The sequence below is a fragment of the Anaeromyxobacter dehalogenans 2CP-1 genome (genome assembly GCF_000022145.1).
In the GTDB taxonomy this organism is placed as follows: Bacteria; Myxococcota; Myxococcia; order Myxococcales; family Anaeromyxobacteraceae; genus Anaeromyxobacter; species Anaeromyxobacter dehalogenans.
The window spans coordinates 4,773,522-4,828,680 of the sequence record NC_011891.1; the positions used below are offsets into that span (position 1 = coordinate 4,773,522).

The following is a 55,159-nucleotide window of genomic DNA, read 5'->3' on the forward strand; positions in this document are numbered from 1 at the left end:
GTCGACGAACATCTGGTACCCCGTCTCGCAGCCAGGCGTCATCTCGAGGTACATGCCGGGCGATTGCGGCGAGCAGGTGGAGTCGGCCTGCACGCCGTACTGGAGCACGAGGGTCTCGCCGTTCGCGAGCGGGACGGCGGTCTCGGCCAGCACCTCGAACGCCTCCGGGTCCGTGCACGGGGTCCACTGGTACAGCGTGGCCGTGTGCTGGCGGTCGATCACGACCGACGACTCGATCCACAGATAGCGCTCCGACATGGGCGGCCCGGCCACGCGCTCGTCGAAGGCCACGATCTCCGCACGGCCCTCCGGCCCGAGGCCGGCGAGGTAGTCGTCCAGCCAGCTCGCCCCCGAGCCGCCTTCCTGCAGCGTCCGCACCGGGATCGCGATCCCCTGGTACGCACCGCCCGCGGGATCGGGCCCCGATCCGAGCGACCAGTGCACGATCCTCGCGCCCGAGGCGTCCGTGTCCACGGTCAGGGCCGCGTTCATCCACAGCTCGATGAAGTCGCGACCAGGATCCGAGATGTCGACGGGATCGGGCGCGAGGATCAGGGTGACGACGCGGCGGGTCCGCAACACGCTCTCTGTGACGCGCTCCAGGCCGGTCGCCGGATCCACGTTGCCGACGCGCGCCACCCGCTCGCCTCCGTCGGCAGAGCGGATCACGATGCGGACGTTCGTCCCCTCGCTCGTGTCGGAGTAGCGGTCGAGCATGGGGACCCAGGCGTGTCCGGTGTAGGAGCCGCTGCCGGCTCCGAACGGCTGGTAGTCGACGTCGGTGACCACGTACGGCAGGGTCACTGCCTGCGTATCCACGATCTCCCACTCGGCGCAGCCGCAGGCTCCGCCGTGGCGCTCGGCCCGGACGCAGCCGGCGGGGGCCGCGCAGTCCCCCGTGCTGCAGCCGGAGAGGCCGGTGGCGACGGCCGAGAGCAGGGCGAGAGCGGGGAGCGCACGCATCGGAGGGCACCTTTCGCTGGAAGCTTTGGCGCCACCGTACCCCGTCACACGCTACGTGAGAACACCCAAAGAGAAACGGCCGGGTCGCCCCGGCCGTCCCCCCTGCGTCGATCCGTCGCGCGGCTACTTCTTCATCGCCTTCTCGGCGTCCGCCTTCGACGTGTAGACCTTGCAGTCGCCCGAGACGACCCAGGCCTCCTTGGAGTCCTTGATCATCCAGAACATGTCCTTGTTGCACTGATCCTTCTTGTCGCCCTTGTGGATGATGTAGTTCACCCGGCCGTTCTCGTACTCGCTCGCCGGGATCGTCCAGAAGACGCCGAAGTCGTCCTTGCCGCTCGGCTGCATGGGCTTGAACCAGGTCACCCCCTTCAGCGGACGGTCCGACATCTGCTTCGCCGCCCACTCGTCCGACGCCTCGGACTTCGCCTGGAAGCTCTCCCACGTGTGGAGCGCCCAGCCGTCGTAGCTGCCGTCGGCGCGGTGGTAGTGGAGCGTGACGTTGTCACCTGCGGCCGCCGCCTTCTCCTCGGCCGCCGCCGGCCCCGCGAACCCCATCACGGCGGCGATCAGGCCGGCCGCGAGCATTTCGACGATACGCTTCATGACGGTTCCCTCCTGCACTGACTGTAATCGGCGAGGCCGCCGAGGCCGGGGGAACCTGCCCCCCGGCCCCGCCGGTGATGCGCCTCGGCTAGAACCAGGTCTCGAGCTGGGCGCCGAAGGTGACGCCGTGCTTCTTGTCGCCGAAGACCCTCGACGGACCGTTGCCGTTCGGGCCCGAGTAGTACACGGCGTTCCAGCTCTGCAGGAAGCCGGCCTCGGCGGTGTTCCAGTTCGCGTAGGTCACGAACATCCGGAGCTCCGGACGGACGAAGAAGGCGCCGCCGGGCCCGGGGGCCGGCGAGAGGGTCGGCGCGAACGACGCCGTGAACAGCTTCGCCTCGTCGGTCGGCGGATCCTTCGGCTTGAAGGACTGGTAACCGACCTCGGCCTGCAGCTTGAAGTAGTCGTTCACGTGGTAGACCGGGCGCGCGCCGAGCGACCAGGTCTTGAAGCTGTCGAACGCGCCGTCGCCGCCGTACTGGTGCGAGACGTCCTCGTAGACGAACGCGAGCATGCCGGAGAAGAGCGAGTTCGGCTGCACGACCATCTGCTCCACGATGCGCCAGCGCTCCGCCTTGTCGCTGTTCTGCGGCTCGGGGTAGGCGGTCATCGGCGCGATGGTGCCCGTGGCGTACTGGACTGCGAGCTTGTTGAAACCGCCCAGCAGGCCCGGCTGCACGTGCTGCAGGGTGAACATCGGGCTCACCTTCTGCACGTCGGCGCCGCGCGGGCTGCCGCTGTTGATGGCCAGCTCCGCGCCGACCTCGAGGTTGCCGCCAAAGAAGAACGGGATCGAGTAGATGCGCAGGTCGGGCCGCCACACGGCGGTCTTGTCGTTGCGATCGTACCCGAGGCCCCAGCCACCCTTGTTCTGCAGCACCGCGAACGCGACCTTGGCGAAGCCGGCCAGGTCCACGTCCTCGATGCCGGCGCCCTGGCCCGAGGCGTCCCAGTAGAAGAAGTCGAGGATGTGGAGGTCGTTGCGGCGGTAGTACCGGTTGCCGACCCACACCGCCGCGCCGCCCATGAAGGGCAGGTTCTTCGCGATGATGTAGTTCTGCCGCAGCGCGAGCTCGTTGATGGCGGTGTCGCCGCCGCTGTTGTTGTTGAGCGGCTCCGCGTTCCGGAGGCCGCCGGTCTTGTAGTGCAGCATGCCGACGTAGTCGAACTGCACGCCGCTGCGATCCCGGTACAGCGTCTGGCCGAACTCGAGCTCGGCGTAGGTCTCGCACTCGTTGCCGAGGCGGAACTTGTAGCCGACCGGCGCGGTCAGGAAGCAGACCTGGTTGCCGCCGTCCTCGTTGCCGCCGATGCCGGTGCGCAGGTACCCGTGAAGCTCGACCGCCTGCGCCGGGATCGCCGTGAAGGCGATCGCCGCCGCGAGGATGCCGACCAACGTCTTTCTGGCGTTCATGTGATCTCCCTGGTGATGCTCCCGTGCTGCTCCAGCGGGCCGTGCCGGCCCCGCCCTCCTCCCACTCGCTGCCGCCTTCCCTCCCCCGCTACTTGCGGACCAGCGTCAGCGTGGCCGGCTTCTTCACCGTGCCGTCCGCGTTGCACTCGTAGGCGAGCATCTCGTGCTGCGCCGCGATCTCCGACTTGTCGCCCACCGCCTTGCCCGCGAGCACGTCGATCACGTGCGGATCGCAGTCGGTGTCGGTGCCGCCGCCGAAGCGGTGCTGGCCCTCGTACTCGTTCACCTTGCGGGTGAGCAGGTCGGTCTTGTCCGGGAAGCCCTCGTTCGACTGCATCAGGACCTGGTAGCCCCACCTCGCGATGGAGCCCTCGCCCAGGTCCTTCTTGCTCACCGTGCCGGTGATGGTGCGGCCCTTCCCGATGGTCTCGTCGGGCACCACGATGGCGGCGAGCAGGTCGGCCGCCTTCTGCTTCGCCTCCGAGCGCACGCGGCCCGCCGGCTGCGGCGAGAGGATCACCACCTTGTTCCAGGCGGAGTCCTTGGCGAACACGACGTTGGTGCCGGGCAGCCCCTTGGTGAAGCTCGGGCCCTTGCCGGTCTGGACGTGGATGAACGCCATCTGCACCGAGAAGTTCGCCGGCGCGGGCATGCCCCACGGGTCCTCGAGGTCGGAGTTCACCGTGATCTCGAAGGTGACCTTGTCGCCCTTCTCGGTGACCTCGAGCTGCGTGAGGTCGAACGAGCCGGCCTTGTACACGGGGTCGGTCGGGTAGACGTACTTGCCGGGCCCGTTGTCGTCGCCGACCGGATCCTTGAACACGACCTCCTGCGCCGCGGCGGTGGTGGCCGCGAGGGCGGCGAGCGCTGCCAGCACGAGACGGTGAATCATGGTTCGACTCCTCCGAGTGCCGCGGGACGCGGCGTGGTTCAGCCCTTCACGCTGCCGGCGGTGAGGCCGGACACGAGGTACTTCTGGAGGTACAGGAACAGCACCACGACCGGGATCGACACGATGATCGAGCCGGCCGCGAAGTACCCCCACTGCTGCGAGAACCCGCCGACGAAGAAGCGCAGGCCGACGGGGGCCGTGTACATCTCCTCCTTGTCCATGAACGTCGCCGCGAGGATGAACTCGTTCCACGCGGTCATGAACGAGAACAGCGCGGTGATGGCGATGGCCGGCTTCGCGAGCGGCACCACCACCGTCCAGAAGACCCGCGCCGGACCGGCGCCCTCGATGATGGCCGCCTCCTCCAGCTCGCGCGGGATGGTGTCGAAGTAGCCCTTCAGCATCCACACGCAGAACGGGATGGCGGTGGTGGCGTAGGTGAGCACCAGCCCGATGCGCGTCGAGCCGAGCCCCAGCCACTTCACGATGATGATGTAGAGCGGGATGAGCATCAGCGTGCCGGGGAACATCTGCGACACGAGAAACGACATCATCCCGGTGCGCCGCCCGGGGAAGCGGAAGCGCGAGAACGCGTAGGCGGCGGTGGACGCCAGGAACACCCCCAGCACCGTCGTGGCGGCCGACACGATCACGCTGTTCAGCATCCAGCGGCCGAACGGCTGGTCGCCGAACACCGCGGTGAAGTTCGCCGCGCTGAAGCGCTCCGGCCACGGGATCACCGCCCGGAGCAGATCGAGCTTGCCAGGGTCCGCGGGCAGCGACGCCAGCGCCAGGCTCTGCCCGCCGGAGAGCGCGATGCTGATCACCCAGAGCAGCGGGTAGACGGTGACGAGCACCATCCCCACCAGCACGGCGTGCAGGATCCAGTGCGGGATCCGCTCCTCGCGGCGCGACGCCATCAGATCCCCTCCGTGGCGCGCGTGACCCGGTTCTGGAACACGCCGTAGGCGAGCAGGATGAGGAAGATGACGGTCGAGTACGCGGCGGCGTAGCCGTAGCGGTACTGCTGGAACGCGTACTTGTACGCCTGGGTGATGAGGATCTCGGTGGTGCCGTTCGGCTCGCCCGCGGTGACGAGGAAGATGATGTTGAACATGTTGAAGGTCCACACCACCGAGAGGATCACGGCGGGGACCAGCGCGGGCTTCAGCGACGGGAGCGTGATGGCCTTGAACTGCTGCCAGCGCGTGGCGCCGTCCACCCGCGCCGCCTCGTAGAGGTCGGCCGGGATCGACTGCAGGGCGCCGAGCGAGACCACCATCATGAACGGGAAGGAGAGCCAGCCGTTCGTGGCGAGCGCGGTGAGGTAGGACGTGAACGGGTGATCGAACCAGGAGATGGGGTCGAGCCCGAACAGCATCCGCCCGTAGTTCACGACGCCGAACTGCCGGTGGAACATGCCGCGCCAGATGAGCGCGGTGATGTAGTTCGGCATGGCCCAGGGCAGGATGAGCAGCACGCGGTAGATCGGCCGGAACGCGAGCCCGCGGGTGTTGAGGATGAGCGCCAGCACCAGGCCCAGCGAGACGCCGATGGCGACGTTCGTGACCGTCCAGATGACGTTGAACGCGAGCGTCCAGTAGAAGGACGGGCTGCCGTCGGGCATCCGGAACGCGAAGGTCCGCAGGATGTCGACGTAGTTCTGCAGGCCCACCCAGAGCTCGGTGAGCGGCGCGCTGGTGTTGTAGATGGTCTGTCCGGTGAACGAGAGCACCACCCCGTACAGGAACGGGAAGAACACCAGCACCAGCATCCCGATCATCGCCGGGACGGCGTACGCGTAGGCCACCCGGTGCCGCCGGAGCGCCGCCCCCGTGCGGCTCGCCGCGCCGAGCGCCACGAACAGCAAGAGCGCGAGCCCGACCGCCGCCGAGAGCCCCAGCGCGCGGACGCCCTCGCCGCCCCCTCCCGCGAGCCGCAGCGCCCAGGCCGCGAACCCGCCCACGCCGGCGGCGTACAGCACGAGCGCCGCCGCGAGCGCCGGCCCGCTCCGGGCCACGGCGCGCCGGAGCGGCAGGAGCACGAGGAGCGGCAGCGCCACCGCGGCGAGCGCGGCCGGCACGCCGGGCGCGGCCGGCGGGGGCTTCGCGGGCCGGTCCACCTCCACCGCCCCCACCACCGCGCCGTCCTTGCGCACGGGCGCCCCGAGCGCGTACCGGCCCTGGAGGCGCTCCACCTCCACCTCGGCGCGCGCGAAGCCCTGCTCCGCGTTCTCCATCACGACGCCGCGGAGGCGCTGGGCCTGGTCGTACGCCCACTTCTCGTCGCGCTGGAGCCGGCGCGGCGCGGCGCGCTCGCCTACGTCGCGCGGATCGGTCGAGCCCTCCAGGCGCGCGCCGGAGACGATCACCAGGCGCGCCACCGTCCCGGCCGGCTGGCCCGCCTGCCAGGCGGAGAGCGCGGCGCGGGCGGCGTCGCCCTCGCCCCCGGCCTGCTCCACCGCCTTCGCGAGCTGCGTGACCGCCCCCACCGCCTCCGCCCTGGCCCGCTCCTCGTACCCGCCGGCCGAGGCCGCGCGGAGCCACGCCCAGGAGAGCGCGACCGCGACGGCGAGGCCGGCGGCGAGGGCCGCGAGCGCCCGGGGCCAGTGGGAGACGGGCCGGGTCACTTGCTCTTGCGCAGCTTCGCGACGTCCTCGGTGACCTTGGCCTGCGCCTTGGCGAGCGCGGCCTTCGCGTCGCCGCCGCGGGTGATGGCGCCCATGGCGGTCGTGGCGGGCGACCAGACCATCGTCATCTCGGGCAGGTTGGGCATGGGCACCGCCACGTCCACCTGCTTCTTGAACGCGGCCAGCACCGGGTCGGCCGCCACCTTCGCGTCGGCGTAGACCTTCGCGTTGGCGGGGCTCTGCCGGCCCTCGAGCGCCATGATCCGCGCGGCGTCCACGTCGGTGGCGAACTTCACGAAGTCGAACGCGGCGTCCTTGTGCTTCGAGGGCGCGGCCACGTAGACGCCCTCCACCGTGGTCCACGGGCGCATGGGCTTCCCGCCCGCCTCGGTGAGCGCCGGCAGCGTGGCGACGGCCCAGTCGATGCCCGGGGCGATCTCGCCCAGGAACCAGTTGCCCGAGAACACCATCGCCGCCTTGCCCTCGTTGAACAGCGAGGTGATGAGCGCGGTGGACGGCTCCGCCGGCATGAAGCCCGCCTTGATCCAGGCCTGCAGCAGCTCCGCCGCCTTCACGTTCTCGGGCGCGTCGAGCACGGGCTTGCCGGCGTCGAACACCCGGCCGCCGAACGTGTTCTGGAGGGCCGCGTGGTAGTAGTAGTCGGAGTAGGAGTACGCGAGGCCGAACCGGCCCGCGGCGCGCTGGGTGAGCTTCTTCGCGACGGCCTCCAGCTCCGCGCTGGTCCTCGGCGGCGCCTTCACCAGCTTCTTGTTGTAGACGAGCGCGATGCACTTGTAGTTGAGCGGGAGCCCCCACACGCCGCCGCGGTAGGTCATCGCCTCGAGCGTGGAGGGGATGAAGCGCGCCTTCAGCGCGTCGTCCATGAAGAAGTCGATCGACTCGACGGTGTTGCCCGCCTCGATCCAGCCGCCCAGGCGGTCCTGCGCGAAGATGAAGACGTCCGGCCCCTTGCCGCGCGGCACCGCCGCGGAGATCTTGTCGGCGAACGCGTCGTAAGGGACGGCGAGCGTGGTCACCTTGTTCGGGTTGCCGGGGCGCGCGTTGTACGCGGCGGCGACCTTCTCGAAGGCGGCCTTCTCGGCGCCGCGGTAGGCGTGCCACACCACCACCTCCGCCGCGGAGGCGAGGCCGGGGAGCAGCAGGGCGGCGAGCAGGGCGAGCAGCGAGCGGTTCCGCATGGTTCCTCCTCGCGCCGCCCTCACAGGCGGCGCTGGGTCTCGGCGTCGAACAGGTGCAGGTGGTCCAGCTCGACCTGGACCTCGAGCTGGTCCCCGATGGCGGGGATGGCGTGCGGCGCCTGGCGGAAGACCACCGGGTCCTCGCCCGCGCGGGCGTGCACGATCACCTCGTCCCCGAGCGGCTCGGCGATGTCCACCGTGACCGGGATCCGCGCCGACTCCCCGCGCGGCGTCCGGCCCAGCTCGACGACGTTCTCGGGGCGGATGCCCACCGTCACCGCGGCGCCGTCGCGCGCCGCGGCCGCGGCGCGCAGGGCCGCCGGCACCGGCAAGGAGAAGCCCGCCGCCGCGATGCCGCCGCGCTCCAGCCGCGCCTTGAAGAAGTTCATGGGCGGGCTGCCGATGAAGGCGGCCACGAACAGGTTCGCGGGGCGCTCGTACAGCTCGAGCGGCGCGCCGACCTGCTGGAGCTTGCCGGCGTTGAGCACCGCGATGCGGTTGCCCATGGTCATCGCCTCGATCTGGTCGTGCGTGACGTAGATCGTGGTGACGCCGAGGCGCGCCTGGAGCTTCTTGATCTCCGCGCGCATCTGCACGCGCAGCTTCGCGTCGAGGTTCGAGAGCGGCTCGTCGAACAGGAAGACCGAGGGCTTGCGCACGATGGCGCGGCCCAGCGCGACGCGTTGCCGCTGCCCCCCGGAGAGCTCCTTGGGCTTGCGGTGGAGCAGCGCGTCGATGCCGAGCACCTGCGCCGCCTCGGTGACCAGCCGGTCCACCTCGGCCTGCGGCGTCTTGCGGATGCGCAGGCCGAACTCGAGGTTCTCCCGCACGGTCATGTGCGGGTAGAGCGCGTAGCTCTGGAAGACCATCGCGATGTCGCGGTCCTTGGGCGGGACGTCGTTCACCACCCGGCCGCCGATGAGGATCTCGCCCCCGGAGACCTCCTCCAGCCCCGCGATCATCCGCAGCGCGGTGGACTTGCCGCAACCGGACGGGCCGACGAGCACCATGAACTCGCCGTCGTGGATCTCGAGATCGAGCCCCTCGATGACCCGCGTCTCGCCGAACCGCTTCGCGAGATCCCTGAGGACGACCCCCGCCATGCCCCACCTCTCGGCCGCCTCGGCCCAGGCCCGTCCGATGGGCGCCCATGTCTAGACCGCCGCGCTCCGCGTGAGGGTCAGCCAGATGGGGCCTGCGGACAATGCGACCAATGTACGCAAACCCCCATTTACGCGGAGTTAGCGACGAATCGCCGCGCCGGGTGCGGGCTTCGGCACCACGACCCGGGCCGCGCGACCCGGGAGCTCCAGGGTCATCCTGCCGTCGCCGACCGATATCGCACCGCCCTCCAGGGCGTCCTCCAGGTCCCGCCCTTCCCAGCCGGCGGGGACCGGGATCCTCAGGGAGAGAGGCGAGTTTCCCCGGTTCACCGCCACCACGACCGCGTCGTCTCCGTCCCTGCGCAGGAACACCAGGCCGTCACCGTCGGTCGAGAGCGGCGCGTGGGTTCCGCGGGACAGGGCGGGGTGCGCGCGACGCAGGGCGATCACCCGCTGGTAAAACGCGCGCATTGCCTCGTCGCGCGGCTTTCCGGCGCCGGGGAGCACGTCCCTTTGCCCCCATGGCATGTCCGACCGATTGTCCGGCCACTCGCCGATGGGCCGCGCCACCTCCTCCCCGTAGTAGACGGTCGGGATCCCCACGGTGGTGAGCTGCAGCAGCGCGGCAAGGCGAAACAGCGCGCGGTCGCCGCCGAGCAGGTGCAGCGCGCCCGGCTGGTCGTGCGAGGAGAGGTACTGCGCGAGCAGGTGCCCGGCCCGGACCTTGTGGCGCGACGCGAGGTAGCGCTCGTAGGCGATGGTGCGGCCGCGGCCGAGCAGCCACCCGACCGTCGAGCCCTGGAAGCCGAAGTCGAGCCCGGCGTCGAGCGTGTCGGCGGCGAAGTACGGGTCGAGCGACTCGCGGTCGCCGCCCCACAGCTCGCCGAGCAGGAAGAAGCCGGGGACGAGCTCGGCGCGCACGCGCCGCCGGTGGAGCTCCCAGAAGGCCGGCTCGACGTGCTTCACCGTGTCGAGGCGGAAGCCGTCCACGCCCGAGCGCTTCGCCCACCCGAGCTGCGCCGCGAGCAGGAACTCGCGGACCTCGGGCAGCTCGGTCTTCCAGTCGGGCAGGCCGGCCAGGCAGCTCGTCAGGTCGTCGTCGCCGCAGTCGCCCACCACGTTGTTGCGGAGCCACGGGCGCGTGCGGGGATCGCGCAGGTACGCGCTGTCGTAGCCAGCGTGGTTGTAGACGACGTCGAGCAGCACGCGGAGGCCGCGCGCGTGGCAGGCGTTCACGAAGGCGGCGAGCTCGGCCTCGTCCCCGAAGCGCGGATCGAGGCGCGACAGGTCGTCCATCCAGTAGCCGTGGTAGGCCCAGTCCGGGAAGCCGGCGCCGCTCACGTAGCCGGGGATGTTGCGCACCAGCGGGTTCACCCAGATCGCGGTCACGCCCAGCGCGGCGATCTCGTCGAGCTGCGCGGTGAGGCCCCGCAGGTCGCCGCCGTGGAACGTGCCCTTGCCGGCGAGGTCCACGTCGCGGTCGTTGCCGCGGTCGCCGTCGGCGAAGCGGTCCACCAGCACGAAGTAGAGGACCTCGTCCTGCCACGGGCGCGGCGGCAGCGGCCGGGGCGGCGCCCCGGCGAGCGCGGTCGCCGCCGCGGCGCCGGCGGGCGGGCCGGCCGGCGCGCGCGGCGCGCAGGCCGCGAGCGCGAGGGCCGCGAGGCACGGCACGAGCGCGGCGAGGGTGGCACGGCGGCGACGTGGGGCGAACGGCATGGGCGGCATCTTCCGCCTGCCGATCCAGCCCGTCAGCTTTCCCGTCGGGGTCCGGTCGCGCGGCGCGCCCCCGCGCTATCTCACCAGCGCCACCGAGCCCGCGGCGCCGGGGAGCAGCGTCACCGACTCGGCGAGCGAGATGAGGTGGAAGATGCCCTCGCGCCCGTCGTAGGCGGCGGTGAGCTCCTGGCCGACCACGGCCTGCGGCCCCGAGGCGCTGCGGACCACCACCACCGCGCCGTCGTGGAGCCCGGGCGCCTTCACGATCCCGCCCTCGAACGCGGGGAGGAGCTGCTGGTAGGGCGTCAGCGAGGAGCCCGGGAACGGCCGGAACAGCTGGTAGAAGCGCGCCGGCGACACCGCCGCGGCGTAGGGCCCGTGGCGCCCCGCCGCGTCGAGCGCGGCGAGCGCCGCGAGCAGCGCGTCGGCGGCGCGGGCGGGATCGGCCCAGTCGCCCGCCGGCACCTCGACGAGACCGGGGTGGTCGAGCAGCCCGCGCACCCCCGCGCCCGCGTGACCCTCGAACAGCAGGCGGTCCTCGGCGCGCGCGATCCGGCGCGCGGCCTCCGCCGCCTCGGTGAGCGCGAGCGGCTCGCCCCGCCGCTGGAGCGCCTCCACCGCGCGCGCGCCCAGCCGGAACGTCCGGTGGAGCACGGGGAGCGGGCGGACGCTCGGCACGTGCACGTGCGTCTCTTCGCTCGCCTCCGGCTCGTCCTCTCCCCCGGCCGGCGCGTCCTCCGCCACCCCTGCGCGCGCGTCGAAGCCGAGCGGCCCGATGACCTTGAGGAGCCGCCGCCCCGCGCGCGCCTCGGCGGCCGCCGCCTCGACCGCCCCGTCGATCCGGTCCCACACCTGCTGCCCGAAGGGCGCGCCGTCGCGGTCCCGCCAGCTCATCGCCCGCCCTCCCCGCCCTCGCGCCCCTCGACGTCCGCCGCGCCGGACGCCTCCTCGGCCTCCTCCTCGCGCACGATCGGCCCGGCGTGCCCGGTGTGCATCCGCAGCATCCGCGCGAACACCACGTCGTGGCGGCGGATCCACTCCAGGATCATCATGGCGTGCTCCACCTCCTCGTCGCGGTTGTGCTGCAGAACGCGCTTGAGGTCCGGATCCGAGGCCGCGTCGACGCGCTGCTGGTACCAGTCGATCGCCTCCAGCTCCTCCTGCAGGGAGACGAGCGCCCGGTGGAGGTCCTTGGTCCGCGCCGAGAGCGCGTCCTCGCGCTCGTGGAAGCCCTGCGATGCACCGGCCATGTCGGAAGGGGTGCGCAGGCGCGCCGGGCGCGCCAAGCCCCCGCGCGAACCGTCGCTTCCGCGGCGGCGCGGTTCGTGGCATGGAAGCGTGGGTGGAGAGTCCCGCTTCCTTCCTCGAGCGCTGGCACTACGGCGGCCTGTTCGCGGTGATCCTGGCCGAGGAGGCGGGCGTCCCGCTGCCGCTCCCCGGCGACCTGTTCATCGCGGCCATGGGCTTCCTCGCCCACTCGCACCGCGCCGCCTTCCTGCCCACCGCGGCGGTGGTGACCTCGGCCACGGTGCTGGGCGCCACGGTCCTGTACCTCGTCTCGCGGCACGCCGGGCGGCCGCTGCTGCTCCGGGTGGCGCGGCGCTTCGGCTACACCGAGGCGCGGGAGGCGCGTCTCGAGGGCTGGCTCACCCGGCGCGGCGCGGCGGCGGTGGTGATCGGCCGGCTCATCCCCGGGCTGCGGATCGTGATGACGGTGGTCGCGGGCGCGCTCCGCCTGCGCCAGGGCACCTTCGTCGCCGGCACGCTGGTGGCGGGCGCGCTCTGGGCGACGATCTACTTCTGGCTCGGGTGGGCGCTGGGCGCCGGCTACGAGCGGCTCGCGGGCGAGATCCGCCTCGAGGCGGTCTGGCCCTGGGCGGCGGCGGCCGGGGTCCTCGCGGCGGGCGCGGTGCTCTCCTGGCGTGCGCGCCGGCGGGCCGCGGCGGCCGCCGAGGCGTCCGTCGAGAGCCCGCCCTCCGGGACCGCCGGCTGAGCGCGGTCCGGTGGGGCCCCCGTCGCGCCGCAGCCCCGGGCTGTCTAGGTTCGGTACGTGGGAGCCGCCGGCAACGTCGTTCGCAGGGTGATCCTGGTGGAGGACGATCCCGGGATGCGGGAGGCCATCCGCGCGCTGCTCGTGCGGGTTGGCTACCAGGTGGCGCCCGCGGTGGACGGCGCCGAGGCCTGGGAGCTGCTCGCGCGCGGGCCGCGGCCGGTCGCGGTGCTGGTGGACCTCTACACCCCGCGAATGACCGGCCACGACCTGGTGGCGCGCATCCGCCGGACGCCCCGCCTGGCGGTGGTCCCCATCATCGCCATGAGCGGCGAGCGCGCCTCGCGCGACCGCCCCGCGGCGGAGGCGTTCCTCGAGAAGCCGTTCTCCCGGGAGCAGCTCGAGTGGGCGCTCGAACAGGTGGGCGCGGGCTGACCCGCGGCCGGGGCGGCCGCCCGGCCGCTCAGAGCGCGTGAATCCATCCCCGGACCGAGCCAGGCGGTCGAGACGCGAGCAGCGCGAGGCGCGACGACCGAGCATGCCCCGAGGCATGTGAGGGAGGAGCCACGACGCGATGCGACGCGGATCGGCCGCCGCGGCGACGGGAGGGGATGGGTTCACGTGCTCTCAAGGTTGCGGCTGCGCGTCGGTGCCGCCGCGCGCCGCAGCCGCCTGCGCCGCCGCCGCCCGGGCGCGCGACCGCTCCCGCCAGCGCATCGCGGCCGGCAGCGCCAGCAGCGCCGCGGCCAGGCACGCCACCTCGCCCAGCACCGCCAGCAGCCCGAACGAGATGAGCGCCTGGTTCCGCGCGATGAGCAGCGACGAGTAGCCGATGATGGTCGTGAGCGAGCAGAGCGCCACCGCGCCGCCGGTGGTCCGGACGATGTCCGCCACCGAGCCCGCGTGGTCCACCCGCCGGCGCTGGAAGATGTTCGTCGCGTAGTCCACGCCGATGCCGAACGTGATGGGCAGCGCGATGAAGTTCAGCATGTTGAGCCGGAGCTGGAGCGCGCCGGCGAGCCCCATGAACCAGAGCACGCCCACGCCCAGCGCGGCGAGCACGCCCAGCGCGTCGCCGAGCGAGCGCACCGAGCGGCGGCCCAGCCCGAACGCGATCAGCACCAGCGCCACCACCCCGAGGAGCGACAGCACGGTGGCGCGCGGCCCGTCGCGCTCGATGGCGTCGAGCACGTCCGCGAACACCAGGGTGGAGCTGGCCATGGGCAGGTCGGCGCGGGGCATCGGCACCGAGCGCAGCTCGCGCGCGAAGCGCCGCACGTCGAGCCCGTTCCACACGTCCATCCGGCCCGAGGGGTACAGCAGCACCGGCGTGCCCACGCGCCCGTCCACCTCGGTGAGCTGGCGCCGGATCATGTCCGGCAGGTCCTTCGCGCCGAACGGGCGCAGCTCCTCGGGCGGCAGCACCTGCTCGATGGCGAGCCGCTTCTCGGGCGAGAGGAAGGAGAGGTTCTCGGGGGTGGCGAGCGCGCGCAGCTCCCGGATGAGCGGGAGCTTCGCCTCCTGGCCCTCCGGCACGAACGCGGCGATGGAGAGCACGTGGCCGAAGGTGGTGTCCGGCGTCGCGCGCATGTGCGCGTCGAGCGCGTTCGCGATGGCGCGCGCCTCGCCCTCGTCGCGGGCCAGGATGGCGGTGGGCGAGAGGTGGTCGCCGTGCAGCGCGTCCACCCGCTGGTCCCACCAGCCCGGCCCGCCGTCGGCGAGCGCCGACTGGTCGCGCAGGCGGCGGAAGTCGTGCTCGATGGGATCCCGCGACCAGCGGACCACCATCACGGCCGACGCGATCGAGAGCAGCACCGCCACCGTCACCATGCGGCGCGGCGCGCGCTCCACGATGGCCGAGATCGCGTAGGTGAAGATCGGGCGGGCCGGACGCTGCCCCTGCCGCGGGATGGGCGCGCGGCGCTCCCACGCGAGCACCAGCGCCGGGGTGACCGCGTACGCGGAGAGCCAGGAGAACGCCATGCCCAGCCCGCCGATCAGGCCGAACTGGTTGAAGCCGCGGAAGTCGGTGGAGAGCAGCGAGGCGTAGGACACCCCGGCGGCGAGCGCGGCGGTGAGCGTGGCGAGCCAGGTGTTGGCGAGCGCCGTGACCATGGCGGGCCGGGGCTCCTGCCCGCGCCGACGGTCCTCGAGGTAGCGCGCGAACAGGATCAGCCCGACGTTGATGCCGTTGCCCACCACGATGGAGCCGAGGAAGGCGGTGTTGGAGTTGAGGTGGCCGACGAAGATCTCGGCCAGCCCGAACGTCGCGAACGTGCCGACGAGGAGGGGCGCGCCCACCGCGAAGACGGCCTTCCAGGTGCGGTTGTAGACGACCACCGAGGCCGCCACCGCGAGCAGCACCAGGATGGTGGCCCACACCAGGTCCTCGGCCAGGGCGTCGTGCTCGAGGATGTTGTTGGCCACGTACCCGCCGTAGCCCACCTCGATGCCGGCCTTCTCGGGCTCGAGCCGGCGGACGGTGTCCTTCACCACCCGCTGCAGCGCCACCACGTCGCGGTAGTCGTCCGGAGGCGCGTCGAGCCGGATCACCATGGCGAGCGCGGTCATGGTCTCGCCGGGCGCGTGACCGGGCACCTCGCCCATGACGTAGCCGCTCGGGAACTTGCCGAGCAGCCCCTTCCGCTCGCCGGCGATCCGGTCGACCAGCCCCTCCACGTCCGGGGCCGGCCCCTCGGCCTTCCCGGCCTGCCGGGCCCGCTCCCACGCCACCCGCGCGCCGAGCGTGTCGCGCAGCGACGCCAGCTCCTCGCGCGAGAGGAACAGCAGCAGGCGCGGCTTGAAGAAGTCGCGCGCCTCGTCCACGCGGTACTCGACCCAGCGCAGCAGGCCGGGCGGCGCGTCCTTCAGCGCGTCGTCGAGGTCGTCCGCGAAGAGCTGCAGGGCGAGCGGGTCCTTCCCCGCCAGCACCACCGACAGCTCGGCGAACCCGCCGATGCGCTTCGTGAGCGCCTCGAGGTCGCGGGCGCTCCGGCTGTTGGCGGGGAGCAGCTCGGACATGTCCGGGCGCAGGTCGGCGTACAGCCGGAAGGTGCCGTACCCGCCGACGAGCGCCACCAGGGCGGCGACGGCCAGGATGACGACGCGGCGCCGCTCGGAGAAGCGGACGAAGGCTTCGATGATGCGCATGGATGCCGTCTTCTACCTCATCCCGCGCCCGGGGCGCGGATCCGCAATCTACCCCTTCGCCGCCGGGGCCGTTCCCGGGTCCGGCAGGTCGCCGGCGCGGAGCACGGCGAGCCGTGGGCCGCGGGGCCCGAGCTCCAGGTACTCGAGGGCCTCGCCGTGGAGCGAGCCCGCGTTGGCGTAGCGATCCCCCGGCGCGAGGTGGGCCCGGTGCACGTGCCCGAACACGCCCAGCGCGAAGCCCTCCCGCTCCACCTCGGCCAGGCACCGGCGCCGGAACGTCGCCACCATCCAGTCCTCGGCCAGCGCGCGGGCGGCCGCCTCGGCGAACCAGGCCGCGCCCCGCACCACCCCGAACCGGCCGAAGCGGCGGGAGATTCCGTCCCCGAGCCGCCCCAGCGCCGAGGCGTTCACCGGGTCGGCGGCGTGCCCGTGCGCGACCAGCACGCGGCCGGTCCCGGGCACCTCCAGCACCACCCGCTCCTCGCCCGCGCCCGGATCGTGGTTGCCGCGCGTTCGCCGCAGCCGGCCCTCGCGGCCGAGCGCCTCCAGCTCGGCGACCACCAGCGGGTGCGCCGCCTCGGCCCGTCCACCTCCGGTGAACAGGTCGTCGAACGCGTCGCCGTTCAGCACCACCGTGGCGCCGTCGGCGCGCGCGCGGGCCAGGAAGGCGCGCGCCAGCCGGCCGTGCACCGCCGGGCTGCCGGGCGCGAGGTGCCAGTCGCTGGCGATGCGCCAGGTGGTCACCGCCCCGTGCCCCGCTGCGCGATCAGCCGGTCGTAGAGCGCCTGCGTGCGCGCGCGCGCCAGCTCCTGGAGCGGCTTCACCACCGCCGGATCCCGCGCCGACTCCGGCCGCCGCTCCACCGGGATGGGCTCGCCGATCGCCATCTCCATCCGCGCGGGGAGCGGCAGCGGCGACCAGAACGAGAGCTTGCCCCACCGCACGCCCGGGTACGCCTCCGCGCCGCCCACCACCGCCACCGGGACGATGGGCACGCCGGTGCGCACCGCCATGCGCGCGAAGCCGAGCCGCCCGTCCCAGCGCAGCCGGTAGAAGTCGCGCGAGGGCTGCGCCTCGCGCATGCCGCCCGGCGTGACGAGCAGCGACTCGCCGCGCTCCAGCACCGCCACGCAGTCCTCCTCGTCGGTCCCGATGATGCCGGCGTGCTCCTTCACCCGCGGCAGGCCGGGCAGGAAGCGCTCGATCTGCGACTCTGCCCCCACGATGCGGAGCGGGCGCCAGTCCTCCCGCCGCCCGCTCTCGTGGAACTCCTTCCAGCCGAGGAAGTAGCAGGCCAGCACCAGGTCGAGCACGAGGTACCCGGCGCCGTGCAGCGCCACGTAGACGCACGGACCCTGCGGCACCGTGCCCTCCACCGTCATGCGGTGGTAGCGCGCGAGCCGGCGCGCACCCCCGAGGATCCAGCGGTAGGCCGGGTGGCGCGGATCGAGCGGCGGCGGCGGGGCGTGCGGGGCGTGGCGGCTCACGGGCGGCTCCGGGTCCGGGCGGGGATCCAGCTGCGGCGGGCGCGGACGGCCTGGTCGAGCAGCGCCTGCGTGGCGGCGGCGACGCGGTCGGCGTAGGCCGCCACCCCGGCGGCGTCGCCGGGCGACGGCGGCGGCATGGGCGCGCCGAACCAGAAGTCGAGCGCCACCGGCAGCGGCACGGGAGGCAACCAGAGCGAGCCGCCCTTGCCGAGCGGGAGGCGGAGCGGGTGCTGCTGGTCGGCCCCGGCGATCGCCACCGGCACCACCGGCACGCCGGCGGCGGCGGCGATGCGCGCGTAGCCGCGGCGCCCGGCCCAGTCGAGCGCGTCCTCGTCGCCGTACAGCTCGCGCGCGCCGCCCGGGAACACGAGCAGCGACTCGCCGCCGCGGAGCGCCGCGAGCGCCGCCGCTTCGGTGGCCTCGATGCTGCCGACGTGGCGCCGGACCCAGGCGAGGCCGGGGATGCGATGCAGCGAGGTGCCGCGCTTCTCCATGGGGCGGAACGGGATCCGGTCGGCGTCCCAGAACGTGAGCAGCCCGAGCAGGAAGATCTCGAAGTAGAGCCAGGTGCGCGGGTGCTTCGCGACGTAGATGACCGGCCGATCGCGCGGGACCGCCTCGAGCCCGTGCACGCGCGGGCGGTACCAGAGCTTCAGGCCGCGCGCGAACGGGACGAGGATCGCCTTCTGGCGCCAGGTGCGGGGGAAGGCCATCGCGCGCTCCCGCTAGCCCCGCGCCGCGCGCGCCACCGGCGCGAGCGGCGGGACGGCGAGCGCGGGGCTCCCGGCGCCGGCCACCTGGTAGATGTGCAGCACGCGGGCCGCCACCCGCGACCAGCACAGCGCGTCGGCGCGCGCCCGCCCGCGGGCCCAGAGGCGCGCCCGCAGCCCGGGGTCGTGAGCGGCCCGCGACAGCGCCGTGGCGAGCGCGTCCGGATCGCCGGCCCGCACCAGCAGCGCCGCGCCGCGGGCCGCCTCGGCGTACCCGGGGATGTCGCTCGCCACCACCGGGCAGCCCGCCGCCATGGCCTCGGCGAGCACCATCCCGAAGCTCTCGCCGCCCAGCGACGGCGCGCAGAACACGTCGCCGTCGCGGTAGGCGCGGGCGAGCGCGTCGTCGCTCACCCGGCCCAGGAAGCGCACCCCGGCGCGGGCGGCGCGCCCGGCGAAGCGGTCCGCCGGCCCGTCGCCCACCACCTCGATGTCCACCGCCTCGCCGCGGGCGCGCAGCCGCTCCGCCGCGTCGAGCAGCACCGCCAGGCCCTTGCGCGGCTCGCCGAAGCGCCCGACGAACAGGACCCGCGGCGGCGCGTGCGGCGGGCGCGGCGCGGCGTCGGTGTCCGCGCCGAACCGCGACCGGTCCACGCCGTTCGGGATGACCGCGATGCGGCCGCGGAAGATGGGGCGCGCGAAGCGCTTCGCCTGGCGCGAGACCGCGATGCCGAAGTCCACCCGGGAGAGGCCCGCGGAGGCGAAGCGGCGCAGCACCGACTGCAGCCAGGGCTCGCGCTCGGCGTTCGCGTGGAACGTCGCGACCACCGGCCCGCGCGCGTGGCGGAGCGCGTGGCGCCCCGGCCCGGGCACGATGGGCTCGTGCACGTGGACGACGTCGAAGTCGTGCGCGTCGAGGTAAGCGCGGGTGGCGCGCTCCGAGACGAGCAGGCCGATGCGCGCGACCGAGCCGTTCGCCGGCACGGGCAGGACGCCCCGGAGCCCGTCGCAGCCGTCCGGCACCGCGCCGCTCGCCGGGCCGAGCACCCGCGCCTCCACGCCGAGGCCACCCAGCGCGCGGGCCAGCCCGAGCGCGTGGCGGTTCACGCCGCCGTCGTGGGACAGGTCGTACGGCGTGACGATGCAGACGCGCACGGCCGGATCCCTAGGGCGTGCCGGCCGGCGGCGCCCCCGGGGCGCCGTGCCGGGCCCCGCCCGCGGCCGCTCCCTCGCCGTGGCGGAGCATCTGGTGGATCACCCACAGCCGCCCGAGCGCGGTGCCGCCGGCGCCGAGCGCCACCAGCGCGCAGGTGGTCTCGAGTAGCGGCGACACGGCCGCGGCGGGCGCGAACGACGCTGCGAGCAGCGCCGCCATGAGCATCACCACCCGGTGCGGCCGCTCCAGGCCGAAGGTCGGGCAGGAGACGCCCAGGCCCTCGCCGCGGGCCCGGGTGTACGACACCATCATCGAGGCGGAGAGCGCGCCCACCGCCCACAGCATCCCGGAGCGGTCCGGGAATGCCGCCGCGAGGCCGCCGAACATGGCCATCTCGGAGACGCGGTCGAGGTTCGAGTCGAGGAACGCGCCCGCCTTGGTCTGCGTGCCGGTGCGGCGGGCCAGCTCGCCGTCGAGCAGGTCGCACCAGGAGCCGTAGACCAGCAGCAGGAACGCCCAGCCGAAGCCCCCCATCCCGACCGCCACGCCGGCCGCCGCGGTGAGCGCGGTGCCGATGGCGGTGACGCCGTTCGCGGTGAGCCCGGCCGCGTTCGCGGCGCGCAGCAGCGGCCCGCTCACGAAGTACGCCCACCGGCCCAGGATCCCGATGATCCCGCGCCGGCCGGTGAAGCGGGCCGGCTCGGGCGGGCGCACCACCGCGTACGCCAGGGCGGTGGCCGCGCCGAGGGCCAGGTGGGCGAGGATCGCGAGTCGCGCGCCGGTCGGCATCGCCGGCTAGCCGACCGCGGCCTGCTTGGCGGCCTGCGCCGCCGCGTCGGCGTACTCGCGCAGCTTCGCGAACAGGTTCGTCTGCTGCTGGAAGAGGTCGTGCACCGCGCCGTTGCCGGCCGCGGTCACCGGGCTCTTGAAGAAGAAGGAGAGCCACTCCTGCGGCCCCTTCTCCCCGGCCCGCTGCGCCAGGTCGGCGAGGATCGCGAGGTCGACGGCGAGCGGCGCCGCCAGGATCGAGTCGCGGCACTGGAAGTTGACCTTGATCTGCATCGGGTAGCCGAGCCACCCGTAGAGATCGATCGCGTCCCAGCCTTCCTTGTTGTCGCCGCGCGGCGGGTAGTAGTGGATCGTGACCTTGTGGTCGATGTCCCCGTAGAGCTCGGGGTGCTGCTTCGGCGACAGGATCGAGTCGAGCACCGAGAGCTTCGAGACCTCCTTGGTCTTGAAGCTGGCGGCGTCGTCGAGGACCTCGCCGTCGCGGTTTCCGAGGATGTTCGTGGAGAACCAGCCGTCGAGCCCGAGCAGCCGCGCGTGCAGCATGGGGGCGATGGTGGTCTTCATCAGCGTCTGGCCGGTCTTGAAGTCCTTGCCGCCGGTGACGATGCCCTCGCGCTCGGCCAGCTCGCGGAGCGCCGGGGTGTCCTGCGAGAGGTTCGGCGCGCCGTTCATGAACGGCAGCCCGGTCTTCATCGCGGCGTAGGCGTACACCATCGACGGCGCGATGGTCGGGTCGTTCCGGTCGAGCGCGGCCTCGAACGCCTCCAGCGAGGCGTGGGCCGGGCCGATCTCGGCGTAGACCTCGGTCGAGCCGGTCCACACCATGACGCCGCGGGCGCAGCGGTGCTTCTCCATGAAGCCGCGGATGTCGGCCTGCAGCGCCTCGGCCTTCTCGCGCAGCGAGCCCTTCTTGACGTTCGGGCCGTCGAGGCGGCGCACCCACTCGGTGTCGAACACCGCCGGCATGGGCTTGATGGCCTCGAGCTCCGCCTTGAGCGGCTCGAGGTGGTCGCGGTTCAGCACCCGGGCGCGACACGCGGCCGCGTACACGTCGTCCGGAATGGGGTCCCACCCGCCGAACACGAGGTCGTCGAAGGACGCGAGCGGCAGCACATCCTTGATGAGGCGGCCGTGGTTGTGGCCGTCGTCCAGGAAGTGGCCGAGCTGGGTGAGCGACCCCACCGGCTGCGCCAGCTTCTTGCGGACGGCGTGGACCCCGGCGATGGCGGTGGTGGCGACGGCGCCCATGCCAGGCATGAGCACCGCCAGCTTTTCCCCCTTGCGCAGGGGCTTCAGACCGGAAACGATTTTCATGTGCACACCTCTGGGCGGTGGCCGCGAAGGGCGCGGCGCCTCCTCTTCCTGCCCCCGCGCTCCGGAAGGCTGCACGCCGCCCAGGAACGCCTGACGGCAGAACGGGCTGCCGGTGGCCGGGTTTCTACCTCATGGCGGGCCCGGGCGAAAGGGTAAGGCGCACGCCGTCGGCCCGCGCTCACCGGCGGCCGGCCGCGTTGGGCCGGGCGAAGCGCACGTCGTGGACCCGCGCGCCGGGCTCCATGAAGCGCAGCAGCGCCTCGCCCTCGGCGGCCAGCGCCAGCCGCGCGGCGCCCTCGAGCGCGGCGAACGGCTCCACCACGAGCGCCGTCCCGCGCCGCCCGCGCTCGGTGCGCCAGGTCCCGGCCACCCGCCCGTCCACCAGGAAGCACGCGCGCACCAGCCCGTTGTTCGTCACCACCAGCGGGCGGTGCGCGTCGTCGATGAAGCGGCGCCGGTCGGCGTGGGCGAGCAGCAGCGCGTCGAACTCCCCCAGGAACCGCACCGGCGCGGCCACGTCCTCGGGCGGGCGCGGCGCGTCGGCGAGGTCCACCAGCTCGCGGCCGTCCTCGTCGCGAAAGGTGCGCAGGTCCGCCCCGAGCCCCTCGAGCGCCTCGCGCACGGCGCCGAGGCCGGTGAAGGTGGCGAGGTCGGCGGCGCTGGCCGGTCCGACGGCCGCGAGCGCGCGGCGCAGGAGCGCCTGCAGCGCCGCCGCGGGCTCGCAGGCGCGCCCCAGCCACGCCTCCGCGTCCGCGAACGCCGCCGCGGCCGGCCAACCCCAGGGCGCGGCCGCCTCGGGGACCTGCACCAGCGGGACGCCGTAGCGCACCGCCAGCGAGGCCGCGTGCAGGTCGGCGCGCGGGAAGCGCTCCGCCACGAGCGCCCGCAGCGCGTCGAAGGTGCGCGGCGCCTCCGCCAGCCAGCCGCGCGCCGCCTCCGCCAGCGCCGGCCGGTCGACGGTCTCCAGCTTCCGGCCGGCGGCGCTGCGCAGCGCCGGCTCGAGCGAGGGGCCGAGCGCGGCGCGCAGGCGCAGGAAATCGCGGGCGGAGAGCAGGTGCAGGGTGCCGCGCAGGAACGGGGCGCGCACGATCTCGCGCGCCAGCGCGGCCCGCGTCAGGTCCACGGGCACGAAGCCGTCGAGCCGCGTCCAGAGCGCCAGGAACGGCGGCCGGGCGAGCTGCGCCTGCAGGCAGAGGAGCCGCTCCAGGGCGCGCACCGGCGCCGCCCGCTCGCGGGCGAGGAGCAGCTGGCGGGCGAGCGTGGCGCGGTTCAGCGCCCGGCGGGTGAGGAGCGGCGGGGGCATTCCGCCGACAGTGTACCCCTGGCCTCCGTCGCGCGGGCGCCCGGCCGCCCGGCGGCGCGCGCGGCCGGTTGCGGCCGGTTGCGGCCGGTCGCACCGGTGCGGATCGTCGTCGCGGGAGGGGAACGCGATGCGGAGGGCGGACGGTCTTTGGCGGCGGCGCGCGGGGGCGGTGGCGGACCTGCCCGCGCGCCTGGCGCTCGGCAGCAGCATGCTCTACCACGGGCTGTCCAAGCTGCGCGGCGACGGGCCGGCGCAGACGGCGCGGATGTTCGAGGGGCTCGGGCTCCGGCCCGGCCGCGCGCTCGCGATGGCGACCGGCCTGGCCGAGACGTTCGCGGGCGCGGCCGCCATCCTCGGCATCGCCACCGCCCCTGCGGCGCTGGCGGTGATCGTGACGCAGGCGGTCGCCATCCGGAAGGTGCACGCGCCGAACGGCTTCAACGTCGTGAAGGGCGGCATGGAGTTCAACCTCGCGCTCGTCGCGATGGCGCTCGCGCTGCTCGCCGAGGGGCCGCGGACGGTCTCGGCGCACCACGCGGCGCGCCGGCTGGCGCGTCGGCACGGCCTGCCGGCCCTCCTCGCCGCCGGGCGCCCGGGCCGCGTCGAGCGCGCGCTCGCCGTCCTCGGCTGACCGCCCGGCCTGCGCCGGCCCGGCGTCCCCGCCCCCCCCGGCGAGCGCCGGGACGGCGGGATGCGCGCCACCGCCCACCCACGCGGGTGAGCGGAGGTGGACCTGGGCCGAATGTCACGGGATTATGCGCTCGGCCTCCTTGTTTCCCGACGGGCGAGCGCGCGAAGCGTGAAATACGCGGTCCGCTGCCCCGTAGGGCCGGGCACGCACATGACCGCATCCGAGCTTTCCACCGACGGTTCCATCCTGCTCCGCGCGCTCGCGGTGCCGCAGCACGGGTTCCCGCTCGTGACCACGCGCCGCCGCGCCGGGCTCGCGCTCGCGCTCGCCACCGCCGCCGCGCTCGCCACCGCCGCCGCCGTGCTCCCGAGCACCGACTTCGGGGCCGCGGCCCTGGCGGCCGACCGCGGCGAGGACGGCGCCGAGCTGACCGTCAGCCAGCGCGAGGACAACGCCGCCACCGCGCGCAAGCTCGGCCTGATCGCCGGCTGGGCCGGCGCCGCCGCGCTGCCCGCGCTGCTCGCGGTGGCCGCCGCGGGCTGCCTGTTCGTCGGCTTCCGCGTCGCCGGCGCCCGCCCGGACTTCAAGGCCACGCTGGCGGTGACCGCGCACGGGATGCTGCCGGTGTGGCTGCGCGGGCTGCTCGCCATCCCGGCCGCGCTGGTGCACGCGCCGCTCGCGCCGGCCGACGTGCCGCGGCTCGTGCCCTCGAGCCTCGCCGCGCTCGTCCCGTCGGCGCCGCCGCCGCTCGCCGCCGCGCTCGGCGCCGCCGACCTGTTCACCGTGTGGGCGCTCGTGCTGGTGGCGGTCGGCATGGCCCGCGCCGCGGGGACCTCGCGCCTGCGGGCCGCGGTCGTGACGCTGGTGCTCTTCGCCGCCTACGTGGCGCTCTTCCAGGTGGTCCCCGCCGCGCTGTCGGCGGGCGGCCCCGGCCCCCGCTAGCACAAGGACCCGAGACCGCATGCGCTCCCTCGCCGCCGCGCTCCTCCTCGCCCTCGCCTCCGCGACGCGCGCCCAGGCCCCCATCACGCTCGACGACGCGCTCGCGCAGGCCGCGCGCGCCAACGCCGACCTCTCCATGGCGCGCGCCGACCGCGGCATGGCCGCCGCCGACCGCGGCCAGGCGCGCGCCGCGGTGCTGCCGCGCCTCGACCTCGACGCCGGGTTCGGCCACAGCTTCATCGGCCGCGCCTCCGGCGCCGGAGCGCTCATCGACCCGATCACCGGGCAGGTGACCGTGATCGGCGTCGCGAGCGACTCCGAGGCCTACAGCGCCTCGCTCTCGCTCTCGCAGCCGCTCTTCGACTGGGCCCGCTTCAAGGACCTCGACCGCGCCCGCTGGGGCGCCCGCGCCAGCGACCGCGGCTACGACGAGACCGCGCTGTCCGTCTCCTTCGAGGTCACCCGCCGCTTCTACGACCTCGTGAAGCAGGAGCGGAGCCTCGAGGTGCTGCAGAAGACCGTGACGCGCTCGCAGGAGCTGGTGGACCGCGCCGAGGCGCTGTTCACCGCCGGCCGCGCGCCGAAGAGCGACACCTACTCGGCCCGCGTGAACCTGCAGAACGACCGGATCGCGGTGGAGGGGCAGCACATCCGCGTGGCGCAGGCCCGCACCGCGCTCGCCCAGGTGCTCGGGCGCATCGACGCCGAGGCGATCTCGGTGGTGGCGCCCGCGGCGATCGACGCGCCCGGCGTCCCCGGCGCCGAGCCTCCCCCGGCCGACGCGCTCCTCGCCCGCGCCCGCGAGCGCCGCCCGGCGGTGCTGGCCCAGGCGGCCTCGGTGCACGCGGCCCGCGCCGGGGTCGGCGGCGCGCAGGCGGGCTACCTGCCCACGGTCTCGGCGGTGGGCTCCTACGCGCGGCAGGGCACGGTGCTCGGCGGCCAGGGCGGCGTCTACGGCGACCCCTCGCGCGACTACAGCGCCTCCGCCCAGGTGGTCCTCTCCTGGAACCTGTTCGAGGGGTTCGGCACCTCCGCCCGCGTGCAGCGCGCCTCGGCCTCGCTCGACCGCGCCCGCGCCGACGAGGACCGCACGCTCCAGGCGGTCGCGAAGGAGATCGGCGACGCGCGGGCGGCGACGGTGGCGCTCGCCCGGCAGGTGGCGCTCGCCACCGACACGCTCACCATCGCGCAACAGTCCCTGGCGCTCGCCACCGAGCGGCTGGAGGCGGGCCTCGCCAACCAGCTCGAGCTCCGCGACGCCAATCTCAAGCTGACGCAGGCGGAGCTCTCGCTCCTCGAGTCCCGCATCGATCACGCCGTGGCGGTCGCCGACCTGGCGCGCGCCGCGGGAGGAACGCTCTAGATGGCCACGCAGAACCCGCTCCCGATGCCCTCCCCCGACCACGCTGCCCCGGCCCCGGACGCCCCGGTGCTCGCCGCCCTCCCGCCGCAGCCGCGCATGAGCTGGGGCAAGCGGATCGTCGCCGGCCTGTTCGTGGTGGCGGTGGTCGCCATCACCGTCTCCGCGCTCCGCCCGAAGCCGCCGCCGCCCATCGGCATCCAGGCGGTGGCGGCGAAGCGCGGGCCCATCACCCGCCTCGTCACCGCCGCCGGCAAGCTGCAGGCGGCCACCGAGGTGAAGCTCTCCGCGAACGTCTCGGGCGACCTGCTCGAGCTCGACGCGCACGAGGGCGACCTGGTGAAGAAGGGCCAGGTGCTGGGAAAGGTGGACTCGCGGCGCTACAGCGCGCAGGTGGCGCAGCAGACCGCGGCGCGCGCCAGCGCCGCCGCCGACGTCGAGCTGGAGAAGGTGAAGGTCGCGCAGCTCGAGCAGGAGCTGGCCCGGGTGGAGCGCCTGGTGAAGACCGGCAACGCGAGCGCGGCCGAGCTCGACACCGCCCGCTCCAACCTCGGGGCCGAGCGGGCCCGCCAGCAGGCGGCGGTCGAGCGGGTGGCCCAGGCCGAGGCGGCGCTCAGCGAGGCGCGCCACGCGCTCTCGCTCACCACGCTCGCCTCGCCCATCGACGGCGTCATCACCAAGCGCCAGAAGACCGCGGGCGAGCGCGTGCGGGGCTCGGACCTCTCCGAGGACGTGGTGCTCATCATCTCCACGCTCTCCAAGATGGAGGCGAAGATCGAGGTGGGCGAGCACGAGGTCGTCTACGTGAAGGAGGGCGACACCGCCGAGGTCGAGATCGACGCCTTCCCGGACCAGAAGTTCCCGGCGACCGTCGTGGAGGTGGCGCGCAACGCCACCGTGAAGAACCAGGGCACCGAGGGCGAGGTGACCACGTTCTTCGTGCGGCTCGCGCTCGACCACCCGGTGCAGAACGCGCTCCCCGGCATGAGCGCGCAGGCGTCGATCGCCACCGACACGCGCGACAGCGCGGTGGTGGTGCCGATCCAGGCCGTGACCGTCCGGCCCGAGCGCGAGCTGACCGGCGCCGGCCCCGCGCCGGAGGGCCCGCCCGCCCCGGCACAGGGCGCCGGCCAGAAGAAGGCCAAGCGCGACCCGCTGCGCAAGGTGGTGTTCGTGATCGAGGACGGGGTGGCGAAGATCCGCCCGGTCGAGACGGGCCTCGCCAGCGACACCGAGCTCGAGATCACCTCCGGCCTGAAGGAGGGCGAGAAGGTGGTGGAGGGCCCGTACCGCGTGCTCTCGCGCGAGCTCGCCGACGGCAAGCGCGTCAACGAGGAGCCGCTGGGCGGCAAGCCGGGCGCCGGCGGGAAGAAGGGCTAGCCGTGGCCGAGCCGCTCATCGTCGTCGAGGAGCTTCACCGGCACTACGTGGTGGGCGGCGAGACCGTGCGCGCGCTCGACGGCGTGTCGTTCACCATCGAGCGCGGGGAGTGGGTCGCGATCGTGGGCCAGTCCGGCTCGGGCAAGTCCACGCTCATGAACCTGCTCGGCTGCCTCGACACGCCCAGCGCCGGCGTCTACCGCCTGAACGGCTCGGACGTGGAGGGGCTCGCCGACGATCAGCTCGCCGACCTGCGCAACCGCGAGATCGGGTTCGTGTTCCAGACGTTCCAGCTCCTGCCCCGCGCCAGCGCGGTGCAGAACGTGGAGCTGCCGCTCGTGTACCGCGGGGTGCCCCGCCGCGAGCGGCGCGCCCGCGCCGAGGGGGCGCTGCGGGCGGTCGGCCTCGGGCACCGCATGACCCACCGGCCCAACGAGCTGTCCGGCGGCCAGCGGCAGCGCGTCGCCATCGCGCGCGCGCTGGTGGGCGAGCCGTCGATCCTGCTCGCCGACGAGCCCACCGGCAACCTCGACTCCGCCACCGGCGAGGAGATCATCCGGCTGTTCTCCGAGCTGCACCAGCGCGGCCACACCATCATCCTCGTCACCCACGAGCCGCGGCTGGCGGCGCGCTGCCCGCGCGCCATCCGGCTGTCCGACGGCCGGGTGGTGGGCGACGGCCCCGGCGCCGAGGTGGCGCTGTCCGGCGCCCGGGCGGTCCACGCATGAACCGCGTCGCCCGGGCCTTCGTCCGCGCCGGCGCGGAGCTCGCCGAGTCGGTGCGCATCGCGCTCGAGTCCCTGATCGGCGCGCGCCTGCGCAGCTTCCTCACCACGCTCGGCATCGTCATCGGCGTGATGACGGTGATCGCCATCGTCGCCATCATCCAGGGGCTGAACCGCTCGTTCGAGGGGCAGATCGCGAACCTGGGCGCGAACACGCTCTACGTCTCCAAGTTCGCCTGGCTGGCGCAGGGCCGCGGCGAGTGGTGGGAGATGCGGAACCGCAAGGACCTGGGCAAGCGCGAGCTCGCGGCGGTGGAGCGCGAGGTGACGCTCGCCACGGCGGTCGCGCCGCAGGCGGGAACGCGCGGGACGGTCACCCGGCTCGACAAGGAGCTCTCCGGCGTCCAGCTCATCGGCACGAACGCGCGCTACCTCGACACCGGGGCCGGCTCGGTGCAGGCCGGGCGCTTCCTCACCGACACCGACGTGGACCTGGAGCGCGCCGCCGCGGTGCTGGGGCACGCGGTGGCGGAGCGGCTGTTCCCGGGCGCCTCGCCGGAGACCGTGCTCGGCCAGCGCGTCACGCTGGAGGGCCACCCGTTCACGGTGGTGGGGGTGATGGCGAAGCGCGGGCAGATGCTCGGCATGGACATGGACAGCAACGTCATCCTGCCGTTCACGACGTTCCTGCGCGACCTCGGCTCGAAGCGCTCCCTCAACCTGGCGGTGGCGGCCGCGCCGGAGAACCTCTCCGCGCTCGAGGACCAGATCGTCGGGGTGCTGCGCCGGGTCCGGCAGGTGGCCCCGGACAAGAAGGACGACTTCGCCATCAACCGGCAGGAGCAGTTCCTGCGCATCTACCGCCAGCTCACCGGCGCGCTGTACGGCGTCGCCATCGGCGTGGGGCTCATCACGCTGGTGGTGGGCGGCATCGGCATCATGAACATCATGCTGGTGTCGGTGACCGAGCGGACCCGCGAGATCGGGGTGCGGCGCGCGCTCGGGGCCCGGCGGCGCACCATCCTCCTGCAGTTCCTGATCGAGTCGTCGGTGGTGGCGGCGCTGGGCGGCGCGGTGGGCACCACGCTCGGCCTCGGGGTGGCGCAGCTCGTGGCGCTGCTCACGCCGCTCGCCGCGGCGGTGACGCCGTCGGCGGTGGCGCTCGGGCTCGGCTTCTCCGCGGGCGTGGGCCTGCTGTTCGGCTCCTGGCCGGCCTGGCGCGCCGCGCGCCTCGATCCGGTCGAGGCGCTGAGGTACGAATGAACGCCTTCCTCGACACGCTGGCGATGGCCATCGGCACGCTGCGCGGGAACGTGCTGCGGTCGATGCTGACGCTGCTCGGCATCGTGATCGGCGCCTGCACCGTGGTGGCGATGATGTCGCTCACCGAGGGGCTCCGCCTCAAGATGACGACCGACTTCGCCATGCTGGGCGCCGGCGCGTTCCAGGTCCAGAAGTGGCCGCACATGAACTTCGGGCCGATCGACTGGCGCAAGTACGAGCAGCGCAAGCCGCTCACCCGCGAGCAGGGCGAGGCGCTCCGGTCGCTCCCGCACGTGAAGTTCGTGTCGATCGAGGAGTACCCGAGCGGCGACGGCAACGGCGCGGCGGTGGTCTCCACGCCGGAGCGGGCCACCCGGCGCGAGGTCGCGTTCGGCGGGGTGCTCCCCGACTACGAGCCCGCCAACGGCGTCACCGTCGGCCAGGGTCGGTTCATCAGCACCACCGACGTGCTGCTCGGCCGCCGGGTGACGTTCGTGGGCACCGACGTGGTGGACGTGCTGTTCCCGAAGATGGACCCCATCGGCCGCGAGGTGCGCATCCGCGGCGTGCCGTTCGAGATCATCGGCGTCTCGATGAAGCAGGGGAGCATCTTCGGCCAGTCGAAGGACTCCTGGGCGGTGGTGCCCTGGACCGCCTACGAGGTCGCGTTCGGGCGGAACCGCAACAACAACATCGCCATCCAGGCCACCTCGCCCGAGGACCTGCCGCTCGCCATGGACGAGGTGGTCGCGGCGTTGCGGCGGCTGCGCGGGCTCGGGCCGCAGGAGGAGAACGACTTCGAGCTGTTCTCCAACGACACCTCGGCGGAGATGTTCGACAACCTGGCGCGGATGGTGGGCGCGGCCACGTTCGGCGTGTGCGCGCTGGCGCTGCTGGTCGGCGGCATCGGCGTCATGAACATCATGCTCGTGTCGGTGACCGAGCGGACCCGGGAGATCGGCGTCCGGATGGCGCTGGGCGCCCGGCGCGGCCGCATCCTGATGCAGTTCCTGCTCGAGTCGATCACGCTCTCCGGCCTGGGCGGCCTGGTGGGCGTCCTGGTCGGCGCCGGGCTCGCCCTGGGCGCCCGCGCCGTGTTCGACGTTCCGGCGAGCATCCCGGCGTGGGCGGTGATACTCTCCCTCGCCTCCGCCTGCGGGGCCGGGTTGCTGTTCGGCATCTACCCGGCCGCCCGAGCCTCGAAGCTCGACCCGGTGGAGGCGATGCGGATCGAATAGGAGAGCGGCGGCGCGTGGACAGAGCGAAGGTGATGAGAGAGGTACGGGGCTGGACGCTCACCATCCTCGCGGTGCTCGCCTTCCGGACGTTCCTCTACGAGGCCGTCTACATCCCGTCGGGCTCGATGCTGCCGACGCTGGAGATCGGCGACTACGTCATCGTGGAGAAGTGGGCCTACGGCGCGCGGCTGCCGTTCACCGCGACCGCGCAGGCCACGTGGGCCACCCCGAAGCGCGGCGACATCGTGGTGCTGCTCGCGCCCCCCGGGAACCCGCGCGACGACGACCTCATCAAGCGGGTGGTGGCGGTCGGCGGCGACACGGTCGAGATCCTCGACGGGCACCTGGTGCTGAACGGCCAGCCCGTGCCCCGCGAGCGCATCGCCGGCTCGTGCAGCTACTGGGATCGCCCCGAGGGCTCCGGCTGGCGCGAGGAGCCGTGCGTGGACGCCCTCGAGCAGCTCGGGCCGCACCGCTACCACACGTACTGCACCCCGTACCAGGAGTGCGGTGACGTGCCGGCGCAGAAGGTGCCCGAGGGCACGGTGTGGCTCGCCGGCGACCACCGCGACCACTCCGCCGACAGCCGCGTGTTCGGCCCCGTCCCCGTCGGCCGCATCAAGGGCCGCGCCTGGATCGCGCTCGCGTCCTGGGGGCCGGGCGGGCCGCGGTGGAACCGGCTGTTCCACTTCGTGAATCATTAGCCACGGGGACTGCGTCCCCGCCCCGCCGGCGGAGCCGTCGGGGCCCCACCCCTGCTGCGCGGGGCCCGTGACCTCGCGCGCCCGCCTGCGCGGGCGCGCGCGAGGTCCCCGCGGCGAGGGGCTACGCCCCTCCCCCGCTGCGCGGTGCCCCCTCCCTGCTCGCCTTCCATCGGCTGACGGCGAGCGTGGCCGCGGGAACGACGTGGGTCTGTCGAGGGGCGTTTCGGGCGCCCGAAACGAAGGTGGGCATTTCATGCGCATGAAACGCCGCCGCCCCACCCTCGTCCGCGCTCGAGCCGGCGGGCGCCACGCCGGCTCCGCGTGACGCGCACCGTGGCTCGCCCTCCGGCCTCTCGCGAGCCGACCGCGCGGCCCCGGTTCCGGGCCCGCGGAACCGTCCCGGACGCCGTCGAACCCTCGAAGCCCGTGCCCGCTCCCGCTCGGCACGACATCCCTTCACCCTCCGTACAACCCCCGCACCGTCTCGATCGTGTCCGCGTCCTCGGGGCGCTTGTCCTCGCGGTAGCGCTTCACGCGCGCGAAGCGGAGGGCGAGGCCGCCGGGGTAGCGCGGGCTGGACTGGATCCCGTCGAACGCGACCTCCACCACCAGCTCGGGGCGCACCGGGACCTGCCAGGCGTCGAGGGGACCCGTGGCGAGCGCCTTCAGCCGCTCGGTCTGCCACGCGAGCATGGCGTCGGTCATGCCCTTGAACGTCTTGCCGAGCATGACGAAGCCTCCGGTGGATGGGTCGCGCGCGCCGAGGTGCAGGTTGGAGAGCCAGCCGCGGCGCCGGCCGCTGCCCCACTCCGCGGCGAGCACCACCAGGTCGAGCGTGTGCGCGCGCTTCACCTTCAGCCACGCCGCGCCGCGGCGGCCGGCCTCGTAAGGCGCGTCGAGCGCCTTCGCCACCACGCCCTCCTGACCGCGGGCGAGCGCGTCCTCGAGGAACGCGCCGGCCTCGGCGGGATCGCGGGTGACGAGCCGCGGGACGCGCTGCTCCGCCGGGACGGCGCGCTCGAGCGCGGCCCAGCGCACGCGCTCCGGGCTCGCCAGCAGCTCTGCGCCGCCGGCCACCAGCGCGTCGAAGAAGAACGCGGTGAGCGGCAGATCGGGCGCGAGGCGCTCCACGTCCAGCCTCCGGCCGAAGCGGCGCATGGTGACCTGGAACGGCTCGGGCGTGCCGTCGGCGCGGAGCGCGATGGCCTCGCCGTCGAGCACGAGCCGCGGCTCGGGCGCGGCGCGCAGGAGCGCCACCACCTCGGGCACGGCCGCGGTCACGTCGCGCAGCGAGCGGGAGAACACGCGCACCTCGCCGCCGTCGCGGTGCGCCTGGATCCGCGCGCCGTCCAGCTTCCACTCCAGCGCGGCCTCGCCGCCGAGCGCCCGGAGCGCCTCCTCCACGTCCGCCGCGGTCTGCGCCAGCATGGGCGACACGGGCTCGCCCACCCGCAGCCGGAAGCGCGCCAGGCCGGCGGCGCCCTCCGAGAGCGCCGCGACCGCGACCGGCGGGAGCGCGCCGGCGAGCATGGCGGCGCGCCGGACCTCGGCCGCGGGGAGCCCCGCGGCCCGCGCCACCGCGTCGGCGAGCACGCCCTCCAGCGCGCCCTGCCGCAGCTCGCCGAGGAGGAGCGCCGCCAGGAACCAGCGCTCGGGGGCGCCGGCCCGGGCGAGCAGCGCATCGAGCTCCCGGCGACGGGCGCCGGCCGAGCCCGCGCCGGACGCGGTCGCGATGCGGCCCAGCGCCGCGTCCACCTCCGCCACCGTGAGCCCCGGCCCGCCGCCCTCCGCCGGCGCCGCGTCGAGCGCGGCCCGCACGGTGGCGCCGCCGATCCCGATGCGCCCGCCGGGCAGGTCGCCCGCGAGCCAGCTCGCGCCCACCGCGCGCTCGTCCGGCGCGAGCCGGCGGAGCGCCTCGGCGAGGCGCGCGATCTTCTCGAGGCGCGCCGGGGTGGCGGCCACGGCGCGGGAGACCTCGGCGAGCTCGGCGAGCAGCACGCCGGATCGTCTAACCGGCCTCCTCCGCCAGCGCGCGGGCGGCGGCGCGCGCGGCCGCCTCCACCGCCGGGACGGCCGCGGCCACCGCCGGGGTGAGCCCCTCGCCGACCTCGTCCAGGATCTCGGCCTCCACCGCGACGAGCTGGATCCGGGACGGGACCGGCGCGCCGGCGGCGCGGGCGCGGGCCACCGCGGAGGGGAGCCCGATGGCGTGCGGCGAGGGACCCCCCGGGGCGTGGATGGCCTCGAGCGGCAGCGCGTGCACGGTGCCCGGCGGCGCCGCCCCGGTCCGCACCGCGTCCACCACCACCACGCGGTCGAAGCCCTCCATGTCGTCGAGCAGGTACAGGCCGGCCTGCGCGCTGGTGCGGACCTCGACGTCCGGCTCCGGCCGAGCTGCCAGCCGCGCCGCGACGTGCAGCGCCACCGCGTCGTCGCGACGGAGCGGGTTGCCCAGGCACAGGATGAGGACCGATGCGACGGGGCGCCGCCCCGGCGGCCTCGCTGCGCTCGCTGGCCGTTCGGGGTCCATGCGCGGCAGCCTCAGTCCACGTCCTCCGGCACGCGCCGCCGGATCACCTCGCGCACCGCGCCGTCGGCGCCGCGCACCGTGACCACCAGCGGCAGCTCGCCGGGCAGCGCGTGCGACGCGCACGCGTTGCAGGGGTCGTACGCCCGGAACGCCATCTCCAGGCGGTTCAAGAGCGCCGCGTCCACCTTCCCGCCGCGGATGAGCCCCTTCGCCGCCTTCCGCACCGAGACCTGCACCGGCGCGGCGTTGTGCTGCGAGGCGACCACCAGGTTCGCGGCGGTGAGGATCCCGTCGGCGTCGGCGGCGTAGTGGTGGAAGAGCGTGCCCCGCGGCGCCTCCACCGCGCCCACGCCCTCGCGCGGCCCGGGCAGCGGCGCCGGCACCTCGCGCACGTGCGGATCGCCGAGGCCCGGATCCTCCGCGAGCTGCTGCGCGGTCTCCGCCGCCTGGAGCGCCTCGACCAGCCGCGCCCAGTGGAACGCGAGCGTCTGGTGCGCCGGCCAGCCCAGCGCCTCGAACAGCCGCTGCCGCTCCGCCTCGGCGCGCGGCGTGGCCATGGCGCGGGCCACGTTGAGCCGCGCCAGCGGGCCCACGCGGTACAGGCCGGTGTCGTCGCCCTCGGTGAAGCCGGTCCAGCCCTTCGACTTCAGATACGTGAGCTTCGCGTAGGTCCAGGGCTCGACCCGCTCGGCCAGGTGGTCGAGCCAGTCGCGCGGCGCGAACGTCGCCAGCTCGCGCCCGGCGGGGTCGATCACCCGCAGCCGCCCGTCGAGGAACGCGAGCCGGCCGTCCGCGTCCACCATGCCCATCGAGTGGCAGCGCACCCGGTACGCGTCGCTGGCGAGCGCCTCCGAGTACTCCGGGTGGTCGAGCACCGCCGCGCGGAACGAGGCGAGCGTGTCCTCGGCGAAGCGCACCAGCCCGGGCGCGAGCGCGCGGGCGCGGGCCACCGTGGCGGCGTCCACCGCCTTCGAGATGCCGCCCGGCAGCGCGAACACCGGGTGCACGGTGCGCCCGGCCAGCGCCGCCATCAGCTCGCGCGCCTCCCGCCGGGCGGAGAGGATGCGCTTGCCGAGATCCGCGCCCACCTTCGCGAGCACGCCCAGGATGTTGCGCATGGGCGCGGGCGCGTCCGAGCCGGCGTAGAAGTCCGGGCCGCCCATGTACCAGTAGTGGAGGAGGTGATCCTCGAAGATGAAGAGCTGGTAGTAGAGCGCGCGGGCGAGCCGGGCCGCCGGCGGCGGCTCGACGGCGTAGAGCGCGTCGAGCGCCTGCACCGCCGCGAGGTGGTGCGCCGCCGGGCAGACGCCGCACACGTGCGCGGTGAGCTGCGGCATCTCCTCGGCCGGGCGGCCCACGCAGAAGCGCTCGAAGCCGCGCAGCTCCGGCACCTGCAGGAGCGCGCTCTCCACGTCGCCGGCGTCATCGAGCAGGATCTCGATCTTCCCGTGCCCCTCGAGCCGGGTGATGGGGTCGATGGTGATCCGCCGCGTCACGCGCCCGCCTCGCCTTCCGGTCCGGACGGCCCGGCCGGCCGCACCCGGCGCGGCAGCAGCGCCGCGGCGTAGGAGTAGCGCCAGAACGTGCCCGCCGGATCCGGCACCGCCGCGCCGAGCGCCGCCGGGTCGGCGCCGCCCAGCAGCGAGGCGAAGCCGGAGAGCATGGCCGCGCCCGCGTCGCGCACGCCGTCGAGCGGCCCGAAGCAGCCGCGGCAAGGCATCCCCGCCTCGACGCAGCCGGGCTGGCACCCCTGGCGCGTCGCCGGGCCCATGCACACGAGCCCCTGGGCGAGGAAGCACAGGTCGGGGTCCACGGCGGAGGTGGCGAGGCGGCGGAGCGCGTCGAGCGCGATGCGCTCCGGCCGCGAGCCCTTGCGCGGGCAGCCTTCGCAGAGCGAGACGTCCGGCGCGAGCACCGCGCCGCGCGGCGGCGGGGCGTCGCCGAGCAGCGCGTCGAGCGCCGCCTGCACCACCGCCGGCGAGGGCGGGCAGCCGGGGACGGTGTAGTCCACCGGCACCACGTCCGCGAGCGTGAGCGTGCGCGGCAGGAGCACCGGCAAGGAGAGCGCCGCGCCGTCCACGCGCACCGGCCCGCCGGGCAGCGGCGCGTCCGGGTTCGCGACGCTGGGCGGCGCGCGGTAGGCGGCCTCGAGCAGCGCCTCCGGCTCGGACAGGTTCCCGAGCCCCACCACGCCGCCCAGGTGCGCGCAGGCGCCGAACGCCACCAGCGTGCGCGCCTTGCGGCGCAGCAGGCGGGCCCAGTCCTCCTGCTCGTCGAGGCGCACCGCGCCGTTCACGAACGCGAGGTCGATCCCGCCGTCGGGCAGCGCCTCCACGTCGGCGCGCTTGTGGTCGGTCGCGACCGGCCAGAGCACCACCTCGACGCGCTCCAGCAGGCCGGCGAAGCCGTCGCCCAGGTCCACCACCGCCTCCTCGCAGCCGCCGCAGGAGGCGTTCCAGTAGAACGCGACGCGCGGCTTCCCGCCGGCGCGCGGGGAGAGCGGCGCCGGCGCGGGATCGGCGCCGGCGAGCGCGGCGCCGGCCCCGTCGAGCGCGCGCCGCGCGTAGTCGAGCGGCCCGAGCGCCCGGAGCGCCGCGGTCATCTCGCGCACCTCGCCGGCGAGCCGCTCCGCCTCGTTCGCGCCCGCCCACGTCATCCGGAAGCGCGCCGGCTCGATGCCCGCCTGCTCGAGCGCGCCCGCCAGCACCGCGCCGCGGGCCGCGGCCCGCAGGTTGCCGTCGAGGTAGTGGCAGTCGCCCGGGTGGCAGCCGGCCACCAGCACGCCGTCGGCGCCCTCGCGAAAGGCCTGGAGCACGAACGCCGGCTCCACCCGCCCGGTGCACATGACGCGCACCGTGAGCAGGCTCTGCGGCATCTCCAGGCGTTGCTGCCCGGCGCGGTCCGCGGCGGCGTACGCGCACCCGTTGCAGAGGAACGCCACGATGCGCGGCTCGTGGGCCACCCGGCTCACCTCCCCGCCAGCAGCGCGGAGATCTCCGCGGCGATCTGGGCGCGGGTGAAGTGGCGGGCGCTGGCCGCGCCGGTCGGGCAGGCCGCGGCGCACGTGCCGCAGCCGCGGCAGTCCACCGCCAGCACCGTGGCCTTTCCGTCCGCGCCGTCGATCACCATCGCGCCGAACGGGCAGGCGGCGACGCACATCCCGCAGCCGCCGCACAGCGCCGCGTCCACCTCGGCGGCGAGCGGCTCGAGCGCGCGCCGCTCCCCCGGCCGCAGCGTGGCGAGCACCTGGCCGGCCGCGGCGGCGCCGTCGCGGATGGCGTCGCGGATGCTCCGCGGGCCGGCGGCCGCGCCGGCCACGTACACGCCGGCGGTGCGGGTGGCGGTGGGCTCGAACGGGCTCGCGCCGCCGTCGGCGAGGAAGCCGCGGCGGTCGGGCGCGAGGCGCAGCAGGGCGGCGAGCGAGGCGGCGCCGCCCGCGCCGCGCGAGGGCGCGTGGATCGCCACCAGGTCGGCCCGCCGGCGCGTGGCGCCGCCGCCGGGCTCGGCCAGCCGGACCTCGAGCGCGCCGTCCGCCGCGGCGACGCCGCCTTCGACGAGCGCGCCCGGGAGCAGCTCGACCCCCTCGCGCCGGAGCGCGGCCGCGAGGCCGACGAGCTGCGGCGCGCGATCGAGGCCGCCCGCGACGGCCACCCGCGCCGAGGGCAGCCGGGCGCGGACCCGCTGCGCGAGCTTCAGCACCTCGCGCAGCGCCAGCTCCCCGTCCGCCTCCGCCGCGCTGGTGGCGAGCAGCACCGCCTCCGGCGTCCGCCCACCCGCGCCGCGCAGCGCGCCGCCGGTGGGGCCGTCCGGGTGGAGCATCCGCTCGAGCTGCCAGGAGGACACGAGCCCCTCCGGCCCCTCCACCGCGCCGGGCTCGAGGCCGGTCGCGATCACGATCGCGCCCACCTCCACCTCGCGCGAGCGCGGGGCGTCGTCGAGGCGCACCGCGCCGAACGGGCAGGCGCCGGCGCAGGCGGCGCAGCCGGGCGGGCAGGCGGCGCGGTCCACCACCGCCGCGTGCGGCAGGCACCCTGCGTACGGCAGGTGGATGGCCTTGCGGGCCGGCTCGCCGCCGGACGGATCCGCGACCTCGACCGGGCAGGCGGCGCCGCACACCTCGGCGCAGCCCAGGCACGCGGCCGGGTCCACGTGGCGCGGCGCGACGACCAGCTCCACCGTGAACCGGCCGGCCGAGCCGCGCACGCGCCGGACCTCGGCGCCGGTGAGCACCTCGATGCGGTCCGAGTGCAGGACGCGGTCGAGCGCCGGCTCCATGAAGCAGCTCGCGCAGGCGAGCTCCGGGAACACCTCGTCGAGCCGGTTCGCGAGCCCGCCGAGCGCGTGCGCGCGCTCCACCAGCACGACCTTCCGGTCCTTCTGCGCGAGCGCCAGCGCCGCGGAGATCCCGGCCGCGCCGCCGCCCACCACCAGCGCGTCGGCGCTCACCTCGACGTCGCCCTCCGGCAGCGGGCGCTGCAGCGCCACCCGCGCCAGGCCCGCGGCCACCAGGCGCCGGGCGCGCGCGGTCACGTCCGCCGGCGCGCCGCCCAGCCACTCGGCCTGCTCGCGCAGGTTCACCATGTGGAGCTGCCAGGGCGAGCGCCCCGCGCCGGCGAGGACGCCGCGGAAGGTGTGCTCGTGCTCGCGGGGCGAGCAGGCCCCCAGCACCACGCGCTCGATCCCGCCCGCGCGGATCCGCTCGGCGAGCCACGCCTGGCCCTCCGGCGAGCAGAGCACGTCGTGGACGGCCACGTCGGCGGCGGCGGGGAACGCGCCGGGCGCGGAGAGATCCGGCAGCCGCACCGCGCGCCCGAGGTTCGGCCCGCAGCGGCAGAAGTAGAGGCCGGTCCGGCTCGGCGACGCCATCGTGGTTCCCGCGGCGCGCCCCACGCAGATCGGCCGCTCTCTCAGTACTGTATCTGGATCACCGTCTTCACGCCGTCGCCGCGTACCGAGAGCAGCGTCTTGCGGCGGCGCTCGCAGAAGGTGCGGATGTCCTTCTCGAACGTGGGGCAATCGCCGGTGATCTCGACCATCGTGCCGGACGGCGTCTCGGCGGTCTCGACCGCCAGCTTCAACACCGGCTGCGGGCAGCGCATGCCGCTGCAGTCGATCTTCATGATGGATCCCACCGCTCGCTTCCTCCAGGGCCGGACGCGACCGGGACCGGTGCCCCCCGCCGGCGCGATCGGGAGGGGCGGGGTGGGTCGCGTTCGCCGGGCGGGACCATACCTGTCCGCTCCGCTCGACGTCAAACCCAGGCGGGGCACTCCCCGAGCGCCGTGACGACGCAGGGAATCCCCGTGTTCGCGGGGAGTTACGGCGCAGCGTGGCAGGTCGGTCGGCCGCCCGGCGGGCGCCCGGTCGGACGTCAGTACTTCGCGTCCTCCGCCTCGATGAGGCGGTAGATCTCGGCCGCGTCGGGCGCCTTCATGATCGCCTCGCGGAAGGCCGGGTTCTTGAAGATCCGGCTGATCCGGGCGAGCGCCTTGAGGTGCGTGCCGGCCGAGTTCTCGGGGGCGAACAGCGCGAAGAACAGGTGGGTGGGCTTGCCGTCGATGGCGCGGAAGTCCACGCCGCCGGCGGATCGGCCGAAGCTCGCCATCAGGCCGGGCAGGCCTGGGACCTTGCCGTGCGGGATGGCCACGCCCTCGCCGATGCCGGTCGAGCCGAGCTTCTCGCGATCGAGCAGCGTCTCGACCAGCCGCTGCCCGTCGACCTTCTGGCTGGCGGCGAGCGGACGGACCAGCTCGGCCAGCACGGCGGGCGCCGCCTGCCCGGAGAGGCTGGCGATCACGGCGTCGGACCGGAGGAACTCGACGATCTTCATGGCGGACCGGCGTCAGCTAACACAGGTGGCAACGTGTGGGCAAGAAGGCAAGGCGAGGGGCCGGCGGGTCGCGCGGGGGACGCCGCGACGGGCGGGACGCGGCGCCCCGGGACGCCGCGCCCCACCGCCGGGATCAGGCCGGGTGCGCCTCGATGAGGCCGACGTTCCCGTCGTCGCGCCGGTACACCACGTTGATGCTCCGGTCCTCCGCGTTCTGGAACACGTAGAAGTGCGCGTCGAGGAGGTCGAGCTGGAGGATCGCCTCGTCGAGCGACATGGGCTTCGCCTGGAACTCGGTGCTCTTGATCACCTTGTGGCTGGGGCGCGACGAGTCCTCGAGGATCCCGAGCACGTCGTGGCGCACGTCCACCGGCGGCTGCTCCGGCGCCGCGGGGGCGGCCTTGTGGTTCTGGAGCTTCTCCTTGTGCTTCTTCAGCTGCCGCTCGATCTTGTCCGCGGCCGCGTCGATCGACGCGTACATGTCCCCGGTCTTGGCGGTGCCGCGCAGCAGGAACCGCCCCGCCTTCACGGTCAGCTCGGCGTGGTGCTTCAGGTTCTCCAGGTGGAGGACCGCGTACGCCTCGGTCGGGCGGTCGATGTACTTCTGCACGCGCTCGACGCGATCGCGGACGTGGGCCTTGAGGGCTTCGGTGGGATCCAGATGCCGGAAGGTGATGTTCACCTGCATGAACCGCCTCCTTGGGAGGACCGCAAATGCTTCGGCCGCGGTCCGGCGGGTTCTGTGTCCCGTCGGTGCCGCGGCCGCGAATGCTGCCGGAGCTGGCAACATGTCGAGGTCATAATACCCCAGGGCCGCCGCGATCGATCTCCGCGATCGCCCTCGCCCCGGGCCTGACGGGGCCTCGGCGCTCCCGCGATCGGGCGCCCGGCCGGCCTCCGCGGGCCGGGTCGCCCCGCCGCCCGTCGCCGGATCCCGGGACGCCGTCCGCGGCTAGAAGTACTTCTTGCGCTTCGAGCTGGGCAGGATCCCCAGCACCTCGCGGTACTTCGCGACGGTGCGGCGGGCGATCTCGATGTTCTGGCCCTTCAGGAGCTCGACGATCTTCTGGTCGGAGTGCGGGTGCTTCGGGTCCTCGGCCGCGACGATCTGGCGGATGTGGTTCTTCACCGCCTCGCTCGCGATCTCGTCGCCGCCGGTCTTCTGGATCGCCGAGTTGAAGAAGAACTTCAGCTCGTAGATGCCCTGCGGCGTGTGGACGTACTTGTTCGTGGTGACGCGCGAGACGGTGGACTCGTGCATCCCGATGTCCTCGGCCACGTCTCGCAGGATGAGCGGCTTCAGGTGGGCGATCCCCTTGTCGAGGAAGTCGCGCTGGAACTTCACGATCGACTCGGTGACCTTGTAGATGGTCCGCTGCCGCTGGTGGATGGACCGGATGAGCCACACCGCGCTGCGCAGCTTCTCCTGGATGTACTCCTTGGCCTTGCCCGCCTCGCCGTTCTTGAGCGCGGCGCGGTACATGCCGGAGATGCGCAGCTTCGAGAGGCCGTCGTCGTTGAGGACGGTGACGTACTTGTCGCCCATCTTGTGGACGTAGACGTCGGGGGTGATGTACTGCGCCTCCTCGCCGGAGTAGGCGCGGCCCGGCTTCGGCTCGAGGCGGCTGATCACCTTCACCGCCTTCACCACCTCCTCGATGGGAACCTTCAGGTCCTTGGCGATGGCCTGGTAGTTCTTCGACTCGAGGTGCTTCAGGTGGCGCTCGATGATCGCGACGATCTCGGGCGTGTCGGCGTTGATCGCGACCACCTGGATCAGCAGGCACTCGCGCAGGTCGCGGGCGGCGACGCCGATCGGGTCGAAGGTCTGCACCTTCCGCAGCACCCGCTCGGCGACCTCGATGCCCTGCCCCGACTCGAACGCCACCCGCACCAGCGGATCGCGCGAGGTGGCCTCGTCGGCCTCGCCCTCCACCGCCGGCATCTTGAAGTAGCCGTCGTCGTCGAGGTTCCCGATGATGAGCATCGCGACCTGCTCCTCGTCGGGCGTGAAGTTCGAGAGGCGCAGCTGCCACACCAGGTGGTCGACGAGGTCGGTCTTCTTGGTGAGCGTGGCCTCGTAGCCGGGCAGCTCCTCGTCGGAGAGGCCGCGGTTGGAGGGCGCGGTGTGGCCCTGGAGCTGGTACTGGTCGAGGTACTGGTCCCAGTCGATCTCGTTCGCGCCCTCCTCGCCCTTCACCTCCTCGGCCTTTTCCGCCTCCTTGTGCTCGGGCTTCGCCTCGATCTCGGCCTGCTCGGCGGGGCTGGCGCCGTCGGGCACCGCCTGCTCGTCGTTCTCGTCCGCCCCCTCCAGCATGGGGTTCTCGGTCATCTCGGTGCGGATGAGATCGACCAGCTCCATGCGCGAGAGCTGCAGGAGCTTGATGGCCTGCTGCAGCTGGGGCGTCATCACCAGCTGCTGGGTCATCTTGAGGTGCTGCTTCAGCTCGAGGCTCATCGAGGCTCCGCTGGCTGGTGGTCGTCCAGCCTGAACTTGTCGCCGAGGTACACGGCCCGCGCGCGCGGGCTCGCGGCGATCTCGACGGGCGTCCCCTGCTCGAGGATCGAGCCCGAGGAGAGGATGTACGCGCGCCCGCAGATGCCGAGCGCCTCGCGCACGTTGTGGTCGGTGATGAGGACGCCGATGCCGCGATCGCGCAGGCCGCCGATGAGGCGCTGCAGCTCGCCCACCGCGATGGGATCCACGCCGGCGAACGGCTCGTCGAACAGGATGTAGCGGGGGCTGGAGAGCAGGCTGCGCGCCACCTCGGCGCGGCGGCGCTCGCCGCCGGAGAGCTGCTCGCCCAGCGAGTCCGCGACCTTCTCCAGCCGGTACTCGGCGAGCAGCGCCGCGGCGCGCGCGTTCCGCTCGGCGCGCCCGACGCCGAGCGCCTCCAGCACGCCCACGAAGTTCTGGCGCACCGTGAGCTTGCGGAAGATCGACGCCTCCTGCGGCAGGTACCCGACGCCGAGCCGCGCGCGCCGGTGCATGGGCAGCCGGGTGAGGTCGTGCTCGCCGAGCGTCACCTTGCCGCGCTCCGGCACCACCAGCCCCACCACCATGTTGAACGAGGTGGTCTTGCCGGCGCCGTTCGGGCCGAGCAGCCCCACCACCTCGCCGGGCGCGACGTGGAACGACACGCCGTCCACCACGCGGCGGCCGCGGTAGGACTTCACCAGCCCCTCGGCCCTGAGGAGCGCGTCGCCGGCCGCGGTCACTTGCCCTGCCCCTTGCGCTGCGCGTCCAGCTCGCGGCGCCGCTGCTCCACCTCGGCGCCCGGCACGGTGATCCGGACCGGCACGCCGCCGCCCTCCAGCTTCACCTCGTCGGTGCGCAGCTCGTACACGAGCCGCCGGCCGTGCGCCTCGGTGCCGCGGTCGCGCAGCACCGCCGCGCCGTCGCAGGTCACCCGCGCGGCCGCGTTCTCGTAGGTGGCGGTCTGGCAGGTCACGGTGCGCTCGCCGCGGACCAGCTTCACGTCGCCGCGGCACACCGCCGTCTCGATCACGCCCGCCTCGTCGTTCTTCGCCTCGAGCCGCGCGCAGGTCAGCACCGCGTCGTCGCGGGTGAGCGTCACCGGCTTCCCGGTGAACACCACCTCGCGGCGCTGGAACGCGTAGCGGACCTCGGCGGCGTCCACCCGGTAGTCCGGGGCCGCCCGCGCGGCGCCCTTCGCGGCGGGCGCAGGCCGGGTCACGGGCTTGCCCTGGGCCGGCGCCGGGGCGGCGGTGAGCAGCGCGGCGGCGAGGAGCGCGATCACCGCAGCTCCCCCCCGCCGGTCAGCCGCGGGCTCCCGCCCAGCGTCAGCTCGCCGGTGCCGGCGTCGAGCACGAACCCGGTGCCCTCGAGCCGGTAGCCGCGCCCGTCCACCGTGAGCGCCTGGTCCCCGCGGACCATCCCGCCCTCGCCCTCGGGCGTGTACCGGGCGCTGGGCGTCCGGGCCACGTCGTCCCGGTGACGCACCGTGACACCGCCGTGCGCCTCGAAGGTGTGAGCCGACAGGGTCCCCGAGCCCTCCGGCGCGGCGATCCGCACCGGGTCCCCACCGCGCGGGAGGACGGCCACGACGTCCCGTGCCCGGAGCAGGGTCGAGTCGCGCTCCAGCGTCGCGGTGCGCGCCTCGCCCTCGACGCGCAGGTCCGCCCCCCGCCACACGCGGAATCGAACCCCCTCGAGCATCAGCTCAGGCACCACGTCACGCGCCTCCACGGGCTGGGCGGGCTGGCATCCGGTGCCGAGCCCGAGCGCGAGAGCGGCGGCCAAGCCGGCCGCCGTCCGCATCCAAAGCCGCTGAAACATAGCATTCTTTCCTTGGTGGATCGACAGGCACAGACCTTGCTTTATGCCCGGGCGCCCTAGCCGCGTGAAAGCTCAGCGCTTTTCGGCACTGCCTTTGCTTGGGGTCCGTCGGCCTGGTTCTCGCCTTCGGGGCGCGTCTTCCAGCGCTCGTGCATCCACACCCACTCGGCCGGGTTCCGCCGGATGGCTGTCTCCAGGGCGGCAGAGCAGGCGGCGGTCAGCCGGACCGCCTCGGCCTCGCGATCGGGCGGGTCGGCGGCGAACGGGATCTCCACGCACTCGAGGAGGTGGCCGTCGCCCGCGCGCGGCCCTCGGCGGCGGATGGTGCCGACCACGACCGGCGCGCCGAAGCGGATCGCGAGGTCGGCCGCGGCGCGCGGCGTGTACGCGAGCCGGCCGAAGAACGGGACGAACACGCCCTGGACCTTCGTGTCCTGGTCGATGAGCAGCCCGAGGGCCTTCCCCTGCCGGAAGGTGCGGATGATGGCGCGGCCCGTGTCGGGGTTCTCGCGCCAGAGCGTGGTGACGCCGCCGGCGGCCCGGAAGCGCTCCGCCACCCGGTTCAGCCCGGCGTCGCCGCCGGCCTTGGCGATGACGGCGTTCGGGATGCCGGCCCGGGCGATGCGCCGGGCGAGGAGCTCCCAGCTCCCCACGTGGCCGGTGACGAACACCATGCCCCGGCCGCGCGCGATGACCTCCTGGAGCAGCCCGGGCGGCGACAGCTCGACGTACGTCTCGAGCCGCGCGTCGTAGCTGCGGATGGCGGCGAGCTCGAGCGCGGTGCGCCCGAGGTGCACGAACATGGCGCGCGCGATGGCCTCGCGCTCGGCCTCGGGCTTCTCGGGGAACGCGACGGCGAGGCTCCGGAGCGCGAGCCGCCGCGTGCCGCGGGCGAGGTGGTAGCCGGCGCGGCCCACCAGCCCGCCGAGCGCGAGGGCGGGACCGAGGGGCAGGAGGCCCAGGATCCAGAGGAGGGCGCGGACCAGCGCGGAGCGGACGCTCCTCTTGATCCGCTTGCGGAGCGGTACGGCCATGGCGGGCGCACGCTAGCACGGGATCCGGGGCGATCGTCAGCCCCGGGCGGCCTCGGCCCGGCGCGGCCGGCCTACAGGCCGCGGGCGCGGAGCAGCAGGTCGCAGAGCTCGCGGACCGCGCCGCGGCCGCCGGGCGCGGCGGTGACGAGGTGCGCGACGGCCTTCGCCTCGGGCCGCGCGTCGGCGGGGCAGGCGGCGAGGCCCACCTTCGCGAGCAGCGGGACGTCGTTCACGTCGTCGCCCATGTACGCCACCTCGGCGTCGGGGATGCCCAGGTGCGCGAGCCGCGCGTAGCCGGCCAGCTTGTCGCGCTCGCCGAACACGAGGTGCTGGAAGCGCAGCTCGCGGAGGCGCGCCTCCGAGGCCTTGCCCGGCCGGCCGGAGACGACGCCGAACGGGACGTGCTCGCGCAGGAGCACGATGCCGTGGCCGTCCTTCACGTCGAAGACCTTCAGCGCCTCGCCGTCCGGGCCGTAGTAGAGCCGGCCGTCGGTGAGCACCCCGTCCACGTCCAGCAGCACCAGCCGGACGCGCGCGGCGCGGGCGAGGAGCTCGGCCTCGGTCACGGCTGCCCCAGCGCGTGCCGGACCGCCAGCACCTCGCGGAGCACGCGGTCGGCGGTGGGGAAGTCGAGCGAGTTGGGCCCGTCGGACTTCGCCACCGCCGGGTCCTCGTGGATCTCCATGAACAGCGCGTCGATGCCGACGGCCGCCGCGGCGCGCGCCAGCGGCGCCACGAACTGCCGGTCGCCGGCGGTGGTGTCGCCGCCGGAGCCCGGCATCTGCACGCTGTGGGTCGCGTCCATGCACACCGGCACGCCCAGCTCGCGCATCTGCACCAGCCCGCGCATGTCCACCACCAGGTTGCCGTAGCCGAAGGTGGCGCCGCGCTCGGTGAGGAACACGTTCTCGTTGCCGCCCTCGCGGCACTTGGCGACCGCATGGCGCATCTCGCGCGGCGCGAGGAACTGGCCCTTCTTCACGTTCACGGCGCGCCCGTGGCGCGCGCAGGCGATGACGAGGTCGGTCTGCCGGCACAGGAACGCGGGCACCTGCAGCACGTCCACCACCCGCCCGGCCGGCTCGGCCTGCCAGGTCTCGTGCACGTCGGTGAGGCACGGCAGCCCGGTCTCGCGCTTCACCGCCTGGAACGCGGCGAGGCCCGCCTCCAGGCCGGGGCCGCGGTAGCTCTTGCCGGAGGAGCGGTTGGCCTTGTCGAAGCTGGCCTTGAACACCACCGGCAGGCCGTGCTTCGCGGCGAGCTCCTTCACGCGGCGGGCGTGGCGGAGGCCGTGCGCCTCGTCCTCCATGACGCACGGCCCGGCGATGAGCAGGAGCGGCTGCCCGTCGCCCACGAGGTGCCCGCCCACGCGGGCCAGGATCGGCTGGGACATCGGCTATCCGTTCTTCCCGACCGCGAGCTTCTTCACCTCGGCCGGGGGCTGGCGCTGCTGGGCGTCGCGGTGCTCGAGGGCGGCCTTCACGAAGCCCGCGAACAGCGGGTGCGGCGCGAAGGGCTTGGAGCGGAACTCGGGGTGGAACTGGCAGCCCACGAAGTGCTGCCCGGGCAGCTCGATCATCTCCACCAGGCCGAGGTCCGGGTTCACGCCGGAGAACACCATCCCGGCGGCCTCGAACTGGGCGCGGTAGTCGTTGTTGAACTCGAAGCGGTGGCGGTGGCGCTCGTGCACCAGGTCGGCGCCGTACAGCGCGCGGGCCTTGGTGCCCTCCTTCAGCGCGCACGGGTACGCGCCGAGGCGCATGGTCCCGCCCTTGTCGGTCACGCCCTTCTGCCCCTCCATCAGCGTGACCACCGGGTGCGGCGTCTGCTCGTCGAACTCCAGCGAGTTCGCGCCGGCCAGCCCGAGCACGTTGCGCGCCATCTCGATGACCGCCATCTGCAGGCCGAGGCAGATGCCGAAGAACGGCACCTTGTGCTCGCGGGCGTACTTCACGCCCAGGATCTTCCCCTCGGTCCCACGGATGCCGAAGCCGCCCGGCACCAGGATCGCGTCCACCTTCTCCAGGTCGGAGAGGTCGCCCTCCTCCAGCTTGGTCGAGTCGATGAACGCCAGCTTCACCCGCGCGTCGTTCGCGATGCCGCCGTGGACCAGCGCCTCGTTGAGGCTCTTGTAGCTCTCGTGGAGCTCCACGTACTTGCCGACGATGCCGATCCGCACCTCGCCGCGGCGCGGGTTCTTCACCTTGTCGACGATGGTCTCCCAGCGCTCGAGGCGCGGGGCGCGGCTCCAGATGTTGAACAGCTCGGCCAGCTTGTCGTCGAGCCCCTCGCGGTGGAGCGAGAGCGGCACCTCGTAGATCGACGGGACGTCGAGCGCGGTGAACACCGCCGACGGGTCCACGTTGCAGAACAGCGCGATCTTGTCCTTCATGTCGCGCGGGATCTCGCGGTCGGAGCGGCACAGCAGCAGGTCGGGCTGGATGCCGATCTCGCGCAGCTCCTTGACGCTGTGCTGGGTGGGCTTCGTCTTCAGCTCGCCGGCCGCGGCGATGAACGGCACGAGCGTGAGGTGCGCGTAGACCGCGTTCTCCTCGCCCACGTCGTACTTCATCTGGCGGATCGCCTCGAGGAACGGCAGCGACTCGATGTCGCCGACCGTGCCGCCCACCTCGACGATGAGGATGTCCGCGCCGCCGGCGGCCTCGCGGATCACCGCCTTGATCTCGTCGGTGATGTGCGGGATCACCTGCACGGTCTTGCCCAGGTACTCGCCCCGGCGCTCGCGCTGGATGACGTTCTGGTAGATGCGGCCGGTGGTGTAGTTGTTCCGCCGGGTCATCTTGGCGCTGGTGAAGCGCTCGTAGTGCCCGAGGTCGAGGTCGGTCTCGGCGCCGTCGTCGGTGACGAACACCTCGCCGTGCTGGAACGGGCTCATCGTGCCCGGGTCCACGTTGATGTACGGGTCGAGCTTGAGGTGCTGGACCTCCAGCCCCCGGTTCTCGAGCAGCGCGCCGATCGACGCCGCCGAGAGCCCCTTGCCGAGCGAGCTCACCACGCCGCCGGTGACGAACAGGTACTTCGTCTTCTTTCCCCGCTTGACCATGTGCTCTCCCCGGATCACGCCCCGGCGGCCAGGAGCGCCCGCGCGCGCTCCAGGTCGTCCGGCGTGTCGATCCCGAAACCCCGGTAGCCGGTGTCGGCCACACGGATGTCGTACCCGTGCTCGAGCGCCCGCAGCTGCTCGAGCGCCTCCTCGCCCTCGAGCCGGCCCGGCGCGAGCGCGGTGAACGTCTCGAGGAACGCCGCGGTGAACGCGTAGATGCCCACGTGGGCGCGGGCGAGCGGGCTCTCGCCGCCGGCGCGCCGGTGCGGGATGGGCGCGCGCGAGAAGTACAGCGCGTCGCCGCTCGCCCGGGTCACCACCTTGACGACCTGGGTCCGCTCCAGCTCCCCCGCGGCGAGCGGGCGAGCGAGCGTCGCCATGCGGACGCCGGCCTCCATCGCGCCGATGACCGCCTCGATGGCCTCCGGCTCGATGAGCGGCTCGTCGCCCTGCAGGTTCACCACGATCTCCGGCCGCGGCGCGAGCTTGCGCGCGGCCTCCGCCACCCGGTCCGTGCCCGTCGCGGCCGGTCCGGTCAGGATGGCCTGGCCCCCCGCGTCCCGCGCGGCGCGCGCGATCCGGTCGTCGTCGGTGGCGACGGCCACGACGTCCACCCCGCGGGCGCGCTGCGCGCGCTCGACCACATGGGCGATGAGGGGCTTGCCTGCCAGATCGGCGAGGGGCTTTCCCGGGAAGCGCGAGGCGCCGTACCGGGCCGGGATGATGACCGCGACGTGTCTCAAACCGGGATTGCAAAGTACGCGGGGGGATCCCCCGAGTCAACGGCAGGTTTCGAGCGCCCGGGATTCATTCAGGACGGGGCCGTCCCTGCCCTCCGGAGCGGAGCTCCGCGGGGCCCCACCTTGCTGCGCGGGCCCGTGACCTCGCGCGCCCGCCTGCGCGGGGGCGCGCGAGGTCCCCGCGGGCGCGCCCGGCGGCGCGCGGGCCGCCGGGGCAGCGCCGGTGCGCGCGCGGGTCATTTCGGGGGAGCGCCGGGCCGCCTAGCTTTCGACATGGCCCTCGTGCTCCACGTGGTCGGCGCCCGTCCCAACTTCATGAAGGTCGCACCCCTGATGGCGGCGCTCTCCCGGCGGGGCGCTGCGCAGCGGCTGGTCCACACCGGCCAGCACTTCGACGAGCGGATGAGCGGGGTGTTCTTCGCCGAGCTCGGGCTGCCCCGCCCCGACCTCGACCTGGGGGTGGGCTCCGGCACCCACGGCGAGCAGACGGGCCGGGTGATGATCGCGTTCGAGCGGGCGCTGCTCGAGGCGGCGCCGCGGCCGGACCTGGTGGTCGTGCCCGGCGACGTGAACTCGACCGTGGCGGCCGCGCTGGTGGCGGCGAAGCTCGGGATCCCGGTGGCGCACCTCGAGGCGGGCCTGCGCAGCTTCGACCGGACCATGCCGGAGGAGCTGAACCGGGTGGTCACCGATCACCTCTCGGACCTGCTGCTCACCCCGAGCCCCGACGCCGACGAGAACCTCGCGCGCGAGGGGATCCCGGCCACGCGCGTGGCGCGGGTCGGGAACCTCATGATCGACACGCTCCGCGCCCACCTTCCGCGCGCCCGCGCGCTCGCGGCCTGGCGCGGCCTGGGCCTCCCCGAGGGCGGCTACGCCGTCGTCACGCTGCACCGGCCCTCCAACGTGGACGATCCCGCCGGCCTGGGGCGGCTGCTCGGCGCGCTGGCGGAGGTCGCGCGCGCGCTGCCGGTGGTGTTCCCGGTCCACCCGCGCACCCGCGCCCGCCTCGCCGACCCCGCGCTGGCCGGGGCCGCCGCCGCGCTGCGCCTGGTCGAGCCGCTCGGCTACCTCGAGTTCCTCTCGCTCACCAGCGCCGCGCGCCTGGTGCTCACCGACTCCGGCGGCCTGCAGGAGGAGTCCACCGCGCTCGGCGTCCCGTGCCTCACGCTGCGCGAGAACACCGAGCGCCCCATCACCGTGGCCGAGGGGACGAACCACGTGGTGGGCACCGACCCCGCGCGCATCGCGGCGGAGGCCCGCCGCGCGCTCGACGCCGGCCCGGGACGCGGCCGCACCCCGGCGCTCTGGGACGGGCAGGCGGGGGAGCGGGCCGCGGACGCGGTGCTCGCGTTCCTGGCCGGCGCGCGGGCCTGACCGGCGCCTCGCGGGGACGGGGGCGCGGCGGCGGCGCCCGGTGTATGGTGCGCCGGTGACGCAGCAGGTCCGGGTCCGCTTCACGGTCGAGCCGAACTACGCGGGGTGGCGCCTCGATCGCTACCTGCAGGAGAAGATCCGCCGGCTCTCGCGCGAGCGGGTGCAGCGGCTCATCGAGCACCGCCTCGAGACCGAGGACGGCCGCCGGCTGAAGCCCTCCACCCGCGTCGCGCCCGGCCTCTCCTTCGCGCTCCTCAAGGACGCCGAGGCCGAGCCGGACACGCCGCAGGCGTTCGCGGTGGTGCACGACGACGGCGCGCTGCTGGTGGTGGACAAGCCCGCCGGGCTGCCGGTCCACCCCACCGCGCGCTACGCGGCGAACACGTTCACCTCGCTCGCGAAGCTCCGCTACCCGGACCGCAAGGTGGACCCGGCGCACCGGCTCGACCGCGAGACCTCCGGCCTGCTCGCCTGCGGGACCGCGCCCGAGGTGACGAAGGTCCTGAAGCGCGACTTCGCCCACGCGCGCGTGCACAAGACCTACCTCGCGCTCGCGCTCGGCGCGCCGGCGGAGGACGCGTTCACGGTGGACGCGCCGCTCGCGCTCACCGGCGCGTCCGCGGTGCGGGTGCGGATGCACGTGGCCGCGGCGGGGCTGCCCTCGCAGACCGCGTTCGAGGTGCTCGCCCGCCGCCGCGCGCCGGACGGCGCCCCGGTGGCGCTGCTCGCGTGCCGGCCGCGCACCGGGCGCCAGCACCAGATCCGCGCGCACCTCGCGCACGCCGGCCTGCCCATGGTGGGCGACAAGATCTACGGGCCGGACGAGGAGATCTTCGACCGGTTCACCCGCCGTGCGATGACCGACGAGGACGTCGCGCTGCTCCGGCTGCCGCGGCACGCGCTGCACGCCTGGCGGCTCGAGCTGCCGCACCCGCTCACCCGCGCGCCGGTCCGGCTGGAGGTGCCGCTCCCGCCCGACCTGGCCGCGTTCTGGGAGGGCTGCGCCCCGTGAACGCCTACGACTTCGCCGGCCTCGTGGGCGGGCTCACCGGCGCGTGGATGGCGATCGGGGCCGGGCTCCTCGGGATCGCGGCCGGGCTGCGGCTCGCGGCGGTGCGGGGCCGGCCGGGCAAGGGCCGGGGGTCGCGGGGCGCGCTCGCGTTCGCGCTGGTGGTCGGGCTCGCCGGGCTGGCGCTGTTCGCGGCCGCCGAGCGTGCCCCGTTCCGCCGCGCGCTCGATCACGCCGCGCCCTGGGTCCTCGGCGCCGCCGCGCTGGTGGGGCTCGTCGCGGGGTGGCGGGCGGCGAGGAAGCGGCCCGCTCCGCAGGAGCCGGACACGGCGCCGGAGCCACCGGCGGACCCCTGACCGCCGCGATCGCTCGCCCCTCGACAGGCTCGGGACGAGCGGACGTTCACGCACCGCTCATGATGAGCCCCGTCGAACCATGAGCGGGGATCGCCGCCGGGCCCGTGACCGTCAGCCGCGAAACCGCGCGTGCCGCGCGATCCGGTCGCGGACCGCCTCGGCCTTGGCGATGCGGCTGCGCTGCTTCACCGCCAGCAGGTAGAAGCGCTCCCGCAGCACCTGCGCCTCGTCCTCGGGCAGGTCGCCGTGGCGGCCGCGCTCGACCTCGCGCCGCTCCACCGCGTGGGCGAGCGAGATGGCCGCCGCCACCGAGACGTTCAGCGACTGGACGAAGCCGCGCATGGGGATCGCGTAGCAGGCGTCGGCGAGCGCCAGCGCCTCCTCCGAGACGCCGCGCTGCTCGTTCCCGAACACGAGCGCCACCTTGCCGGCGAAGGAGAGCCCGGCCATCGGCGTGGACCGCTCGCCCAGGTGCGTGGCGTAGATCGCGAACCCCTCCGAGCGGAGGTGGGCGAGGCACTCGGCGGTGGAGGACCAGCGCCGCACGTCCAGCCACTTGTCCGCGTTCTGGCTGATCTTCTTGTTGCGGTCGTAGGGCTTCATGGGCCCCTCGATCGCGTGCAGCGTCTGGACCCCGAACGCCTCGCAGGTGCGCAGCACCGCGTTCACGTTCTGCGGATCGCAGAACGCCTCCATCACCACGGTGAGCGTGCGGGTGCGGTTCGCCACCACCGCGTCGATGCGGGCCCGGCGCTCCGGGAGCACGAACGCGGGGTCGCCCAGCTTCACGCGCGCGCCCTCGGCTTCGCGAGCTTCTTGCCGCCGCCGCCGCGGTGCGGCCGCGCCTCCTTGAAGAGCGCGCGCCCGACCGCGTCGAGGAGGGCGTCGAGCCCCTCGCCGGTGACCGCGGAGACGAGGTGCACCGGCACCGGCTTCTTGCGCCGGCCGAGCAGCTTCTGCAGCTTCACGCCGGCGGCGCGCGCCTCGGGGACGTCGATCTTGGTCACCGCCACGATCTGCGGCTTCCGCGCCAGCTCGTCGGAGTAGGCGGCGAGCTCGGCGTTGATCGCGTCGAGATCGGGCTTGGGCGCGCGGCCCGGCTCCGGGTTCGCGCCCTCCACCAGGTGGATGAGGACGCGGCAGCGCTCCACGTGCCGGAGGAACTGGTGCCCCAGGCCGGCGCCGGCGTGCGCGCCCTCGATGAGCCCCGGGATGTCCGCGACCACGAAGCTCCGCTCGCGCCAGCCGACCACGCCGAGGTTCGGCGTGAGCGTGGTGAACGGGTAGTCCGCGATCTTCGGCCGGGCGCGCGAGATGCGGCTGATGAGGGTGGACTTCCCGGCGTTCGGGTAGCCCACGATCCCCACGTCGGCGAGCAGCTTCAGCTCGAGGACGAGGTCCCGCTCCGCGCCCGGCGTGCCGTCCTCGGCGTAGCGCGGCGCCTGGTTGGTGGAGCTCGCGAAGTTCATGTTGCCGAGCCCGCCGCGGCCGCCCTTCGCGATCACGACGCGCTCGCCCGCGGCGCCCAGGTCGCAGAGCTGCTCGCCGGTGGCCGCGTCCTTCACCACCGTGCCCGGCGGGACGCGCAGGACCAGGTCCGCGCCGTCCTTGCCGTTCATGTCCGAGCCGCTGCCCTTCTCGCCGTTCCGCGCCTTGTGCTCGCGGATGTAGCGGTAGTCGAGCAGGGTGGAGAGCTGCGGATCGACCTCCAGCACCACGTCGCCGCCGTTGCCGCCGTCGCCGCCCGCCGGGCCGCCCCGCGGGATGAACTTCTCGCGGCGCCACGCGACGGCACCGTCGCCGCCGTCGCCGGCCTTCACGTGGATCTTCACCTCGTCGACGAACTTCACGAGCGACCTCGAGAAACGCGAAGCGCCGCGGACCCGAGGATCCGCGGCGCGCGCAGTGCCGTCGCCCCGAGCCGTGCCGGAGGCGAGGGGAGCTTACGCCCCGGGGAGCACCGACACCACGCGGCGATCGCCGCGGGTCCGGCTGTACTTCACGGTGCCGTCGATGAGGGCGAACAGCGTGAAGTCCTTGCCCATACCGACGTTCTGGCCGGGATGGACGAGCGTGCCGACCTGGCGGACGAGGATGTTGCCCGCGACCACCTTCTCGGACCCGTAGACCTTGATCCCGCGGCGCTGGCCGGGAGAGTCGCGCCCGTTGCGCGAAGAGCCCTGTCCCTTTTTGTGAGCCATTTCCTGCTCCGTTCGCCCCGGGCCTAGGCCCGGACCGTGGTGATGAGGACCTCGGTGTAGGGCTGACGGTGGCCCCGCTTCTTGGTCCAGCCTTCCTTCTTCTTCCGGAAGTGGATGACCTTCTTGTGCTTGTCCTGGGCGACGATCTCGCCCTCGACGGTGACGCCGGCCAGGGTCGGCGTGCCGACCTTCGCCTCGCCCTCACCCCCGACGAGCAGCACGTCGAAGTTCACCTTCCCGCCGACGTCGCCGGCGAGCTTCTCGATCTTCACCCGGTCGCCCTGGGCGACGCGATACTGCTTCCCGCCGGTCCGAATCACCGCGTACATCGCTTCTCTCCTCGGAATCTGGGGAGGAAAACACGGCCGCGCGCGTGCGAGCGCGACGATCCGGCCCTCCGGAAGGGCGGTCATATACGATCGCGCCGCGGCACCTGTCAAGGAATGCCGGGCAGTTGGATCGGCGCACCCTCGCCTGCCGCCCAGGGGGGGGGCGCCGATGTGGGCACCCCTGCACCTTGCGGCCTGCGGCCGATCGGTCGATCCTCCGCGTCCTATGAACAAGCGACACCTGATCGCCCTCGCGTGCGCGCTCGCGCTCCCCTGCCTCGCGGAGGCCCAGGCCTCGGTGCAGCTCCGCCTGGACCTTCCGGTCGTCCTCCCTCAGCTCGTGGTGGTCTCCCCCGGCGTCCAGGTGGTGCCGGACGTCGAGGAGGAGGTCTTCTTCGTGGACAGCTGGTACTGGGTCCGCCACGACGGCGGCTGGTACCGCGCCCGCAGCCCGCGCGGCGGCTGGGCGTTCGTGCAGCCGCGCTACGTCCCGTCGCGGCTCGTCCAGGTTCCCCCCGGGAAGTACAAGCGCTTCCACCCGGGCAAGGGCCACGGCGCGCCGGCCCGCTACGAGGGCGGCGGCCACGGTGGCCACGGCGGCGGCGACCACGGCCACCCGGGCAAGGGCGGCAAGGGCCACGGCAAGCACTGACGCGTGCGGCACCGGCGGGCGGTGGGGTCGGACCCCGCCGCCCGCGCCGCGTCCGGCGGCCGCGATCACAGCCCGAAGTGCGCCGGCGACAGCCCCTTCCACTGACAGTAATCGCGCAGCTCGCGCTTCACGAGCCCCCAGGTCAGCGCCAGCGCCAGGACGTCGTCGGTGAAGCCGAGCGGCACCAGGAAGTCGGGGATGAGGTCCACCGGGGAGACCACGTAGACCACCGCCGCGGCCAGCGCCGCGACCGCCTTCCACGGGACCTTGCGGTAGGTGCCGTTCGCGTAGTCGCGGATGACCATCCAGAGCAGGCGCAGCTTGCTGCGCAGCTTCGCCGGCGCGGTCTTCGCGTACCAGGGCGGGCGCGCGAGGAAGCGCCGCGCCGCCTCCGCGTGCTCGCCGGCGGTCTCCGGCGTCACGTCGCGCGCGTCGCGGGCGAGCTCGCGGGCGGCGGCGTCGCGGCAGGAGATGCAGTCGGCGTTCGTGCCCTGGGGGCGGCCGCAGGCGGGGCAGGTGCGGGGGGCCATGCCGGGGATCCTAATCCCCGGGGGCCGCCGGCGGGGAGCGCCCCGGCCGCGTCGGGCGGGGCTCACCCTTCGCGGGCGCGGCGCCGCGCGCGCTCGGGGCGGGAGGCGGGCTCGGCCTCGCCCACCTCGTGGAAGCGGCGGTAGTCCACCGCGCGCCGCCCGTCCGGCAAGGTCCGCACGATGGGCGCGAAGCGGGCGCCCCAGCGGATGCGCGCGGCGGGGTAGACGTGGCGGGCGTAGATGACGCGGGTGAGCGCCTCGTCGTAGCCGCTGAACGTCACGATCACCTCCGCCTCGGCGCTCTCCAGCGCGCCCGCGTCCGCGCCGGCGAGCGGGCTGCCCGGCCCGATCACGTGGGCTGCGGTCCAGGCGTGCGAGAACAGCGCGGTGCCGCCGCGCACCAGCGGCAGGTCGTGGGCGCGCCGGACCGGCTCGCCGTCGTCGTCGAGCTCCTCGCGCACCAGCATCACCGACACCTTCGCGTCCACCACGTGGCTGGTGCGCTCGTTCGCCATGCGGAACTGGAGCGCCTCGCCCCCGCGGT

At 74.3% G+C, this 55,159-nt stretch carries 56 protein-coding genes (2 of these 56 only partly in view); 14 read left to right on the forward strand and 42 right to left on the reverse strand.

Features of this window, described 5'->3' with window-relative positions; translation table 11 throughout:
• The 11 genes from A2CP1_RS21560 to A2CP1_RS21610 all read right to left on the reverse strand — a co-directional run.
• On the reverse strand, positions 1-963 hold the 5' portion of the coding sequence (locus A2CP1_RS21560; RefSeq protein ID WP_015935304.1) for a hypothetical protein. The gene continues 60 nt to the left of window position 1, outside the view; only the first 963 of its 1,023 coding nucleotides appear in the window; the start codon lies at positions 961-963; its stop codon lies beyond the left edge, outside the window.
• A 123-nt stretch (positions 964-1,086) separates the two neighbouring features.
• Positions 1,087-1,569: a pullulanase-associated domain-containing protein gene (locus A2CP1_RS21565; RefSeq protein ID WP_011423177.1), complete on the reverse strand. Its 483-nt coding sequence runs from the start codon at positions 1,567-1,569 to the stop codon at positions 1,087-1,089.
• Positions 1,570-1,657: 88 nt separating this feature from the next.
• Positions 1,658-2,983, reverse strand: a complete 1,326-nt coding sequence (locus tag A2CP1_RS21570) for a maltoporin (protein WP_015935305.1) — start codon at positions 2,981-2,983, stop codon at positions 1,658-1,660.
• An 88-nt stretch (positions 2,984-3,071) separates the two neighbouring features.
• Positions 3,072-3,875 (reverse strand): glucodextranase DOMON-like domain-containing protein, encoded by an 804-nt coding sequence (locus A2CP1_RS21575; protein WP_015935306.1) that lies wholly within the window; start codon positions 3,873-3,875, stop codon positions 3,072-3,074.
• Positions 3,876-3,913: 38 nt separating this feature from the next.
• Positions 3,914-4,795, reverse strand: a complete 882-nt coding sequence (locus A2CP1_RS21580; protein ID WP_015935307.1) for a sugar ABC transporter permease — start codon at positions 4,793-4,795, stop codon at positions 3,914-3,916.
• Positions 4,795-6,504: a carbohydrate ABC transporter permease gene (locus A2CP1_RS21585; RefSeq protein ID WP_015935308.1), complete on the reverse strand. Its 1,710-nt coding sequence runs from the start codon at positions 6,502-6,504 to the stop codon at positions 4,795-4,797. Before A2CP1_RS21585 ends, A2CP1_RS21580 begins: the two co-directional genes overlap by 1 nt.
• The gene (locus A2CP1_RS21590) at positions 6,501-7,703 is read right to left on the reverse strand and encodes an extracellular solute-binding protein (protein ID WP_015935309.1); all 1,203 of its coding nucleotides are present in this window, start codon (positions 7,701-7,703) and stop codon (positions 6,501-6,503) included. The genes A2CP1_RS21585 and A2CP1_RS21590 overlap by 4 nt, the downstream gene beginning before the upstream one ends.
• Before the next feature lie 20 nt (positions 7,704-7,723).
• A complete protein-coding gene (locus A2CP1_RS21595) occupies positions 7,724-8,806 on the reverse strand; it encodes an ABC transporter ATP-binding protein (protein ID WP_015935310.1) in 1,083 nt (360 codons plus the stop codon).
• 138 nt (positions 8,807-8,944) lie between these two features.
• Positions 8,945-10,531 carry an alpha-amylase family glycosyl hydrolase gene (locus tag A2CP1_RS21600; RefSeq protein ID WP_015935311.1) on the reverse strand — a complete coding sequence of 529 codons (1,587 nt, stop codon included), beginning with the start codon at positions 10,529-10,531 and terminating at the stop codon, positions 8,945-8,947.
• Between the two features lie 66 nt (positions 10,532-10,597).
• On the reverse strand, positions 10,598-11,416 hold the full coding sequence (locus tag A2CP1_RS21605; RefSeq protein ID WP_015935312.1) for a family 1 encapsulin nanocompartment shell protein: 819 nt from the start codon (positions 11,414-11,416) through the stop codon (positions 10,598-10,600).
• On the reverse strand, positions 11,413-11,772 hold the full coding sequence (locus tag A2CP1_RS21610; RefSeq protein ID WP_015935313.1) for an encapsulin-associated ferritin-like protein: 360 nt from the start codon (positions 11,770-11,772) through the stop codon (positions 11,413-11,415). The genes A2CP1_RS21605 and A2CP1_RS21610 overlap by 4 nt, the downstream gene beginning before the upstream one ends.
• 92 nt (positions 11,773-11,864) lie before the next feature.
• Between A2CP1_RS21610 and A2CP1_RS21615 the strand changes: the two genes are divergently transcribed.
• On the forward strand, positions 11,865-12,515 hold the full coding sequence (locus A2CP1_RS21615) for a DedA family protein (RefSeq protein ID WP_245529895.1): 651 nt from the start codon (positions 11,865-11,867) through the stop codon (positions 12,513-12,515).
• 57 nt (positions 12,516-12,572) lie between these two features.
• On the forward strand, positions 12,573-12,947 hold the full coding sequence (locus A2CP1_RS21620; RefSeq protein ID WP_015935315.1) for a response regulator: 375 nt from the start codon (positions 12,573-12,575) through the stop codon (positions 12,945-12,947).
• 192 nt (positions 12,948-13,139) lie between these two features.
• Here A2CP1_RS21620 and A2CP1_RS21625 read toward each other — a convergent pair whose 3' ends face one another.
• The 8 genes from A2CP1_RS21625 to A2CP1_RS21660 all read right to left on the reverse strand — a co-directional run bounded on the left by A2CP1_RS21625 (position 13,140) and on the right by A2CP1_RS21660 (position 22,421).
• Positions 13,140-15,662 (reverse strand): efflux RND transporter permease subunit, encoded by a 2,523-nt coding sequence (locus A2CP1_RS21625; protein ID WP_015935316.1) that lies wholly within the window; start codon positions 15,660-15,662, stop codon positions 13,140-13,142.
• Between the two features lie 48 nt (positions 15,663-15,710).
• Entirely contained in the window at positions 15,711-16,406 is a 696-nt protein-coding gene (locus A2CP1_RS21630) for a metallophosphoesterase (RefSeq protein WP_015935317.1), read from the reverse strand.
• A complete protein-coding gene (locus A2CP1_RS21635) occupies positions 16,403-17,149 on the reverse strand; it encodes a lysophospholipid acyltransferase family protein (RefSeq protein ID WP_015935318.1) in 747 nt (248 codons plus the stop codon). The genes A2CP1_RS21630 and A2CP1_RS21635 overlap by 4 nt, the downstream gene beginning before the upstream one ends.
• Positions 17,146-17,862 carry a 1-acyl-sn-glycerol-3-phosphate acyltransferase gene (locus A2CP1_RS21640; protein ID WP_015935319.1) on the reverse strand — a complete coding sequence of 239 codons (717 nt, stop codon included), beginning with the start codon at positions 17,860-17,862 and terminating at the stop codon, positions 17,146-17,148. Before A2CP1_RS21640 ends, A2CP1_RS21635 begins: the two co-directional genes overlap by 4 nt.
• Positions 17,863-17,874: 12 nt before the next feature.
• Complete coding sequence (locus A2CP1_RS21645; protein ID WP_015935320.1) at positions 17,875-19,014, reverse strand: glycosyltransferase family 4 protein; 1,140 nt, start codon at positions 19,012-19,014, stop codon at positions 17,875-17,877.
• 10 nt (positions 19,015-19,024) lie between these two features.
• On the reverse strand, positions 19,025-19,804 hold the full coding sequence (locus tag A2CP1_RS21650) for a CDP-alcohol phosphatidyltransferase family protein (protein WP_015935321.1): 780 nt from the start codon (positions 19,802-19,804) through the stop codon (positions 19,025-19,027).
• 6 nt (positions 19,805-19,810) lie between these two features.
• On the reverse strand, positions 19,811-21,118 hold the full coding sequence (locus A2CP1_RS21655) for an inositol-3-phosphate synthase (RefSeq protein ID WP_012528235.1): 1,308 nt from the start codon (positions 21,116-21,118) through the stop codon (positions 19,811-19,813).
• Between the two features lie 178 nt (positions 21,119-21,296).
• Entirely contained in the window at positions 21,297-22,421 is a 1,125-nt protein-coding gene (locus tag A2CP1_RS21660; protein WP_015935322.1) for a winged helix DNA-binding domain-containing protein, read from the reverse strand.
• 169 nt (positions 22,422-22,590) lie between these two features.
• Here A2CP1_RS21660 and A2CP1_RS21665 point away from each other — a divergent pair, with 169 nt between their 5' ends.
• From A2CP1_RS21665 to lepB, 8 genes are all read left to right on the forward strand, one after another.
• Complete coding sequence (locus A2CP1_RS21665; protein WP_245529897.1) at positions 22,591-23,052, forward strand: DoxX family protein; 462 nt, start codon at positions 22,591-22,593, stop codon at positions 23,050-23,052.
• A 210-nt stretch (positions 23,053-23,262) separates the two neighbouring features.
• Entirely contained in the window at positions 23,263-23,994 is a 732-nt protein-coding gene (locus tag A2CP1_RS21670; protein WP_041450576.1) for a YIP1 family protein, read from the forward strand.
• Between the two features lie 19 nt (positions 23,995-24,013).
• Positions 24,014-25,357, forward strand: a complete 1,344-nt coding sequence (locus A2CP1_RS21675; RefSeq protein ID WP_015935325.1) for a TolC family protein — start codon at positions 24,014-24,016, stop codon at positions 25,355-25,357.
• Positions 25,358-26,734 (forward strand): efflux RND transporter periplasmic adaptor subunit, encoded by a 1,377-nt coding sequence (locus A2CP1_RS21680; RefSeq protein WP_015935326.1) that lies wholly within the window; start codon positions 25,358-25,360, stop codon positions 26,732-26,734.
• Positions 26,735-26,736: 2 nt separating this feature from the next.
• The gene (locus tag A2CP1_RS21685) at positions 26,737-27,462 is read left to right on the forward strand and encodes an ABC transporter ATP-binding protein (protein ID WP_011423201.1); all 726 of its coding nucleotides are present in this window, start codon (positions 26,737-26,739) and stop codon (positions 27,460-27,462) included.
• Positions 27,459-28,721: an ABC transporter permease gene (locus A2CP1_RS21690; RefSeq protein ID WP_015935327.1), complete on the forward strand. Its 1,263-nt coding sequence runs from the start codon at positions 27,459-27,461 to the stop codon at positions 28,719-28,721. Before A2CP1_RS21685 ends, A2CP1_RS21690 begins: the two co-directional genes overlap by 4 nt.
• Complete coding sequence (locus A2CP1_RS21695) at positions 28,718-29,959, forward strand: ABC transporter permease (protein ID WP_015935328.1); 1,242 nt, start codon at positions 28,718-28,720, stop codon at positions 29,957-29,959. The genes A2CP1_RS21690 and A2CP1_RS21695 overlap by 4 nt, the downstream gene beginning before the upstream one ends.
• 32 nt (positions 29,960-29,991) lie before the next feature.
• Positions 29,992-30,663, forward strand: a complete 672-nt coding sequence (gene lepB / locus A2CP1_RS21700; protein ID WP_012528244.1) for a signal peptidase I — start codon at positions 29,992-29,994, stop codon at positions 30,661-30,663.
• A gap of 456 nt (positions 30,664-31,119) precedes the next feature.
• Here the strand turns inward: lepB and A2CP1_RS21705 are convergent, their stop codons facing one another.
• The 17 genes from A2CP1_RS21705 to kdsB form a co-directional block, all read right to left on the reverse strand.
• Positions 31,120-32,661 (reverse strand): ATP-dependent DNA ligase, encoded by a 1,542-nt coding sequence (locus A2CP1_RS21705; protein ID WP_015935329.1) that lies wholly within the window; start codon positions 32,659-32,661, stop codon positions 31,120-31,122.
• 10 nt (positions 32,662-32,671) lie between these two features.
• Positions 32,672-33,193, reverse strand: coding sequence for a hydrogenase maturation protease (locus tag A2CP1_RS21710; protein ID WP_015935330.1), 522 nt, complete (start codon positions 33,191-33,193; stop codon positions 32,672-32,674).
• An 11-nt stretch (positions 33,194-33,204) separates the two neighbouring features.
• Entirely contained in the window at positions 33,205-34,689 is a 1,485-nt protein-coding gene (locus tag A2CP1_RS21715) for a Ni/Fe hydrogenase subunit alpha (RefSeq protein ID WP_015935331.1), read from the reverse strand.
• Positions 34,686-36,155 carry a hydrogenase iron-sulfur subunit gene (locus A2CP1_RS24125; protein WP_015935332.1) on the reverse strand — a complete coding sequence of 490 codons (1,470 nt, stop codon included), beginning with the start codon at positions 36,153-36,155 and terminating at the stop codon, positions 34,686-34,688. The genes A2CP1_RS21715 and A2CP1_RS24125 overlap by 4 nt, the downstream gene beginning before the upstream one ends.
• A gap of 5 nt (positions 36,156-36,160) precedes the next feature.
• Complete coding sequence (locus tag A2CP1_RS21725) at positions 36,161-38,059, reverse strand: 4Fe-4S dicluster domain-containing protein (protein WP_015935333.1); 1,899 nt, start codon at positions 38,057-38,059, stop codon at positions 36,161-36,163.
• A gap of 41 nt (positions 38,060-38,100) precedes the next feature.
• Positions 38,101-38,325, reverse strand: coding sequence for a sulfurtransferase TusA family protein (locus A2CP1_RS21730; RefSeq protein WP_012528250.1), 225 nt, complete (start codon positions 38,323-38,325; stop codon positions 38,101-38,103).
• A gap of 239 nt (positions 38,326-38,564) precedes the next feature.
• Positions 38,565-39,023: a PTS sugar transporter subunit IIA gene (locus tag A2CP1_RS21735; RefSeq protein ID WP_012528251.1), complete on the reverse strand. Its 459-nt coding sequence runs from the start codon at positions 39,021-39,023 to the stop codon at positions 38,565-38,567.
• 133 nt (positions 39,024-39,156) lie between these two features.
• Complete coding sequence (gene hpf / locus A2CP1_RS21740; protein ID WP_015935334.1) at positions 39,157-39,711, reverse strand: ribosome hibernation-promoting factor, HPF/YfiA family; 555 nt, start codon at positions 39,709-39,711, stop codon at positions 39,157-39,159.
• A gap of 264 nt (positions 39,712-39,975) precedes the next feature.
• The gene (rpoN, locus tag A2CP1_RS21745; RefSeq protein ID WP_015935335.1) at positions 39,976-41,481 is read right to left on the reverse strand and encodes an RNA polymerase factor sigma-54; all 1,506 of its coding nucleotides are present in this window, start codon (positions 41,479-41,481) and stop codon (positions 39,976-39,978) included.
• Complete coding sequence (gene lptB, locus A2CP1_RS21750) at positions 41,478-42,242, reverse strand: LPS export ABC transporter ATP-binding protein (RefSeq protein ID WP_015935336.1); 765 nt, start codon at positions 42,240-42,242, stop codon at positions 41,478-41,480. The genes rpoN and lptB overlap by 4 nt, the downstream gene beginning before the upstream one ends.
• The gene (locus A2CP1_RS21755) at positions 42,239-42,784 is read right to left on the reverse strand and encodes an LptA/OstA family protein (RefSeq protein WP_015935337.1); all 546 of its coding nucleotides are present in this window, start codon (positions 42,782-42,784) and stop codon (positions 42,239-42,241) included. The genes lptB and A2CP1_RS21755 overlap by 4 nt, the downstream gene beginning before the upstream one ends.
• Positions 42,781-43,218 (reverse strand): hypothetical protein, encoded by a 438-nt coding sequence (locus tag A2CP1_RS21760; protein ID WP_245529899.1) that lies wholly within the window; start codon positions 43,216-43,218, stop codon positions 42,781-42,783. The genes A2CP1_RS21755 and A2CP1_RS21760 overlap by 4 nt, the downstream gene beginning before the upstream one ends.
• Positions 43,219-43,379: 161 nt before the next feature.
• Positions 43,380-44,357 carry a lysophospholipid acyltransferase family protein gene (locus tag A2CP1_RS21765; protein WP_015935339.1) on the reverse strand — a complete coding sequence of 326 codons (978 nt, stop codon included), beginning with the start codon at positions 44,355-44,357 and terminating at the stop codon, positions 43,380-43,382.
• A 71-nt stretch (positions 44,358-44,428) separates the two neighbouring features.
• Positions 44,429-44,923 carry a KdsC family phosphatase gene (locus A2CP1_RS21770; protein WP_012528258.1) on the reverse strand — a complete coding sequence of 165 codons (495 nt, stop codon included), beginning with the start codon at positions 44,921-44,923 and terminating at the stop codon, positions 44,429-44,431.
• Positions 44,920-45,750 carry a 3-deoxy-8-phosphooctulonate synthase gene (gene kdsA / locus A2CP1_RS21775; protein WP_015935340.1) on the reverse strand — a complete coding sequence of 277 codons (831 nt, stop codon included), beginning with the start codon at positions 45,748-45,750 and terminating at the stop codon, positions 44,920-44,922. Before kdsA ends, A2CP1_RS21770 begins: the two co-directional genes overlap by 4 nt.
• 3 nt (positions 45,751-45,753) lie before the next feature.
• A complete protein-coding gene (locus tag A2CP1_RS21780; RefSeq protein WP_015935341.1) occupies positions 45,754-47,421 on the reverse strand; it encodes a CTP synthase in 1,668 nt (555 codons plus the stop codon).
• A 14-nt stretch (positions 47,422-47,435) separates the two neighbouring features.
• On the reverse strand, positions 47,436-48,164 hold the full coding sequence (gene kdsB, locus A2CP1_RS21785) for a 3-deoxy-manno-octulosonate cytidylyltransferase (RefSeq protein WP_015935342.1): 729 nt from the start codon (positions 48,162-48,164) through the stop codon (positions 47,436-47,438).
• Between the two features lie 270 nt (positions 48,165-48,434).
• Here kdsB and wecB point away from each other — a divergent pair, with 270 nt between their 5' ends.
• From wecB to A2CP1_RS21800, 3 genes are read left to right on the forward strand one after another with little or no spacing between them, the layout of a single operon-like run.
• Positions 48,435-49,538 carry a non-hydrolyzing UDP-N-acetylglucosamine 2-epimerase gene (wecB, locus tag A2CP1_RS21790; RefSeq protein WP_015935343.1) on the forward strand — a complete coding sequence of 368 codons (1,104 nt, stop codon included), beginning with the start codon at positions 48,435-48,437 and terminating at the stop codon, positions 49,536-49,538.
• A 40-nt stretch (positions 49,539-49,578) separates the two neighbouring features.
• Positions 49,579-50,550, forward strand: coding sequence for an RluA family pseudouridine synthase (locus tag A2CP1_RS21795; protein WP_015935344.1), 972 nt, complete (start codon positions 49,579-49,581; stop codon positions 50,548-50,550).
• Positions 50,547-50,903, forward strand: coding sequence for a hypothetical protein (locus A2CP1_RS21800; protein WP_015935345.1), 357 nt, complete (start codon positions 50,547-50,549; stop codon positions 50,901-50,903). Before A2CP1_RS21795 ends, A2CP1_RS21800 begins: the two co-directional genes overlap by 4 nt.
• 111 nt (positions 50,904-51,014) lie before the next feature.
• Here A2CP1_RS21800 and A2CP1_RS21805 read toward each other — a convergent pair whose 3' ends face one another.
• From A2CP1_RS21805 to rplU, 4 genes are all read right to left on the reverse strand, one after another.
• A complete protein-coding gene (locus A2CP1_RS21805; protein WP_015935346.1) occupies positions 51,015-51,692 on the reverse strand; it encodes a TrmH family RNA methyltransferase in 678 nt (225 codons plus the stop codon).
• A complete protein-coding gene (obgE, locus tag A2CP1_RS21810; RefSeq protein ID WP_015935347.1) occupies positions 51,689-52,753 on the reverse strand; it encodes a GTPase ObgE in 1,065 nt (354 codons plus the stop codon). Before obgE ends, A2CP1_RS21805 begins: the two co-directional genes overlap by 4 nt.
• 93 nt (positions 52,754-52,846) lie before the next feature.
• Positions 52,847-53,104 (reverse strand): 50S ribosomal protein L27, encoded by a 258-nt coding sequence (gene rpmA / locus A2CP1_RS21815; RefSeq protein WP_011423227.1) that lies wholly within the window; start codon positions 53,102-53,104, stop codon positions 52,847-52,849.
• A 23-nt stretch (positions 53,105-53,127) separates the two neighbouring features.
• Positions 53,128-53,433, reverse strand: a complete 306-nt coding sequence (gene rplU / locus A2CP1_RS21820; RefSeq protein WP_012528267.1) for a 50S ribosomal protein L21 — start codon at positions 53,431-53,433, stop codon at positions 53,128-53,130.
• A 226-nt stretch (positions 53,434-53,659) separates the two neighbouring features.
• Between rplU and A2CP1_RS21825 the strand changes: the two genes are divergently transcribed.
• Entirely contained in the window at positions 53,660-54,085 is a 426-nt protein-coding gene (locus A2CP1_RS21825) for a hypothetical protein (RefSeq protein ID WP_015935348.1), read from the forward strand.
• A 65-nt stretch (positions 54,086-54,150) separates the two neighbouring features.
• Here the strand turns inward: A2CP1_RS21825 and A2CP1_RS21830 are convergent, their stop codons facing one another.
• Entirely contained in the window at positions 54,151-54,615 is a 465-nt protein-coding gene (locus tag A2CP1_RS21830; RefSeq protein WP_015935349.1) for a YkvA family protein, read from the reverse strand.
• 62 nt (positions 54,616-54,677) lie between these two features.
• Positions 54,678-55,159, reverse strand: partial view of a potassium transporter gene (locus A2CP1_RS21835; protein ID WP_015935350.1) — the 3' portion only. 436 nt of this gene lie beyond the right edge of the window; 482 of the gene's 918 nt are visible here — the last part of the coding sequence; its start codon lies off the right edge, out of view; the stop codon is at positions 54,678-54,680.

What these genes read in the sequence shown, in the direction of transcription:
- rpoN (WP_015935335.1), bottom strand. Translation starts at nt 41,481, where the DNA reads ATGAGCCTCGAGCTGAAGCAGCACCTCAAGATGACCCAGCAGCTGGTG.
- A2CP1_RS21600 (WP_015935311.1), bottom strand. Translation starts at nt 10,531, where the DNA reads ATGCCGCCCATGCCGTTCGCCCCACGTCGCCGCCGTGCCACCCTCGCC.
- A2CP1_RS21640 (WP_015935319.1), bottom strand. Translation starts at nt 17,862, where the DNA reads ATGGCCTTCCCCCGCACCTGGCGCCAGAAGGCGATCCTCGTCCCGTTC.
- A2CP1_RS21605 (WP_015935312.1), bottom strand. Translation starts at nt 11,416, where the DNA reads ATGAGCTGGCGGGACCGCGACGGCGCGCCCTTCGGGCAGCAGGTGTGG.
- A2CP1_RS21830 (WP_015935349.1), bottom strand. Translation starts at nt 54,615, where the DNA reads ATGGCCCCCCGCACCTGCCCCGCCTGCGGCCGCCCCCAGGGCACGAAC.
- A2CP1_RS21725 (WP_015935333.1), bottom strand. Translation starts at nt 38,059, where the DNA reads ATGGCGTCGCCGAGCCGGACCGGCCTCTACTTCTGCCGCTGCGGGCCG.
- A2CP1_RS21710 (WP_015935330.1), bottom strand. Translation starts at nt 33,193, where the DNA reads ATGGACCCCGAACGGCCAGCGAGCGCAGCGAGGCCGCCGGGGCGGCGC.
- A2CP1_RS21680 (WP_015935326.1), top strand. Translation starts at nt 25,358, where the DNA reads ATGGCCACGCAGAACCCGCTCCCGATGCCCTCCCCCGACCACGCTGCC.
- A2CP1_RS21580 (WP_015935307.1), bottom strand. Translation starts at nt 4,795, where the DNA reads ATGGCGTCGCGCCGCGAGGAGCGGATCCCGCACTGGATCCTGCACGCC.
- A2CP1_RS21670 (WP_041450576.1), top strand. Translation starts at nt 23,263, where the DNA reads ATGACCGCATCCGAGCTTTCCACCGACGGTTCCATCCTGCTCCGCGCG.
- A2CP1_RS21650 (WP_015935321.1), bottom strand. Translation starts at nt 19,804, where the DNA reads ATGCCGACCGGCGCGCGACTCGCGATCCTCGCCCACCTGGCCCTCGGC.
- A2CP1_RS21590 (WP_015935309.1), bottom strand. Translation starts at nt 7,703, where the DNA reads ATGCGGAACCGCTCGCTGCTCGCCCTGCTCGCCGCCCTGCTGCTCCCC.
- A2CP1_RS21765 (WP_015935339.1), bottom strand. Translation starts at nt 44,357, where the DNA reads ATGGCCGTACCGCTCCGCAAGCGGATCAAGAGGAGCGTCCGCTCCGCG.
- rpmA (WP_011423227.1), bottom strand. Translation starts at nt 53,104, where the DNA reads ATGGCTCACAAAAAGGGACAGGGCTCTTCGCGCAACGGGCGCGACTCT.
- A2CP1_RS21610 (WP_015935313.1), bottom strand. Translation starts at nt 11,772, where the DNA reads ATGGCCGGTGCATCGCAGGGCTTCCACGAGCGCGAGGACGCGCTCTCG.
- A2CP1_RS21625 (WP_015935316.1), bottom strand. Translation starts at nt 15,662, where the DNA reads ATGCGCATCATCGAAGCCTTCGTCCGCTTCTCCGAGCGGCGCCGCGTC.
- kdsA (WP_015935340.1), bottom strand. Translation starts at nt 45,750, where the DNA reads ATGTCCCAGCCGATCCTGGCCCGCGTGGGCGGGCACCTCGTGGGCGAC.
- lepB (WP_012528244.1), top strand. Translation starts at nt 29,992, where the DNA reads ATGAGAGAGGTACGGGGCTGGACGCTCACCATCCTCGCGGTGCTCGCC.
- A2CP1_RS21660 (WP_015935322.1), bottom strand. Translation starts at nt 22,421, where the DNA reads ATGCCCCCGCCGCTCCTCACCCGCCGGGCGCTGAACCGCGCCACGCTC.
- wecB (WP_015935343.1), top strand. Translation starts at nt 48,435, where the DNA reads ATGGCCCTCGTGCTCCACGTGGTCGGCGCCCGTCCCAACTTCATGAAG.
- A2CP1_RS21575 (WP_015935306.1), bottom strand. Translation starts at nt 3,875, where the DNA reads ATGATTCACCGTCTCGTGCTGGCAGCGCTCGCCGCCCTCGCGGCCACC.
- A2CP1_RS21695 (WP_015935328.1), top strand. Translation starts at nt 28,718, where the DNA reads ATGAACGCCTTCCTCGACACGCTGGCGATGGCCATCGGCACGCTGCGC.
- A2CP1_RS21565 (WP_011423177.1), bottom strand. Translation starts at nt 1,569, where the DNA reads ATGAAGCGTATCGTCGAAATGCTCGCGGCCGGCCTGATCGCCGCCGTG.
- A2CP1_RS21780 (WP_015935341.1), bottom strand. Translation starts at nt 47,421, where the DNA reads ATGGTCAAGCGGGGAAAGAAGACGAAGTACCTGTTCGTCACCGGCGGC.
- A2CP1_RS21655 (WP_012528235.1), bottom strand. Translation starts at nt 21,118, where the DNA reads ATGAAAATCGTTTCCGGTCTGAAGCCCCTGCGCAAGGGGGAAAAGCTG.
- A2CP1_RS21570 (WP_015935305.1), bottom strand. Translation starts at nt 2,983, where the DNA reads ATGAACGCCAGAAAGACGTTGGTCGGCATCCTCGCGGCGGCGATCGCC.
- A2CP1_RS21675 (WP_015935325.1), top strand. Translation starts at nt 24,014, where the DNA reads ATGCGCTCCCTCGCCGCCGCGCTCCTCCTCGCCCTCGCCTCCGCGACG.
- A2CP1_RS21735 (WP_012528251.1), bottom strand. Translation starts at nt 39,023, where the DNA reads ATGAAGATCGTCGAGTTCCTCCGGTCCGACGCCGTGATCGCCAGCCTC.
- A2CP1_RS21595 (WP_015935310.1), bottom strand. Translation starts at nt 8,806, where the DNA reads ATGGCGGGGGTCGTCCTCAGGGATCTCGCGAAGCGGTTCGGCGAGACG.
- rplU (WP_012528267.1), bottom strand. Translation starts at nt 53,433, where the DNA reads ATGTACGCGGTGATTCGGACCGGCGGGAAGCAGTATCGCGTCGCCCAG.
- A2CP1_RS21690 (WP_015935327.1), top strand. Translation starts at nt 27,459, where the DNA reads ATGAACCGCGTCGCCCGGGCCTTCGTCCGCGCCGGCGCGGAGCTCGCC.
- A2CP1_RS21825 (WP_015935348.1), top strand. Translation starts at nt 53,660, where the DNA reads ATGAACAAGCGACACCTGATCGCCCTCGCGTGCGCGCTCGCGCTCCCC.
- hpf (WP_015935334.1), bottom strand. Translation starts at nt 39,711, where the DNA reads ATGCAGGTGAACATCACCTTCCGGCATCTGGATCCCACCGAAGCCCTC.